Origin of the sequence: Ensifer sp. LC11, from assembly GCF_001695835.1 — a bacterium.
GTDB lineage: Bacteria > Pseudomonadota > Alphaproteobacteria > Rhizobiales > Rhizobiaceae > Ensifer.
Window position 1 is genome coordinate 53,553 of record NZ_MBSO01000019.1, and the last position, 42,954, is coordinate 96,506.

Genomic DNA, 42,954 nt, shown 5'->3' on the forward strand with positions numbered 1-42,954 from the left:
GCACTGAAAAGTGCAAAGCCGCCGCCGACAGCGCGGCAACGAAAAACCCACCGGCTGGTGACCGGTGGGTTCGGCATTTCCAGAGATTCTATCCGGTCCGAATCAGACGAACTGGCTGAGGCCCGGAACCGAGGCGACGACTTCGTCGACCACTTCGTCGCCAGCCTTTTCCTTGGCAAACGCGATGGTCTCCTTGGCGAGCGAGGTGATTTCGCCCATGCCGAGGCCCTGGCTCATCAGCTGCTGGCCGAGCGCCATGACGCCGCCGCCGCCAATGGCTGCCATCAGGCCGCCGAGCAGGCCGCCACCGCCCGAGCCTTCGCCATTGTACTGGGCGATCAGCTCGGACGCGCCCGGGATCGCTTCGATCATCTGGGCGACCGGGCCGTCGGCGGCTTCGCGCTGCAGAAAGCCGAGGATCATGCCGACAGCCTTTTCGGCCGTCGCAGGCTCGATGCCGACGTTCTCCGCGACGCGCGTGACCAGTTCATTCATGGACAAACTCCCTCATTGAATTTTTGACGTTGACGTCAAGGTAAATGATCGTTGCCCAAATAACAAGCCGTGCGCCATGACTATCAACCCCATCGATCCGGCAGCTTTAAGATCACGGGCGGGCACAGCCTTGTTGCCGGGCGCAACCGCACCACCTATAACAGAAAATCAGGCACATTTCGATGACGGGCGCCTGTGCAAAGCTGCGAACCGCCCGCTTTCATTGATGAAACGGAGATGAAGCCCACATGCTGGAAGAAGGCAAGCTCTTTATCGGCGCCAGCCGCAAGCCTGATGATTCGATCAACAAGGGCGAGTATCTGGAGCTGAAATTCGGCAACCGCCATGGCCTGATCACCGGCGCCACCGGCACCGGCAAGACGATCACTCTGCAGATCCTCGCCGAAGGCTTTGCCAACGCCGGCGTCCCGGTCTTCTGCGCCGACGTCAAGGGCGATCTCTCCGGCATCGGCGCGATCGGCGAACCAAAGGATTTCATCGTGAAGCGCGCCGAGCAGATCGGCCTGCCGACGAACCCCTACGAGTGCCAGGAATTCCCGGTCATCTTCTGGGATCTCTATGGCGAGAAAGGCCATCGTGTCCGTACCACCATATCGGAGATGGGGCCGCTGCTGCTCTCGCGGCTGATGAATGCGACCGACGCGCAGGAAGGCGTTCTCAACATCGCCTTCAAGATCGCCGACCAGGGCGGCCTGCCGCTGCTCGACCTGAAAGACCTGCAGGCGCTGCTCAACTACATGGGCGAAAATGCCAGCGAGCTTTCGAACCAGTTCGGCTTCATCTCCAAGGCCTCGGTCGGCTCGATCCAGCGTGAACTCCTGATTCTCGAGCAGCAGGGCGCCGAGCATTTCTTCGGCGAACCGGCGCTCAAGATCACCGACATCATGCGCACCACCAATGACGGGCGCGGGGCGATCTCGGTGCTGGCTGCCGACAAATTGATGATGAACCCGCGGCTTTACGCGACCTTCCTTTTGTGGCTGCTCTCGGAACTCTTCGAGGAACTGCCTGAGGTCGGCGACCCGGAGAAGCCTAAGCTGGTCTTCTTCTTCGACGAAGCACATCTGCTCTTCAATGACGCGCCGAAGGCGCTGATCGAGCGCGTGGAACAGGTCGTGCGCCTGATCCGCTCCAAGGGCGTCGGCGTCTATTTCGTCACCCAGAACCCGCTCGACGTGCCGGATACGGTGCTTGGCCAGCTCGGCAACCGCGTGCAGCACGCGCTGCGCGCCTATACCCCGCGCGACCAGAAGGCGGTGAAGACGGCTGCCGACACTTTCCGTCCGAACCCGGAGTTCAACTGCGCCACGGTCATCACCAATCTCGGCACCGGCGAGGCGCTGGTCTCGACGCTCGAAGGCAAGGGTGCGCCCTCGATGGTCGAGCGCACGCTCGTGCGTCCGCCGCAATCGCGTGTCGGCCCCCTGACGGAGGCGGAGCGCCAGAAAGTCATGGATGTCAGCCCGGTCCGCGGCCTTTATGACGAGGATTTCGACCGCGAGTCGGCCTATGAAATGCTGACGGCGCGCGCCAAGAAGGCGGCTGAAGCGCAAGCGCAGGCCGAGCAGCAGACAACAGAGGCGAGCACCGGCGGCAGCCGCTGGACGCTTCCCGGTTTCGGCGACGACGAGCCGGCCGCACCAGCAGGCAAGCAGGCGCGGCCGCGCAGTTCCGGCTATCAGCGCGAAACGGTGGTCGAGGCGGCGATGAAATCGGTCGCCCGCACCGTTGCCACGCAGGTCGGCCGCGCATTGGTGCGTGGCATCCTTGGCAGCCTCAGCCGGCGTTAAGAGCCGGTCGGCAGCGCCAACACAAAGGATCAATTTGCGCGCCCTGATCCCGATCGGGGCGCATCGCTTTTCTTAAAAGGAACACGCACATGGACGTGAAGGATTCGAACGGCGCCATTCTGGTGGACGGCGACAATGTCACACTGATCAAGGACCTGAAGGTCAAGGGGACTTCGACGACGCTGAAGCGTGGGACGATGGTGAAGGGTATCCGCCTCACCGACAATCCCGACGAGGTCGAGTGCCGGGTGGAGAAGATCAAAGGCCTGGTGCTGCGCACTGAATTTCTGAAGAAAGCCTAGAGCCGAGGGCGCCCTACATTCGGCGCCACCTATCGAACGCGACTTGTGGCGGCTGGCATCGAGTTGGCAGCTGCCGCTCAATGCCGCGTCTTGGTCAATACGCACAAGCCGCTGGGACGAGCGATCGGCACCAGGCCGGCGCGGTGCGCCGAAGCGTATTCGTCAGTCAGTTCCAGCAGGGCAAGTGCGATCTCGTCCCATCGCCACCCCGAGCGCTCGGCAATATCCGTCAGCAGTTCGAACTCATCTCGAATGGCGCTTTGGCATTCGAGTTCGCGTCCCGCGGACGACTGCATTTTCTTTGGTCGAGCGATCATCACGCAGCTCCTTTTGCGCTATCAACGCCGTGACGACACACAGGGTTCCAGTTGCTTGCATGCTCCCCTCGCCCTGCGGCCTTGCCATGGCGGGACCCCATCGGCCGAATGGAACCAATCATTTCTCGATTTGTTGGGTAAGGCAGGAGGTAGCGTTATGAAGAAACTCATTCTAGCGACACTGTTGTCGAGCCTCACCTTCGTTGCCGCAGGCTTCGCCCAAACCACGGTCGTGGTCCCAGGCGAGGTCAAAACCTATGTCCTGCAGCAAACCAATCCGTCGGTGGTGTATGACGGGGCGGTGGTCGTGGGCGAGCCGTTGCCCGAAACCGTCGAAATCTATCCGATCCCTCAGCAGCCGACCTATGGCTATGTCGTCCTCAACCAGCAGCGCGTGCTGGTCGACCCGCAAAGCCGACAGGTGATCGAAGTCCTGCGGTAAATCTGCAAAGAGCCCGGCGGATCCTCCACCGGGCCCTTTGATTTCATTTGTCGCCGCGGTCTCAGGCGACCGTGAGCTTGACGTCGATGTTGCCCTTGGTCGCGTGGCTATAGGGGCAAACAATGTGGGCTTTCTGCACGAGGTCTTCGAGCACGGCCTTGTCGACGCCCGGAGATGAGATCTCAAGTGCCGCATCGATGCCGAAGCCGGCGCCATCCTCGCGCGGACCGATGCCGACCGTTCCCGTCACCCTCGTGTCTTCCGGAAGCTTTACCTTCTCCTTGCCGGCAACGAACTTGAGCGCGCCGAGGAAGCAGGCCGAGTAGCCGGCCGCAAACAGCTGCTCCGGGTTGGTGCCACGGGCGCCGTCGCCGCCGAGTTCCTTCGGCACGGTGAGGGTCACATCGAGAACGCCGTCGGCGCTCTTGGCCTGGCCAGCGCGGCCGCCGGTTGCGGATGCAGTGGTGCGATAAAGAATGGGCATTGGCGTTCTCCTTTGCGTTTCCCGTTGGATGCGAATTTAGATAGCGCAAAATTCAATTGCACGCAAATTAATTTTGCAAATTGCATTTTCAGCAGGTTTTTGCGAGAATGCAGCCATGGCGAACAAAGCGGCACATATTCACGACATCCCCGAGGAGGCACTGGCGCTCGGCAAGCAACTCTGCTTTGCCGTCTATTCAGCGGCGCATGCCTTCAACCGCGCCTACAAGCCGTTGCTCGACCGTTTCGGCCTCACCTACCCACAATATCTCGTGCTGCTGGCGCTCTGGCAACAGGACGAAATGACGGTCAAACGCATCGGCGAGGAGATCGGGCTCGATTCCGGCACGCTGTCGCCGCTTCTCAAGCGCTTGGAGGCGGCGGGTTATGTCGGCCGACAGCGGGATCCGGGCGACGAGCGCCAGGTGATCGTACGCCTCACGGACAAGGGCCGGGACCTGAAGGGCGAGGCTTTCGGCATTCTCATGGATATCGGCAAGGCATCGGGATGCAGCCTGGAAGACGCCGGAGAAATCCGCGAAACGCTGCATCAATTGACGCGACAGCTCAACACCAGCCACGGCACGGACTGACTTGCCGCCGACATCCGCATCGGCAGGCAACCGTCTAGGGCAATTCCAGGAAACGTCGACAACGGCTTTCCGTCCGGAGTTGCGTCATTCAAAGCGTGAGATCCGCAAATTGCAGCGACTGCAGGATCGTCAGATGACGAGGATCGGCGCCTTGCCGCGCACGCGACCATAAAGATCCATCACATCCTGGTTGAGCATGCGCACGCAACCGGACGACACGGCCTTGCCGATCGACTTCCATTCCGGTGTCCCGTGGACCCGGTAGAGCGTGTCCTGTCCATTCTGGAAGATGTAGAGCGCGCGCGAACCCAAGGGATTGTTGAGGCCTGGCGCCATGCCGCCATTGCTGGCCGAATAGGGCTTCAACTGCGGCTGGCGGGCGATCATGCTGTCGGGCGGGGTCCAGCGCGGCCACTTCTGCTTCCATTGGATGACGCCGCGGCCCGACCAGGCGAAACCTTCGCGGCCAAGGCCGACACCGTAGCGCAGCGCCCTGCCGCCCGGCTGGATCAGGTAGAGATAGCGATCGCCGGTATCGACGACGATCGTTCCAGGCTGCTCGCCAAAGGGATCGCTGACTTCCTGCCGGTAGAAGCGTGCGTCGATCTGACGGAAGGGTACCTCCGGCACCTGATAGCCGCCATCATTGATGGAGGCATAAATGTCCGAAACATAGAGGCCCTGCGGCGGCAGACCGGTCGGAAGCGGACCCTCGCCGCCCGGACCTTCATAAACACCCTCGGCGCGCGGATCGGTAAAGCGCCCTTCGAGCGCTGGATTGCGGAAGACCGGCGCCGTCTCATAACGGAAGACATCCGTGTTCATCGACGAGGTGCAGCTTGCAAGTCCGGCAGAGGCGAGCGCCACTCCGGACGAGCGAAGAAACTGACGGCGGGAGAAGAGAACTGAAGAGGACATCGAACTCTGGGGGCTTGAGTGCGGCATGAGGAGTGCTGCATGAATTTGCTTAACGAAATGCTACGCACAGCCCCCACGGATTAGGGCGATGCTTGCATTTACGGCTGGAACGAAGCTTGCGTCGCGGTGCAAAGCAGAGTTCAAACGCTATGAGCGTTGAATCGCGGCTGGCGCATCAGCGTCTCGAAGTCTGCCGCCGAGAGCGGCCGGCTGAAGAAATACCCTTGAATCTCGTCGCAGCCGCTTTGGCGGAGAAATTCGACCTGCGCCTGGGTTTCAACGCCTTCGGCAATGACGCGCAGCCCCAGGTTCTGGGCGAGCGAAATGATCGCTGCAGTGATCGCCTTGTCGTCAAGATCTGCAGGGATATCGGCGACGAAGGATCTGTCGATCTTCAGGCGGCGCACCGGAAACCGCTTCAAGGCGCTGAGGCTCGAGTACCCGGTGCCGAAATCATCGATGGCCAAGTGGACCCCGATCGTCTGCAACTCGTGCATGGTGGCGATCGCACCCGGCACGTCCTGCATGATCAGGCTCTCGGTCAGTTCGAGTTCGAGGCAGCAGGGATCAAGCTCGGTTTCGGCGAGGATCGCTGCAACGTGGCCCGCCCAATTTCGCTCCCGGAACTGGCGCGCCGAAACGTTGACGCTGACGATCAGCGGCGGCAGGCCGGCATCCTGCCAGGCCTTCGCCTGACGGCAGGCGGCGCGCAGCACCCAGTCGCCGATCGGCACGATGAGCCCGGTTTCTTCGGCAAGGGGAATGAAGTCGCCGGGCGAGACTGTGCCGCGCTCCGGATGGCGCCAGCGAAGTAAAGCTTCGGCCGCAAAGACGCGGCCGTTGGCGAGGTTCATCTGCGGCTGGAACTGCAGGAAGAATTCCTCACGCGCCAGCGCCCGGCGCAATTCCTCCTGCTGCCTGAGCTTCTCATGCGCCTTGGCCGCCATTTCCTCGGTGAAGACCTGCAGATTGTTGCGGCCGAGCTCCTTGGCGCGATACATCGCCATATCGGCATTGGCGAGCAGCTCGCCGACCGTCTTGCCCTGATTGGGGAAACAGGCGACACCCATGCTGCAGGTCACCTGCAGGCTCCGGCCTTCGATCTGCATCGGCGCGGCGATTGCGCGCCTGATGTCCTCGAGCCTCGCCAGCACGATGTCGCGTTCGCAGGGGAGCCCGTTCAGAAGCAGGATGAACTCGTCGCCGCCAACGCGCACCACCATATCGGACTTGCGCACCGAGGTACGCATGCGCGAGGCCGTGACCTTCAGCAGTTCGTCGCCGGCGGCATGGCCCAGCGTATCGTTGACCAGCTTGAAATTGTCGAGATCGAGGAAGGCAAGAACCGCCCATTGCCCCGTGCCGCGCAGGGCTTCGAGTGCCTCGGCGACCTGCTCCTCGAACAGCGCCCGGTTGGGCAGACCGGTCAGCGCGTCGTGGTGCGCCATGAAACTGATGCGGTCTTCCGCCTGCTTGCGCTCGATCGCGATACCGGCGAGATGCGCCGCCATCGCGATCAGTTCCTTCTGTCCGTCATCGGGCACGCCCACCGAGCCGGAATAGAGCGCGAAGGTGCCGAGCACCTTGCGCTCGCGCGAGTGGATCGGGGTCGACCAGCAGGAGCGGAAGCCATAGGGGCGCACCAGCTCGCGATAGTCGTCCCAGAGCGGATCGACGAGGATATCCGATACGATCACCTGCTCGCCGCGCCAGGCGGCCGTACCGCAGGAGCCCATGCGAGGTCCGATCTCGACGCCATGGATCGTCGTGCAATAGGACTCATCCAGGCTCGGCGCCGCGCCATGGAAGAGATAACGGCCATCGGCCGAAAGCAACAGCACGGAGCCTTTGATCCCGGGCATCAGTGCCTCGATCAGCAGGATCATGTCGCGAAAGAACTCGTCGAGCGGCCGGCCCTTGGCAATCATCTCCAGCAGGCGGGCCTGCCCCTCGAGCAGGCGTTCGGCCGCCTTGCGATCGGAGATATCGCGCGATACGCCGACGACGCCGACAATCTTGCCGCGCTTGTTGCGCAGTGGCACCTTGGAGGTCATCAGCCAGCGGTCGCGCCCCTTGCTGACGATCGCCCGCTCCTCGATGCCGAAGATCGGCTCGCCGGTTTCGATCACACGACGCTCGATGTCGGCAATCGCCTTTGCCATGTGCGGCGGGTGAAGATCGAAGTCGGTCTTGCCGACGATATCCTTCAGCGCTTCGAGACCGTTGTCGGCAACCGTCACCTGGTTGGCGATCAGGAACCGTCCTTCGACATCCTTGGCGTAGATGTAGTCGGGGACGTGGTTGATCATCGTTTCCAACCAGTAGTGGCGGTCAGCGATGTCTGGCTCATTCGGAAAGATGCGCGCGACTTCCTCGGCCAGACGGTTGCTGGCATCGATCAGGCGACGCGTGTCCTCGTTGCCGCCGGCATTCATGGCAGCGTATCGTGGATTGCGGGACGTGTTCTTCGCCAAGCAAGGCCTCCCGACGCTTTTCGTCGCGTCGCTGCGATCTTTCCCCACTTCACGTTAGACGAGCAAGAGTTAGCCCTTCCTAAATAACTTGTAGAAAAATCGTGCAGAGGTTGCAATCGCCAAGTTGCACGAGCCCAAAGAAGGGGTGGGCGACGCCACCCCTGTGCCTGTTCAGGACAGGCGCTGGCGCGCCGGGGGAATGAGCATCAAGAGCTGATCGACGATCACCATCACGACGATCGCAAGCCCCGTCAGCGGGAAGGCTAGTCCGAAGAGTACGGCCATGATCCACAATCCTGCATAGACGCTGCGTCGCGGCGGCATCGGCGGCACGCCGATGCGCCCGGCCGGGCGACGCTTCCACCACATGACGACGGCGGAAAGCGAGACGAGCACGATGGCGATGCAGGCGGAAAGCATCAGCAGCTGGTTAAACCGTCCCCACTCCTGCCCCTTGTGCACGTTGATGCTCCACTCAATCGCCTTTCCAAGCGCCGGATAGTCGCCAAAGGCAATGTCGACGAGCGGTTTTCCGGAATACTGGTCAATGTGGATCGTGCGTTCCCGTGCGAGATCGGCCGGAAAGATCGCAGCCGTATAGACGCCGGTCTCGTCTGAGGGGATCGCCAGCTCGTAGCCGGGCAGCATGCCGGCGGCATCGGCAATCGCCACGGCGCGGTCAATCCCGACCGCCCCGACCGAAGCATCGACGTCCGACGTCGGAACCGGTGCGCTCTCCATCAGCCAGTTGGCCTTGGCCAGCACGTCGGTCGAAACCTTGCTCGAGGTCGGAACCTCATCCCAAAGCTGCGCCGGATAGCCGAGCCCCATCGCCGTCAGCTTGCCGTTGACGGCCGCACCCCAGTAGCCAGACCAGAGAAGGCCGGAGAAGGCGAGGAAAACGATCAGCACCCCTGCTCCGATGCCGGTCACGGCATGGAGATCGCGCCAGAAAACGCGACGTTTCGGGGTACCGCGCACCGTCAGCACGCCGCCCGTCTGCTGGCGCGGCCACCAGAGATAGATGCCGGTGAAGACAAGCAGAATGGCAAAGCCCGCGACGATTTCGATGATCTTTTCGACCGACTTGCCGAAGTAATCGAGACTGTGCAGGTCCTCGACCACCTGGTTGAACTCCTCTGAAGGCGCGACCCGATCGAGGATGGCGCCCGAATAGGGATCGACGAAGACCAGCATGCGGGCTTTGCCGATGCCGACGGTGACACGCGCCGAGCGATCGGTGTCGGCGGGCGTGCGGTAAGACACGGCTGCGCTGCCGGGCACCGACTCGACGGCGGTGGCGACGATCGCCGAAGGGGCCAGCCGTTCGGCACCAACCGGCACGACGTTGCGGTAGGCAAAGACGGTGTCATCGATCTCGTCATTGAAGAGATAAAGCCCGCCGGTGACAGCGAGGCTGATCATGAAGGGAATGACGAGCAGGCCGGCGAAGAAGTGCCAGCGCCAGATGGCACGATAGAGCGAAACGCCGCGCTCGGCGGCGACCGGCTGCATTGCGGCGCCGGTAAAGGATGCGGTTGTCATGATGTTCTCCGGGGAAGTTCCGCTTTGCGCGACTTCGCCTCTTGAGGGGCGGGACGGCTCCGGACGCTAGCGCAGCGCATCGAAACGCTTTCGACGCGGCTGCGGCCGACTGGTCGCCATCAGGCGGATATCAGGCGGAGAAAGCTGATGGAGGCGCCCTTGGTCCCGCACCGGTCAACAGAACGGCGTGAACGAGCACAAGCTCGTTGGATTGGAGGGACGGCGGCAAAGCCGGCAAATGCGGCGGGGTCGATATCCGATAGGACGTCGGCAGCGCGCCCGGCGCAACGAGGCAGCAGGACTGGCACCCATGGCCTTTCGTGCCGCCCTTGCCATCGGGATCGTCGTGACCGGTGAGGCAGAGATCGGCAAGAGTGCCATCGGGAAGGACGTAGGCGGCCATAGCCGGTGCGACCGGCATGGCGGCGGCAGGCTGCTGGACGAAGGCCGACACGACGAGGACCAGCGCGCACAACATGCGCGCCGCCAAATCCGTCAGCCGATCTCCCAGAAACCGTCGCGCCAATTGTGCCCCCGAAAACCGAGAGCGACAGCTAAAGTCCGCCGACGAGAAAGGCAAGCGGGCAATGAGCCGCATGCCCGCATCAAAACATTTCATGTCTGATATCAGCGCGATCTGCTTCCGCATCCCCACGTCCTTGCCTAAGACAGGCCACGGCAACGACGGGAGGAATTCGGCATGCTGACGATCTATGGGGTCTACCGCTCACGCGCATCGCGCAACTACTGGATGGCGGGGGAGCTCGGCATCCCCTTCAAATCGGTGCCGGTCGTCCAGGCCCGCCGCGTTGCCGACCCACTTGCCACCGACGCCCCCATCAACACCAAGTCGCCGGCCTTCCTCGCCGTCAATCCAATGGGCCTGATCCCGGCGATCGAAGACGATGGCGTGGTGCTGACGGAGTCGCTTGCCAACAATCTCTACCTCGCCCGCAAATATGGCGGCCCGCTGGCGCCAGCCGACGTGCGCGAGGAAGGCCTGATGGGCAACTGGACGATGTGGGCAGCGACCGAGGTCGAGCCCCATGCGGTGCAGATCATCCTGACCTTTGACTATGGCGCGGAGGGAACCGAAGCAGGCAAAGCGACGATCGCAAAATGCGCCAAGGCGCTCGACAAGGTCTTCGCGCACATGGATGGCCACCTCGATGGGCGCGACTATCTCGTCGGCGACCGCTTCACCGTGGCCGATCTCAACCTTGCGGAAGTCTTCCGCTACGCCATGAGCCAGAAGCAGCTTTTCGAGAAGTATCCACGCGTCGCCGCCTGGCTTTCCCGCTGCCAGGCCAGGCCCGCGTTCAAGGCGATGATGGACGTGCGCCTGGGCGAACCGGAATAGGCGGCCGCCGAAGGACCGACGCGCCCGATTGTCATCAGCTCATGGTCGCCGCGTCAAAGTGGACACGCGGCGCCTTGGCGTCCAGCAGACGCATGCCCTCTTCCACCTCGTCGCGGACCCAGCGCTTGAAGGCGATCGCAGCCTTGCTTTCGCGCCGCGACGGAGAGCTGACGAAGTAGTGGCCGTAACCGGTCTTGGCGCGCACACCGAAGGGCACGACCAGGCTACCTTGCGTGATCGCGAAACCGGCAAGCGTCTGCCAGGCGAGCATCACCCCCTGGCCGGAGATCGCGGCGTCGAGCACCAGTGACGCCTCGTTGAAGGTGTGGCGCACGCGCATCTCTGCGCCCGACAGACCGACCTCGCGAAACCACACCTCCCAGCTGAACATCGAGTGACCGTCAATGACAGCAGGCAGTTTTAGAATATCTGCAGGCACACGCAGGCCCTCAGCCATGGCCGGTGAGCAGACCGGAAAGACTTCCTGCTGCAAAAGCGGCTCGGATCTGACGCCGGGCCACTCCCCCGTACCGACACGAATGCCGACATCTACGTCCGATGTGTCGAGATTGACGAGCTTTGTCGTCGCATCGATGCGCAGGCGAATGTCGGGGTGACGCTCGGCGAAACGGTTCAGCCGATAGACCAGCCAGCGGGCAGCGAAGACCGGCGCGACCGAGATTGTCAGCACCGACTCGTCGCGCCGGCGCGCCGACGCCACGGCTTCCGCGAGTTCGCCGAAACCGCTCGTGAGGCGAGCAAGGAAACGCTGGCCGAAATCGGTCGCGACCAGACCGCGCGGCGTGCGCTCGAAAAGGGTGCGGCCGAGCTGGGCCTCCGACTTGGCGATCTGCTGGCTGACGGCGCCGGCTGTCACGCCCAGTTCATCGCCCGCCGCCGCCAGCGAGCCGAGCCGCCCGACAGCTTCGACAGCGCGCAGCCCATTCAGGTGGACAGTGTTCAGGTCTCTCATATAGTTTTTCTAAACTCATTCGGTGCCATTCTCAATTGCAAAGAACGCGAGACAGGCAGATCATCCAGACATCGAAAGGATGGTCCGCCATGCTGAAGTTTCTCTCGATACTGACCTCATACAGGGCTTCGGACGACCGGATGCACGATGCACCCCTAGCGTGGGCGCGCGATCCGCTGCAGCACCCGGATCTGGAGCGCATGGATGAGCGCGAACTCGGCGACCTGCCGTTCCCCGGCTGGCCCTGGCCGCGCGCATCCGAATGCGCCGGAGATTGCCTTCAGGCCGGCGGCCGGTGACGGGATGCGGCAGTGTGATATGCTGACGGAATGAGCGAGGATCTTGACCGCAACTTCGCGCGCGTCGTCAAGCTGGCGGAGGCCGCCGGCCTGCCGGAGGTTTCGATCGGCACGTCCTACGGCACGCCTGCCCTGCTGGTAAAGGACAAGAGCTTCGTGCGCATGAAGGATAGCGAAACGCTCGTGGTCATGTGCGCACTCGAAGAAAAGGAAATGTTGCTGGAGCTCGATGCCCAACTCTACTTCGAGACCGATCACTACAAGGGCTGGCCGGCCATGCTCGTCCGGCTTTCAGCCATCGACGACGCGAGCCTCACCGGGCGACTGGTCGCCGCCTGGCGCGAGAAGGCGCCGAAGAAGCTCGCAGCAAGCTTCGCCGCCTGAGGGCTGAAATTCCTCTTGTTTGAGCGGACGCGTGCCGCAAGCACTGCCCACACGGATGTGACCTTTCAGGCCCGTCCGCCGACCTTGTAAACCAGGCAGGCTTTGCCATTGACCCTTCTTACGTCTTCCAGCTCCACGTGATGGCGTCGCGCGATCGTCTCGAACAGGGCCTTGCCCCTACCCACGACAAGCGGATGGATGGTGAGGCGCAACTCATCGATCAGCCCCCGATCCATCAGGCTCGAAACCGTTTGCGCACCGCCGACCACATAGATCGTTCGCCCAGGCGCCTTGCGCAGCCGTTCGATCTCGGCAGCGTCGCGAATGATGGTGGAATTGGCCCACTGCACGCTGGCGAGGCTCTTGGACAGAACATAATGCGGCGTACGAAGCGCAAAATCCGCATATTCGATTTCTTCCTGTGTCGGGATGTTTCCGGTGAGCTCCAGCGGCGAATGCGGATCACGCTTGATCGCACTCCAGTACTGCTCGTAGCCTGCGTACATGCCGCTCCCCAGAACGCAGGCATCGATCTCGGGCAAAAGGTCAAACGTGTCCGACCAGGAATCGACCCAATCGGCGTAGCCATCCGGTCCGTCGATCTTCCCGTCGATGGACATCTGCATGCCGGCAACCATCTTGCGCATCGTCATCTCCTTGTTGACGTTCCTCAACAAGGACGTGCGACAGGTGGATCAGCCGACAGCGGGCGCAAAAATCTCTGCTGCGGCAACGGCGCGATTGACGACGCCATCTCTTCCAATTCCCATCCGACGCCTATACCGGTGGGTGCTGCAAGCCGGACAGGTGCTCTTCCATGATCGTTCGCAACCGCCCCACCCTTCTGAAACTGTTCTTCATCCTGCGCGGGTCGGTCATTCAGCGGATCTTTCCGCAGGTGCTGTTCGTCTTTGGCCTTTCCGCACTCGTCGTCTGGGCTCACCGCGTCGATCCCGGTTTGGTTCCAAGCGTCAGCAGCGGCCCCTTCGCGCTGCTCGGCATCGCGCTCTCCGTGTTCCTCGGGTTCCGCAACAATGCCTGCTACGACCGCTGGTGGGAGGCGCGCAAAGACTGGGGGCAACTGATCTTCACGTCGCGCGATCTCGCCCGCCAGACGCTGATCTTCGCCGATACGGCCCACGAATCAGGGAAGCAGGCGCGGCAGCGGCTTCTCAATGTCGCGATCGCCTTTGCTCACGCTCTGGTCTACCACTTGCGGCCGGGCAGTGATGTATCCAGAGCGCTGACGCGGCTGCCAGACGATCTCTCTCCAGGCTACAAGGCGAGCCGCAATGGACCGGACTACCTGCTTCGCGAAATGGGTCGCGAGGCGGCCAAGCTTAGAACCTCCGGCGCGATCAGCGATGTTGAATGGGTACTGCTCGACGGTACGGTCGGCAAGATGTCGGTGGTGCTTGCCGCCTGCGAGCGCATCCGCAACACGCCGGTGCCTTTCGGCTACACGCTGCTCTTGCACCGCACCGCCTATCTCTTCTGCTTCCTGCTGCCTTTCGGCTTTGCCGATGCGCTGGGTTGGGCGACGCCCTTTGTCACCGCGCTGGTCGCCTACACCTTCTTCGGCCTCGATGCGCTCGGCGACGAGTTGGAGGAGCCGTTCGGCGTGCTGCCGAACGACCTGCCGATCATGGCACTTGCCGAGATTATCGAGATCAACCTTCGTGAGGCGCTCGGCGAAACCGACCTCCCGCCGCTACCACGGCCCAAGGACTACATTCTGATGTAGGCGCGGTGCGTCTCAGGCCTTGAGTGCCGCCAGCACCCGTGCCACTGCCGGTCGTGAGGTCATACGATTGCGGTGATCGAGCACTTTCGGGAAGCGCGAGGGATCGACACCGTCGGGCTCGAGCCAGCCGGCTATGGTGTAGAGATAGGGATCGGCGATCGAATAGGCCTCACCCATGACGAAGGGCCCCTCGAACATCGTATTCTCGATCAGTTCGAAGCAGGCCGCCATGTTGGAGGCGACTTTTGCCTTCATCGCCTCATGCGCGGCCGGTTCATCGGCCCAGCGCGCGCCGCGGCGGCCATGGGCGTGGGCGACATGGACCGTCGAGCAGAGATAGCTCAGGAACGATTGGACGCGGGCGAAGGCATACGCGTCGCCATTCGGCACCAGCTTCGCCTCAGGAAAGCTTTGCGCGACGTAAGTGAGGATCGCCGGCGTTTCGGTGATGACGCCGCGATCGGTCACGAGTGCCGGAACCCGGCCCTTCGGGTTGATCGCCAGATAGTCCGGCTTGGTCTGCTCGGCGGTGGAGAAATCGACGCGACGCGCCTCATAAGGGACGCCGGTCTCCTCCAGCGCAATGTGCGCGGCCAGCGAACAGGTTCCCGGTGCGTAGAACAATTTCAACACTTTAACTCTCCTCTGCAGTCAATTCTGTCTCCGCCCGCGATAACATGCCTTGGCCGGACCAGTCGCACGCGAGCCGCGCCGGATCGAAAAACGGGCCTCGAAAAGCTTATCCGCTCCCGCTTTGCCCGAGCACCCGTCACGCGTCAGCAGAAGAAATGAAGTCGGCGCCGTTGACAAGACAGTCAAGGTTTCAATACAACGTGAGCGTAACGTTATAACATTATTTGGAGTTGCTTATGAACACGTTCGTTTCTCCCCTGCTCGCCGCCGGCCTGCTGATTGCCGCTGCGACCCCTGCCTCTTCGCACGGCGCCTGGATCGCCGAGCGCTGGGGCACGCTCGCCGTCGTCTACGGCCACGGCCCGGCGGATGAGGCTTATGATCCGGCCAAGGTAAAATCAGTCTCCGCACTTGGTGAGGACGGCAAGGCCATACCGGTGACAGTCGAGCCGGCGAAGGATCATGCCGTGCTGAAACTCGACAGCGAACCGGCCCTCGTCGCGCTCGAATTCGACAACGGCTACTGGAGCGAAGGCGCTGACGGCAAATGGGTGAACCAGCCGAAAAACGAAGTGCCGGGCGCCAAGCAGGCCAGCCACTCGATCAAATACAGCATCGCGCTCGTGCATGCGCACGGCGATCTGCCCGCCTTCCCGGCCCAGCCGCTGCAGATCGTTCCGCTCGACAACCCGATCGGCCTGAAGCCGGGCGAGAAATTTCGCGTCCGCCTCCTGCTTGATGGAAAGCCGCTCGAAGGCAAGGAAATCACCCTTGACTACGCCGGACTGCCGGACCTCGTTTCGGAAAAAACGGACGCGAATGGCGAAGCCGAAGTGACGTTGCGCAACGCCGGGGTCAACATTCTCGCCGTCAGCCACGCGATCCCGCTCGACGGCAACGAAGCCGCCGACAAGAAGGGGCTGACGGCAACGCTGACCTTCGTCGCCGAACCGCACGTGCACGAGTAAAACTGCGCCCCGCGCGGCCCCAGCATCCGCGCCGGGCGCATCATCGCTCTTTCATTCATGGCCCGGCAGATCACCCTGCCGGGCATTGCCACTCAGGCAACCTTCGCCTCGCCGCAACCGGGGACATCTTCCAGCCGATAGTAGACAGGGATGCCGCGCTCGCGGGCAATGCGCACGTCATTGTCGGCGCCCTTGCTGTCGCCGGGCAGGCGCAGCACCGCATCGCAAAGCGCCAGCAAGCGGCCGGCCACGGGGTGGAAAATCTCTTCGTAGAGATCGTCGCCGATCCGCTCACCGCCAGCCGCGTGCCAGACCGGCAGCGCCACCCATTCTCCGATGACAGGCACGTGGCCAGCCCTGAACAGCGCATAGGATGGCTCCTCCAATCGTTTCAGATTGGCGGCCATCTTCACCGGATCGTCCCCGGTTCCGGAGCGATAGGGACCTGCGATCAAAATCAGCATGTTGCTCTCCACAAGACTACGTGAAAAATCCAGATTATTCTGGAATCTTCTCGATAATTCGTGCAATATCGTGAAGAGTCAAGGAGGCTTTCATGCTGACAACGCAAAGACGGGTTTTGATTTCGACACGACTGGCGCGCGATGGCGAAATTGTCGCCAAGCGACTGGCGGACGAACTGGACTTGTCGGAGGATACGATCCGGCGCGACCTTCGCGAGATGGCCGCGGAAGGATTGTTGAAGCGCGTGCATGGCGGCGCACTGCCATTGGTTCCACCGCTTCCGAATTTTGCCGCGCGACAGGAGATTGGCAGTGACGTCAAGCGCCGCCTGGGGCAAAAGGCTGCGACCCTCATTGGCGCCGGACAGACGATTTTCCTCGATGGCGGCACGAGCAATGCCGAGATTGCACGGGCGTTGCCACGGGCGATGCGGGTCACCGTCGTCACCCACAGCCCGACCATTGCCGCCGAACTCGAACGGCATGACGCCGAGGTGATCCTGATCGGCGGCCGGCTCTACAAGCATTCGATGGTAGCGACCGGGGCGGCGGCGCTGGCGGCCATCGCCGGCATTCGCGTCGACCTGTTCTTCCTCGGCGTCACCGCCATTCACCCGGTTCACGGTGTTTCGACCGGCGACTTCGAGGAAGCGGCTGTCAAGCGTGCGATCCTAAACCAGGCCGCCGAAACCTACGTGCTCGCGACTGTGGAGAAGTTCGGCACCGTCTCGCCGCACCGCGCGGCTGAAATCGCCGAGCTGGCCGGCTTTATCGTACCGAAGGAGATCGAGGGCGCGACGCTTGCGCCCTATGAGGACGCAGGCATCACGATTGTCCGTGCCTGACGCGTCGGAACCATCGGTCACTTCCCGGCCGAGGCGCCAGCCGTCCGGCAAGACAGCTCAGGCCGCGAAGGCTTCGGTCACCCTGACGTCGCCGACATGGATGCCGTTCCAGTTGTGCATGGAGTGGTTGGCCTGCGCCATCAGCGCTGCGTGCAGTTCCGGCTCATCCCTGAAGAAGCGGGCAAGCGTTGCCGCCACCATGGCTTCGGCCGCACGCGTCGTGCCGTCCTCGCATTTCAACGCGATCGCGATGCCCTTTTCCGGAATGGCGGCGCAGAAGACGCCTTCGGCGCCGGTCTTGGCAAAGATGCGGCCGGGGGCCGTTTTCATCAGCCGTGTGCAGGCGCGCTTGGTGCCGGCCACATAGAAGGGCTCAGCCATGCAGGACTCGATCAATCGCTTCGACGCACGCGCGCGTTCCGGTGCCAGACCAACGCCGGTCGCCATCTTCGCAAAGCCGTGTGCCAGGCCCTTGAGCGGCACCGCATAGGTCGGGATGGAGCAACCGTCGACGCCGCAATTGTCCTTTGCCAGGATCGCGCCGGTCAGGCTCTCCATCGCACCGCGAATCTCACGCTGCAGCGGGTGCTCATATCCGACATAGCCCTTCACCTCGGTGCCCGAATGGCAGCAGGCGCAGATGAAGCCGGCATGTTTGCCCGAGCAATTGTTGTGAAGCGCTGTCGGCGCATCGAGGCTGCGGGCCTGCGCGATCAGCGTCTTCTGGTCCGACGACCAGTGGGCGCCGCACTCAAGCGCCGAGACGTCGCGACCCGCGGCCGCGAGCATCCTGGCGGCAAGCTCCACATGTTCAGGCTCCCCAGAATGGGAGGAACAGGCGAGCGCCAACTCCTTGCTGCCGAAGCCGTAGGCGTCCGCAGCGCCGCTCTCCATCAGCGGCAGCCCCTGCATCGCCTTGCAGGCGGAACGCGGGAAGACGGCGGCGTCGGTATCCCCCAGCGAGTAGACAGTCCGACCGTCACCATCGACGGCGATCACAAGGCCGCGATGGCGGCTTTCAACGAGGTTTCCGCGTGTGACTTCGACGAGAACGGGATTCGACATGCCTTGCCCTCAAATTTCCGAAATTGGTCCGTGCATTTAGCAGGAATCTACCGACAGGAAACGGAGTTTTCATGAAATTCGCCCGCAGGCTCATCGCCGCCTTTCTCGTCATCTACCTGCTGCCAGCGCTGGCGTCCGCCGGCTGGTGGTACATGCAGGCCCGACCGCAGAGCTGGCGCGATGCGGACTGGTCGTCGGCCGGCATCCTGCCAAAGGCAGCGGAAAGTGCCGATGCGGCTATCTACGTCTTCTCGGCAACAACAGGCGGGATGAAAGGCGCGGTTGCCAGCCACGCCTGGATCGTGACCAAGGAACAGGGAGCCCTCTCCTACAACCGCTACGACAAGGTCGGTTGGGGCAAGCCTATCCGCCAGAACGCCTATCAGGCGGATGCGCGCTGGTACTCGAATGAACCCCGGCTGGTCGTCTCGGTGACCGGGGCCGAAGCCAGCCGAATGATCCCGAAAATCGAAGCGGCGATCGCAAGCTATCCCTACGCCTCGCCCGGCGGCTACCGGATCTGGCCGGGCCCGAACTCCAACACCTTCGTCGCGCACGTGCTGCGCTCCGTGCCGGAGCTCGGCGCCGTGCTGCCGCCGGACGCCGTCGGCCGGGACTACCTGCCGGAAGGCAAGTTGTTCCAGATCGATGCGGACGGACGGGACATGCACGCGACCCTTTATGGGCTCGCAGGTGTTTCAGCGGGCGTTCGCAGCGGGCTCGAGCTGCATTTCTTCGGCCTGGTCGCCGGCTTCGATTTCGCACGACCCGCCATCAAGATCCCGGCCCTTGGGCGCTTCGGGGTGTAGGCGCGCAGAACCAGGACAACTGCAGCATCTCAGGTTGAAGCAACGCTTGCCGCGTTGCATGGTCCGGCGTCAAACCAGGAGGACGCCAGATGCATGAGATTCCGATCAGAAGTTTTGCTGTTTCCGTCGTCGTTCTGCGTTCTGCCGGGAGCGGCTGGGAGGTTCTCCTCCTTCGCCGCACTGGAACACTTGCGGGAACGTGGTGCCAGGTCGCCGGCGCGATCGAAGCGAATGAGACGGCCTGGCAGGCGGGCCTGCGCGAGGTCGAGGAGGAAACAGGCCTCAGGCTCGATCGCTTCTATTCCGCCGACATCTGCGAACAATTCTACGAGGCCGACCGCGATGCCATCAGTTTGCTGCCTGTCTTTGTCGGCTACGCGACCGCGAACGCTACGGTCCGGCTGAACGCCGAGCACAGCGACTTTCGCTGGATGAGTTTTGACGAAGCGATCCGCATGGTGCCCTTTGCCGGGCAACGGAAAGTGTTGAAGCATATCCGGGATGAGTTCATCGACAACGAACCGAACCCGTGGCTGCTGATCCAGGAAACGTCCCCGGTCGGAGCAGGCAGCTGAATACCGGACATGGAAAAGGGCCGCCCGAGGCGACCCTTCCATGAGTTCTGGCCATGTGGCTGGCCCGGGCTTTGGACCCGAAGGAAGGCGGGGATCAGGCCGAGGGCTGCCCCGACGAGTTCACCTCTCCCATGCCTGTCACCAAGACCGAAATCTCATTCGACATTGGACCACCTTCCTTTCTGTTCGTTTCAGATGGACACAAGGTAGGCGATCCGCCGGCAATTGCAAGACCGACTAAGGTTTAGTGGCGCAGATCACATGGACATGATGATCTTGCCGATATGATCCCCGGTCTCCATCTCGCGATGCCCATCTGCCGCCTTCGCGAAGGGCAGCACAGAGTGGATCACCGGTGCGACCTTGCCCGCTTCGAGCAGCGGCCAGACCTTCTGCATCAGGCCATCGCGGATCACCTGCTTTTCCGCTGCCGTGCGCGGGCGAAGCGCCGAACCCATGACATGCAGGCGCTTCGTCAGGATCGGGGCGATATTGGCCGCTTCGACCTTCGCGCCCCCAAGGAAGGCGATGATCGACAGACGGCCGTCCTTTGCGAGCGAGGCGATGTTGCGATCGAAGTAGCGGCCCCCGACCATGTCGAGAATGACGTCGACGCCGCGACCGTCCGTCTCTTCGAGAATGACTGATTTGAAATCCTCGTCGCGATAGTTGATCGCCCGCCGGGCGCCGAGTGCCTCGCATGCCCGGCATTTCTCGGCACTGCCGGCCGTGACGAAAACCTCGGCGCCGAAGGCCTTGGCAAGCTGGATCGCCGTCGTGCCGATGCCGCTCGAGCCACCATGAACGAGGATGGTTTCGCCGGCCTTGAGGCCCGCCATGTCGAAGACATTGGCCCAGACGGTGAAGAAGGTTTCCGGCAGCGCCGCCGCCCGCACCGCGTCATAGCCTTTCGGCCAGGCAAGCGCCTGGGTTGCCGGCACCGCCGCATATTCCGCATAGCCGCCGCCATTGGCGAGCGCACAGACCTTGTCGCCGATCGCAAATCCTTCAGCCCCCTCGCCCAGCGCCACGACCTCGCCGGCCACTTCGAGGCCGAGGATGGGACTTGCACCCGGCGGCGGCGGATAGTCGCCCTTGCGCTGCAGGACATCCGGGCGGTTGATGCCTGATGCTTCGACCCGAACGAGGACGTCACCCGGCTTGATCGCCGGCAGCGGTCCCGTCTTCAGGATCATGTTTTCCGGCCCGCCCGGAGATGGAAGGTCGACGAAGGTCATTTCTGACGGAAGGGACATGGCATCACCTCATGCTGCTGATGCGCCACATCTAGCGCTGGCGGTGCGCCGCGAAAAGGGTGTCCGCCGAACTGGCCGATCAGATTTCGGCCGACAGGAAGGCGAGTATCTGGTCAGCCACCTGGGCCGGGCTCTCCCAGTGCGGATTGTGGCCATGGCCGTCCAAGGTGATCGAGCGCGCCGAACCGATGGAATCCGCAAGCAGCCTGCGATGCCCGGCATCGAAGAGCGGATCCTCGCTGCCGCCAATCGCAAGCACCGGCAAACGCAAGCTCCGCGCGCTGGCGCAGAGATCGGTCGCGGCAAGGCCATCAAGGATGGCCTGCCACGTCTGCGTCGATATCTGCGCGGCCTCTTTGCGCATATGGGCAAGGAAGGTGCCGTCGACCGGCGAGCTGCAGGCGTGCCACACATCGAAGAAGGGATGATCCTGACAAAGCGGATCCTTCAGCGCACGGATCGCCCGCGCCGTCGGATGGGTCGCACCAAGGCCCGGTTGCAAACTGCCGGACAACAGAACGAGGGCCCGGACCAGGTCCGGGCGAAGGGCGGCAAGCATGACGGCGGTCATTGCCCCCATGGAATGGCCGATGACGACGAAATCCTTGAGTGCCAATCGCTCCGCCAGGCAGTCGATATCCCGGGCGAAATCGGCGACTGTTGCCCCGGCCCCTAGCCCGGACGCGCCATGGCCGGCAAGGTCGGGAATGATCAGGCGATGGCCTGTCAGGCAAGGCGCGAGCAGCGAGAAGGAACGGCTGCTGTCGGAATAGCCGTGGAGCAACAGCAGCACCGGCCCCTCGCCGCGATCGATATAGGCGAACTGACGCCCGCCGGGCAGTTCGAGCCGCCGCTTCAGCGACGACCAGTCGTCCTGGTCGATGGTGGCGGTCACAGCCCGAGCGCGGCCTTGACCGCTGCAAGGCCCGGCTGTCCATCGAAGGTCGTCACGCCGGCAAGCCAGACGTCGAGCCGCTGCGGCTCCTGCCTGATCGCCTTCTCGCCCGCCTCCTCCGGCGCCAGTCCGTCATTCATCAGGTAGGCCATGCCGCGGTTCTCGAAGTCGATATCGAAGGCGAGATTGTTGAGCAGCTTGGCGACGTTCGGGCATTGCTGCAGATAGCCCTTGCGCACCTGGGTCGACACGGTCGCCGCGCCAAAGTCCGGCCCATAGAACTTGTCACCGCCTGTCAGGTACTTGATCGACATGGCCGTGTTCATCGGATGCGGCGCCCAGCCCTGAAAGACGATGAAGGACTTGTCGCGTACCCGGCGCGTGACTTCCGCCAGCATGCCCTGCTCGCTTGATTCCACCACTGCCCAGCCATCGAGCCCGAGGTTCTGATCCTTGACGGCATCCAGCATCAGTTGGTTGGAACCAGGCTCGATGCCGTACATTTTCTTCTCGAACTTGTCGGCATAGGCCTTCAGGTCGGCGAAATCCCTGACGCCCGCCTCCCAGACATAATCAGGCACGGCGAAAGTGTACTTCGCCCCCTCGAGGTTGATGCGGACGGTCTCGACCGAACCATCGTCCTTGTAGGGCTTGTAGTAGGAGACCATCGCCGGGTCCCAATAGCCGAGGAAGACGTCGAGATCGCCGCTGCGCAGGCTGGTATAGATGACATCGATGCCGAGCAGCTTGCTCTCCGGTTCATAACCCAGCGCCTTCAGCACGGTCAGTCCGACGCCCGTTGTAAACGCCAGATCGTTCCATCCGGGCTCAGCCAACCGAACCTGCCGACAGGATTCCACGTCGCCGGCCAGCGCCGGAGTTGCCGCAGCGATTAGGGTGACGGTGGAGATCAACAGTTTCAGCCTCGGCATCGCATCCTCCAAATTTGTCCTTTTGGACTAAAAACTGACCCATGGGTCAACAATTGATCTTTGCGGAAAGTTTGTCAATGTGGGAATCGTTTGGAGGCGGCAGATGCGACTGACGAGAATTAGCGAGATCAGGCGGCGCGAGCTGCGCCGGGCGGCCTTCGAGGTGTTGCAGAAAGAGGGCATGGCCGGGGCGACGCTGGAGAAGGTTGCGACCCATGCCGGCGCCTCCAAGGGCATTGTGCTGCATTACTTCGCCAACAAGCAGGAGCTTTTCGAACATGCGATGCGCGAGGCGAACGTTGCGCTCAAGGAAGCGGTGGTCGACCGGCTGAACCGCGCGCGAACGCCGCGCGAGCGGCTGGAGGCGATCATCGAGGCGAACTTCGAGGAACGCTTCTTCCAACCCTCGGTCTGCCATGCCTGGCTTTCGCTTTGCGCCGAAGTTCCGCGTGAACCGCAACTTGCCCGCATCCAGAAGGTGATCCACGCGCGCATGCGCTCAAACCTGCTTTCAGCACTCACGGATCTGTTGCCGGCAGGGGAATGCGAGGCTGTGGCGCTCGGCATCACCTCACTGATCGACGGCCTCTGGCTGAGGCTCGGACTGCAGTCGGAAGGGCTGACCCGCGACATCGCGCTTGCGCAGATGCGCGACTATCTCGCCCACCGCGTGCCAGAGGCCTAGGCGATCCTCGATCTCAGCCGCCGAGCGCGTCCATGACGAGCCCGGCATCGCTCGCCTTGGCGCGGGACTTGATTTCGGCGATCCGGGCACTGACGGCCTGGGCGTCGGAAAAGACGAAGCCTTCCGGCAAACCGAGAACCGCAATCGAGCAGCGCATCAGCGGAAAATCACGAGGCGAACCGTCGCGGCCGTGACCGCTGATACGGCCTTCGGCCTGGTGCTCGGCGGAGTAAAGCTGGCGCACGTCGGAGCGGAAATCATCGAGCAGACGGTTCAGCACCGCCTCCAGTTCCTCGACCGAACAGCCGCTGACGCCGACGAAGAAATCGTCGCCGCCGACATGGCCGAGAAACTTCTCCTCGCCGATGAAGTGACGCCGCAGCAGTGCCGCAAACAATGTGATCGCAAGATCGCCCTTCTGGAACCCGTAGGTATCGTTGAAGGGCTTGAAGTCGTCGAAGTCGCAATAGCAGAAATAACGCGCCTGATCGCCGTCGAGGATCGCATCCTGAACGTAATCGCGGATGGCCCGGTTGCCGGGCAGGCCCGTCAGCGGGTTCTGCTCCTGCGCCATCTTCAACTGCTTCTCGTTTATGATCTTCAGGAGCGATGAGGCCGAAAGTGTGCCGGCGTAGCGCATGTTCTCCGTCAGGATCAGGCAGTCGCTGCCGTCCATGCCAGCAAAGATCTTCAGCATTTCATCCGCCGGCGTATCGAGATCGGCAATCGGCGCCGGGCTGACGAAATGCGAGATCCGCCGCTGGTAGATCCGGTTCTTCAGGAGGTCTCGGCCGAAGGGATGATAGATCAGTTCCTTGACGTGATATTCGTGCAGGATGCCGCGCGGCTCGCCATTGGCGTTCAAGACCGGGAAGAAGCCCTGACGCGGGTTCAACCGGAAGAGATCGAAGACGGAATCGAGATCGTCGCTTTCGCGCACGCTCGGCAATTGCTCGATCTGCTTGCGGATCAGGATGCCGTCGAGCGAAGACGAGGACCGCCGGCTGATGACGCTATGGTCGAGATGCGGATAGGCCGGCAGAAGTTCGCTGAGATGCGTCGTCGGCCGGGCGACGTAGTAGCCCTGCACGAGGTCGCAGCCGAGATCGCGGCAGGTCAGGAATTCGGCCTCGGTCTCGACGCCTTCGGCGATCACGCGTGTGCCGAGCACATGCGCGGTGTTGACGGTGTGGCGGACGAGATGGCGCTTGCGGGCATCGGCTTCGATGCCGGAGATGAAGTGCCTGTCGATCTTCACATAGTCGACCGGCTGGTCGCAAAGCAGCTTCAGGCCGTTGAAGCCGGCACCGAAGTCATCGATGGCGAGCTTGAAACCGGCGAGCCGGAGATCGCGCACGAGGGCTGAAAAATCCGGCATCTTGCCGCTGTCGAAACGTTCCGAAAGCTCGAAGCAGAGCGACGACGGAGCAATACCGGCGCGCTTCAGATGATTGACGAGCCGCTCGACAATATCGCCCTCGCCGCCGACGAGGCGCGAGTCGAAATTGAGGAAAAGGGTGCGGGCCGCATGATCGGGCAGCGTCGCGAAGCCGGCGACGGCGCGGCTGTTGATCATATGCTCGAGCGCCAGCAACTGGCCTGCCTCTTCGGCCTTGTCGAGCAACTCCAGCGGCGAAGCGAAGCCGAGCTTGTGAAAGCCGCGCATCAGCGATTCATAACCAAACACGGTTCCGGTCGCCGCCTCGGCGATCGGCTGGAAGGCGCTTTCGATCACCAGCTTGGCGAGCGTGACGATCTGGTCGTCGCCGAACCGGCGCAGCGACAGGATTTCGGCGGGGGCGGCGGACATGCCGGGCTCCAGAGACAGGGGAACGGACGATCGGACGACGGCAGCATGGCCACCAACCGTCAACGAAGTCTTTCCCCTCTGTGAAGCTTTGATGAAAGCTATGTGACAGTCGCAACCGCATCAGTCAGATGAAAACACTCTAATGAAATCAGTGGTTTCATAAGCAATCCCTTCCGCTGCCCGCCTTTCGTCCTGGTCCGGCGCGGATGGTCAAGCGAGAACGAGCAGAGCCAGATAGCCGGCACCAATCGTCAGGCAGAGGGGGCCGTAAATTTGGCGGTCGAGCGTCACGAAGGGCTCCGCACCATGGCGCTGGTGAAAGATTGCCGAAAAGGCGAACAATCCGCGGGCGATAAAGATTGCCGCGAGCGCCGCAAGGCCACCATCGGCCAATGTCGCCGGCAGCACGCCCGCCATCAAAGGCGTGACCGACAATGGCAGGAGCGCCGCGGCGAAGATGAGCGCGGCGACGATCAGCGTCAGCCAAGCCGGGGGCATCAGCAAACGGCGCTTTGTGCCTACCACCGTGCGCACCAGCGACGCCTCGTCGTGGCAGGGCCAAAGCCCGCCCAGCGCCCAATAGGCATGCAGCCCGGCGATGCCGGCAAGAACCAAGAAAATCAGGATCGCGATCGCGGTCAACATCAGTGGTACCTTCTTTGCCAGTCGATGGGTGCAGCGTCAGGCTGACACGTTTGACAGAGGCTTGGCCCCCGCTCGCGCGCCAATCGCCGCAAACCCGGCCATGAGGATGAATGCAACCCACTGCGGCGTCGACCAGAGCGAACCGAGATAGGCGAGCCCGTAGCCGAAGAACAGAGCCGCATAGGCAAGGTATTGCAGGATCACCGCGCCAGCGAGCGGTACGCGGTAGCGTCGGTCGACGGCGGCAAACAGCAGAGCGAGGCTGTTGATCAGGAGAACGGCGCTGGTCGCATGCCAGAGTAGCGAGACATAGATCTGCAGCAGCGGCGACGGGCTGCTTGCGAGCAAGGGCACATGCACCTCCGGCCCGCCGGCGAAGAGATGAGTGCCTGTTGTTGCCAGGGACAGAATGCCCGCCGCCAGAAGCCACCTGCTCATGATCCGTCTCCAATTTTTACCATACGGCAGCGTATGTACGTCGATCGCTTGCGCCAGTCAATACGGTGGCGTATGGAAAGACATGGTGACGAAAAACACCCTGACGAGCGACGATTGGATCAAGGCCGCCTTCCGCGCGCTGACCGTGGGCGGCGTGCAGGCAATCCGCGCCGAGGCGATTGCTCGCGACCTGAAGGTGAGCAAGGGGTCGTTCTATTGGCATTTCAAGGACGTGCCGGATCTGAAGGCCCAGATGCTCGCCCACTGGGCGCGCGAAGCGACCGACACCATCATCGCCGAGGTCGAAGCCTCGCAGCTACCGGCGGAAGACCGGCTGCGGCTGCTGGTCCACGCCGCGACGGACGAACGCACCCTCCCTTATGGCGGGCTGCTTGCCGACAGTGCGGTGCGCGAATGGGCCCGTTTTGATGCCCTGGCGGCAACGGCCCTCCGATCGGTTGACGAACGCCGGATCGGCTATGTCGCCGACCTGCTCGGACGATGCGGATTTGCACCAAGCCGCAGCCGAAGCGGCGCCAATGCGCTCTACGGTGCCCTGATCGGCCTTGAGGCGCTCGCCGCAAATGGCCTTGCGGATCTTCGCGCCGATCTGGCGGGGCTGCTGGAGGCCCTGCTCCTCAGCCGCGAAAGCGCGTAATTAGCCCTTTGCCAGCACGCCGAAGGCGATCAGCGACAACCCCTGCATGACGAGGTCGACGGCCAGGAACAGGCCGAGGATCCAGAGACTGTTGACCGGCCAACCGGCGGCGATGATGAGACCGGCGGCAAACGTGACGAGGCCGCCGAGCGCCACCCAGCCCCAGCCCTGAAGCGGCCGGAGCTTGAGGCCGACCCAGATGCGAAAGCAGCCGGCGACGATCAGGGCGATGGCCATCACAAAGGTCAGGAAGGATGACGCGAGCAAGGGGTTGATGAAGGCAAAGAGCCCGGCGATCGTATAGCAGGCGCCGCTCAGTCCCCAATAGAGCACGCTGTCCCAACCCTTCACCTGAAAGGCATGGGCGAGATTGAACAGCCCGCCGATCAGCATGATGATCCCGACGTAGTAGACCGAGGCGACGGTTGCCATCAGCAGATTGCCGAAGGCAAGGCCGCCGCACATGATCAGAAGCACGCCGAGTGCCACGAACCATCCCCATTTGCCGGCAACCGCTGTCTTGTCGGCCTGATCGAATGCATGGGTCATTTCAACCTCCAGTCCCTCGGAACGCAGGATCGCTACCGGGAAGATTGAGCCGGATTTCTCCGGAAAAGGAAAGAAAAAACGCCTCAGATTTTTATTGATTGATGAGTCAATCAAAAATAAACTGACCATCGTCAAGGGAGAGACCAATGCCGAAGGTCGGGATGGAGCCGGTGCGCCGCAAGGCGCTAGTGGACGCAGCACTTCGCGTGATCGGCGATCAGGGCACGCTGGCCGTCACGATGTCCGAGATCGCCCGCCATGCCGGCGTCTCCCCTGCTCTCGCGCATCACTATTTCGGCAGCAAGGAACAATTGCTGATCGAGACGATCCGAAGCCTTCTACGGCAACTGCGCGACGACACGGTGGCGGCGCTTCGCGTGGTCGCCGGTCCGCGCGAAAGACTGAGCGTCTTGATCCGCATTTCCTTCCAGGCAAGCCAGTTTGCCCCCGACACGATCGCCGCATGGCTCGCCTTCTATTCGGAAGCGCAACGCTCGGAAGAGGTGCGGCGGTTGCTGGTCGTCTATGCCCGGCGACTGCGTTCCAATCTGCTGGCAAGCCTGAAGGCGCTTTGCGCCGCCGATGACGCGGAACGCATCGCCGAAGGCGCTGCTGCGATGATCGACGGACTTTATATCCGCCAGAGTCTGCGCTCTGCGCCGATCGGCATCGAAGCCTCGATCGCGCTCACGGAAGACTATGTCACCTCGCACATCGATCGGCTCAATCGCCAAGGGTCCAATCACCAGGGAACGGCCGCATGACCGCAAGACCGAACATCCTGATCATCATGGTCGACCAGCTGAACGGAAAGTTCTTTCCGGACGGACCGGCGGCGTTCCTGCATGCACCGAACCTGAAGGCGCTTGCTGCCCGTTCGGCCCGCTTCCGCAACAACTACACCTCGTCGCCGCTCTGTGCGCCTGCCCGCGCCTCGTTCATGGCCGGTCAACTGCCGAGCCGCACCCGCGTCTATGACAATGCCGCCGAGTATCAGTCCTCAATCCCGACCTATGCACATCACCTGCGCCGCGCCGGCTATTACACAGCGTTGTCGGGCAAGATGCACTTCGTCGGACCGGACCAGTTGCACGGGTTCGAGGAACGGTTGACGACCGATATCTATCCGGCCGATTTCGGCTGGACGCCCGACTATCGCAAGCCCGGCGAGCGCATCGACTGGTGGTACCACAATCTGGGCTCCGTCACCGGCGCCGGCGTCGCCGAGATCACCAACCAGATGGAGTATGACGACGAGGTCGCCTTCCTCGCCAACCAGAAGCTCTACCAGCTTTCGCGCGAAAACGACGATGCGGACCGCCGCCCCTGGTGCCTGACCGTTTCGTTCACCCACCCGCACGACCCCTATGTGGCGCGCAAGAAGTTCTGGGATCTCTATGAGGATTGCGAACACCTGCTGCCCGAAATCGGCATGCTGCCGGAAGATCAGCTGGATCCGCATTCCAGGCGCATCATGCATTCCTGCGACTACGTCAATTTCGACCTGACGGAAGACAACATCCGCCGCTCGCGTCGTGCCTATTTCGCCAACATCTCCTACCTCGACGAAAAGGTCGGCGAGCTCGTGGACACGCTGACGCGCACCCGCATGCTCGACGATACCCTGATCCTGTTCTGCTCGGATCACGGCGACATGCTCGGCGAGCGCGGCCTGTGGTTCAAGATGAACTTCTTCGAAGGCTCGGCCCGCGTGCCGCTGATGGTTGCCGGCCCCGGTGTCGCGCCCGGCCTGCACGTGGCACCGACCTCCAATCTCGACGTGACGCCGACGCTTGCCGATCTCGCCGGCATTTCCATGGAAGAGGTGAAGCCCTGGACCGACGGCATCAGCCTCGTGCCCATGATAAACGGCCAAGAGCGCAGCGAGCCGGTGCTGATGGAATATGCGGCGGAAGCCTCCTACGCCCCCCTCGTCGCCATCCGCGAAGGCAAGTGGAAATACATCCACTGCGCGCTCGATCCGGACCAGCTCTACGATCTCGACGCCGATCCGCTGGAGTTGAAAAACCTGGCGGCCAATCCGGAAACCCCTGTGCAAACGGCGACGCTTCAAGCCTTCCGCGACATGTGCGTCGCGCATTGGGACATGGAGGCTTTCGATGCGGCCGTGCGCGAAAGCCAGGCGCGGCGCTGGGTGGTCTACGAGGCGCTTCGAAACGGCGCCTACTACCCCTGGGATCACCAGCCGCTGCTGAAGGCATCCGAGCGCTACATGCGCAACCACATGAACCTCGACAATCTCGAGGAATCCAAACGTTACCCGCGAGGAGAATGACATGAGAGCCCAACCGCAAGCCTCGCACTTCATCGACGGCGAATATGTCGAGGACATCGAAGGCACCGTCATCGAGAGCATCTATCCGGCAACCGGCGAAGTGATCGCGCGGCTGCATGCGGCAACGCCCGATATCGTCGAGAAGGCGATCGCGGCAGCCAAGCGCGCCCAGCCGGAATGGGCGGCGATGAGCCCGACGGCGCGCGGCCGAATCCTCAAGCGCGCCGCCGAGATCATGCGCGAACGCAACCGCGAGCTTTCCGAGCTCGAAACCCTCGACACCGGCAAGCCGATCCAGGAGACGATCGTCGCTGATCCGACCTCGGGCGCCGATAGTTTCGAGTTCTTCGGCGGCGTGATCGCGACGGCGCTTAACGGCGACTACATCCCGCTCGGCGGCGACTTCGCCTATACCAAGCGCGTGCCGCTCGGTGTCTGCGTCGGCATCGGCGCCTGGAACTATCCGCAGCAGATAGCCTGCTGGAAGGGCGCTCCGGCGCTTGCCGCCGGCAACGCCATGGTCTTCAAGCCGTCTGAAAACACGCCACTCGGCGCGCTGAAGATCGCCGAAATCCTGATCGAGGCCGGCTTGCCGAAGGGCCTCTACAACGTCATCCAGGGCGATCGTTCGACCGGCCCGCTGCTCGTCAATCATCCTGACGTTGCCAAGGTGTCGCTCACCGGCTCGGTGCCGACAGGCAAGAAGGTGGCCGGTGCGGCTGCGGCCGAACTCAAGCACGTCACCATGGAACTCGGCGGCAAGTCGCCGCTGATCGTCTTTGACGATGCCGATCTCGAAAGCGCCATCGGCGGGGCCATGCTCGGCAATTTCTATTCGACCGGCCAGGTCTGCTCCAACGGCACCCGCGTCTTCGTGCACAAGGGCATCAAGGAGCAGTTCCTGACGCGGCTCAAAGCCCGCACCGAGGCGATCGTCATCGGCGATCCCATGGACGAGGCGACGCAGCTTGGGCCAATGGTCTCCATGCCGCAGCGTGACAAGGTCTTCTCCTATATCGAGAAGGGCAAGGCCGAAGGTGCGCGGCTCGTGACCGGCGGCGGTATCCCGAATGCCGTCAACGCCGAAGGCACCTATATCCAGCCGACCGTTTTTGCCGACGTCACCGACGAGATGACGATCGCGCGCGAGGAGATCTTTGGGCCGGTCATGTGCGTGCTCGACTTCGATAACGAGGCCGAGGTGATTGCGCGGGCAAATGCCACCGAGTTCGGCCTGTCAGCCGGTGTCTTCACTGCCGACATCACCCGCGCGCACCGTGTCGTCGATCAGCTCGAAGCCGGCACGCTCTGGATCAACACCTACAATCTGTGCCCGGTGGAGATCCCCTTCGGCGGCTCGAAACAATCCGGCTTCGGCCGCGAGAATTCGGTGGCCGCACTCAACCACTACAGCGAGCTGAAGACGGTCTATGTCGGCATGGGGCCGGTGCAGGCGCCGTATTGAGGATTGAGGGTCGGCTGGCCGCGGTTGCCCCTCACCCCTAGCCCTCACCCCGCAGGCGGGGAGAAGGAACGTGGCACACGCCCGGTTCGAGCGCGCTACGGTGCGGCAACGTCCCTTCGCCCCGCTTGCGGCGAGAAGGTGCCGGCAGGCGGATGAGGGGCGCATACCCACCGCGGATGAGGGGCATGCCGAGGGGCAACGACTAAAAGAAAGACCACGCTAATGCAGGCAGATTACATCATCATCGGCTCCGGCTCCGCCGGTTCGGCACTCGCCTACCGCCTGTCCGAGGACGGCAAGAACACGGTGCTCGTGCTGGAATATGGCGGATCGGACGTCGGCCCCTTCATCCAGATGCCGGCGGCCCTCGCCTGGCCGATGAGCATGAAGCGTTACAATTGGGGCTATCTCTCCGAGCCCGAGCCGAACCTCAATAACCGGCGCATCACAGCGCCGCGTGGTAAGGTGATCGGCGGTTCGTCCTCGATCAACGGTCTCGTCTATGTGCGCGGCCATGCGGAAGACTTCAACCGCTGGGAAGAGCTCGGCGCGCGCGGCTGGGCCTACGCGGACGTGCTGCCCTACTTCAAGCGGATGGAGCATTCGCATGGCGGCGAAGCCGGCTGGCGCGGCACCGATGGTCCGCTGCACGTCAAACGCGGCCCCGTGCACAATCCGCTGTTCCATGCCTTCATCGAGGCAGGGAAACAGGCCGGCTTCGAGGTGACCGACGACTATAACGGCTCGAAGCAGGAAGGCTTCGGGCTGATGGAGCAGACCGTCTGGCAGGGCCGGCGCTGGTCCGCGGCGAACGCCTATCTGAAACCGGCGATGAAGCGGCAGAACGTCTCGCTGGTGCGCTGCTTCGCCCGCCGGATCGTCATCGAGAACGGCCGGGCGACCGGCGTCGAGATCGAGCGCGGCGGCAAGATCGAGATCGTCAGGGCGAACCGCGAGGTGGTCGTCTCCGCGTCCTCGTTCAACTCGCCGAAGCTGCTGATGCTGTCCGGCATCGGCCCGGCTGAGCATCTGAAGGACATGGGCATCGAGGTGAAGGTCGACCGGCCGGGCGTCGGCCAGAACCTGCAGGACCATATGGAATTCTATTTCCAGCAGATTTCAACGAAGCCGGTGTCGCTCTATTCCTGGCTGCCCTGGTTCTGGCAGGGTGTCGCCGGCGCGCAGTGGCTTTTCTTCAAGAAGGGCCTCGGCATCTCCAACCAGTTCGAGGCCTGCGCCTTCTTGCGCTCAGCTCCTGGCGTCAAGCAGCCGGATATCCAGTACCACTTCCTGCCGGTGGCGATCAGCTACGACGGCAAGGCTGCCGCCAATACCCACGGCTTCCAGGTCCATGTCGGCTACAACCTCTCCAAGTCGCGCGGCAACGTCACGCTGCGCTCCTCCGACCCGATGGCCGACCCGGTAATCCGCTTCAACTATATGAGCCATCCGGAGGACTGGGAGAAGTTCCGCCACTGCGTGCGCCTCACCCGCGAGATCTTCGGCCAGAAGGCCTTCGATCACTATCGCGGCCCGGAGATCCAGCCGGGCGAAAAAGTACAGAGCGACGATGCGATCGACGACTTCCTGCGCGAACATCTCGAAAGCGCCTATCACCCCTGCGGCACCTGCAGGATGGGCGCCAAGGACGATCCGATGGCGGTGGTCGATCCGGAAACACGGGTGATTGGTGTCGATGGCCTGCGGGTCGCCGACAGTTCGATCTTCCCGCACGTGACCTACGGCAACCTGAACAGCCCTTCGATCATGACCGGCGAAAAGGCAGCCGACCACATTCTCGGCAAGCAGCCGCTGGCGCGTTCCAACCAGGAGCCGTGGATCAACCCGCGTTGGGAGGTCAGCGATCGGTAAAACTACTCCAAAAGGAAACCGATCCATCGGCCGGCAACCACCGCCCCGGTCCAAATCATCAGCGAAAGAAATGCTGAAAGGCGGACCCTCAGGGTGAGCGGTCCGCCTTTGACGGCAGCGCGCCACTGCGGTGTCACGTGCAACAGGACCGCGTTGGCGACCCCGAGGGCGAGCAGCGTCATCTTGGTCAGAAATGCGACATTGCCGGAATATTCAAGCGGATTGACGCTGAAGAGGCAGAAGCCGGTGACGATCGTCAGCGCAACGCCGACCGCTGCGGCGTGCGAGAGGAATGGGCCGACCACGGCGATCGGGACCGCCGGGGCGAGGCCAAGAAGCCGCAGGTCGAGCGGAAGGATCGCGCCGATAATGATCCCGAACGACAGGATATGGGCGGCGTTGACGAAGATGTAAAGCGTCGCGGAACGCCGTATCGCCAGGGCGAAGGGCAGTGTCCCGATCCAGGCCAGCAGCTCTTCCATCAGTTCGTCTGTATGCGTTCCGGGTAGATGTCATAGGTCTTGCCCGCGACCGTGATGCGCACCGCCTTCATGCGCTTTTCGTTCGGGTCGAGCGATCGGTTACCGAGAACGACGATGGCATCGCCGACCTTGGCCGATCCCTCGACGAAGCCTGAGCGCTCCGTATTCCGGGGATTACCGAGTTCGACCCGCCACATCCCATCCGCTGATGTTTCGACTTGAAGGGTCGGATGTGGCGGCGCCATCGAGATTTCGCGAATGGTGCCCTTCAGCTCGATCTGGTCGGCCTCGGCCCAGGACCACCCATGATGGGCGTACGTGCTGGTGACCAGAAGCACCGTGATGATGCCCGCCGTGACGCCACGGCGCGAAATGGCCTTCAACATCTGCCTTCTCCTTCGCCTGTTTCGAAAGAACCGGCAGCTTGCGCCGGAAGATGCGTTTGCGAAAGCACGTGGTCTTCAACACTTCTTGAGCATCGCCGCCCTGATTGCTGCTTGTGGTTGTCGTTACCAAGGGTTGCGCGAATATTATTCAACAGCTTAAAATTTAGCCATTCTTAATCTCCGGTTGTTATGTCTATATGAGACGGAGTGAACGCTGGGCGAACGTGCCATGACGGCAGTTTCGCCGCGTAATATCGCGTGCTCCATCCCATCATCGTCATCACTCCCCTGCCAAGGCGAGCTCGCTTCCCGATGCCTTCGCGGCCTGTCCGCGGCCATCGGCCGAGGATGATTTGCCTTGCGGGCAACCGCGGAGCGTTTTTCATGACAATCAAGGCACGCCTGCTCGTGTGTTTGCCTCTGCTCGCCGTCGCCATGCTGGTCATGATCGCCACGGCCTTCAATGCGATGAGCTCAATCTCCAAGCGCACGGAATCAATCGTCGCCGACCGGCTGCTGCCCGTCGACCATCTAAAAACAGTCTCGGACATGTATGCCGTCGAGATCGTCGACACCACCCACAAGGTCCGAAGCGGCGCGCTTGGCTGGGCCGCAGGCAAGGACACGATCAATACCGCTCTTTCCACCATAGACACGCGATGGCGCACCTATGAGGCAACGCGCCTCACGCCTGAGGAAAAGAAACTCACGGAGACCTTCGACAACGCGCGTTTCGCAAGCGACGCCTCGATCCGGGATCTCATTCAGGTCCTGGAACGGCAGGACCAGACGGAACTCGAACGTTTCGTCGATACCAGGCTTTATGCCTCCGTGGATCCACTCGCGGCTCCGATCAGCGAATTGATCAAGCTGCAGCTATCCGAAGCCAACAAGGAGCTTGAAGCGGCCAGAGCGGCGAAAGACAACCTGACACTCTGGCAAACGGTCATAGCCGCCTTCGCCCTGTCGATCCTCGCCGCTACGGTGTGGTTCGTCGTCTCGGGCCTTTTCCGGCCACTGACGAAACTGCGCGAGGCCATGCGACAACTCGCAGCCGGCAATCTCAAGACCATGATCTTTGGCGAAGGTCGTCGTGACGAGATCGGTCAGATGGCGAGCGCCGTCGCCGTCTTCCGCGACAATGCGCTCGAACGCCAGCGGTTGGAGCAGGAGGCTGAAGCAGGCCGAACGCTTTCGCAGCACGAGCGCGAAGAGCGCGAGGCGCAGCGGGCGAAAGATGCGGCGGAGGTCCAGACAGCGGTAAACGCGCTCGGCTTTGGCCTCGATCGCCTTGCCGAAGGCGACCTCACCTACCGCATCGACACGCCGCTCGCCGAACGGCTCGATGCGCTGCGCACCAACTTCAACAGCTCGGTCACCAATCTCGCAGACGCGCTCCGCTCGGTCGGCGAGAACGCACGCAGCATCAATGCCGGCGCCGGCGAGATCCGCTCTGCCGCCGGTGACCTCTCCAAGCGCACGGAACAGCAGGCAGCTTCGGTCGAGGAAACGGCGGCCGCGCTTGATCAGATCGCAACCACCGTCGCCGACGCGAGCCGGCGGGCAGAAGAAGCCGGTACGCTGGTCACCCGTACCCGTGGTGCCGCGGAGAAATCCGGCGAGATCGTCGGCAATGCGGTCACTGCCATGAGCGGCATCGAAGCTTCGTCGCGCGAAATCTCCAGCATCATCGGCGTAATCGACGACATCGCCTTCCAGACGAACCTGCTGGCGCTCAATGCCGGCGTCGAGGCGGCCCGCGCCGGCGAAGCCGGCAAGGGTTTTGCCGTCGTCGCCCAGGAGGTGCGCGAGCTCGCCCAGCGCTCGGCCCAAGCGGCCAAGGAGATCAAGGTGCTGATCGCGACATCTGGCCAACAGGTGAAATCCGGCGTCACGCTGGTGCGCGAGACCGGCGCTGCGCTCGAAAGCATCATTGTCGAAGTCAAGGAGATCAGCAGCCATGTGACAGCAATTGTCGAGAGTGCGCGCGAACAGGCAGCCGGCATCCAGCAGATCAACACGGCCGTCAACGCGATCGACCAGGGAACGCAGCAGAATGCCGCCATGGTCGAGCAATCGACCGCGGCCAGCCACAGCCTCGCACGCGAGGCGAGCGCGCTCAACGACCTGCTGCTGCGCTTCAGGACCGATGGCGGCGCTTCGGCTTCGCCGCGTGGCGTGGCGAGCGCAGCCTTGGCGACCGCTGCCCCCTCGCCTGCCCGCGCGCTGAACCGCAAGCTCGCCTCGGCCTTTCGCAGTGCTCCGCAGGCGCAAGAGGCTGGCTGGGCAGAGTTCTGACATTTGCGTTCTCACGCGCAGACCGAGGAGGCGTGGCCGACGAGCCGCGCCTCCAGATCTCCAACAGCACTCTGCCGCCCGATATAAAGTATTAAATCTAGTAAATTACTAGTCTATATTCGCTTTTTCACTGCCTTTCGATCTGAGAGGCAGATTTGCTCCAAACAAACAGCATTAGAAACCGCTATTTCTGTCCATAGTCGTGTTCGGCTGCGATATTCCGACCAAGTTGGAACAGGACGCAGCCATGACCACGTCATCCCTCGAAACCACTGCCAAGGCTCTGAACGAGAGGCTCGAAGGCCTGGATCTGGCCGGGCGTCTCGCACTTGTCGCAAGCCTTGACGGGCGGGCCGTCTTCACGACCTCGCTCGGCATCGAGGATCAGGTGATCACCGCCGCCATCGGCAAGAACAAGCTTGCCGTCGACGTCGTCACGCTCCAGACGGGTCGTCTGTTCAATGAAACTGCCGCCCTCATCGACAAGACGGAAGAAACCTACGGCATCCTGATCAAGCGCTACCATCCGGAACAGGCAGATATCGACGCCTATGCGGCGCGCTACGGTCTCAACGGCTTCTACGAGAGCGTCGAGGCCCGGCATGCCTGTTGCGACGTGCGCAAGCTGAAGCCGCTTGCGCGCGCACTCGAAGGGGCAACCTTCTGGATCACCGGCCTGCGCCGGGGCCAGTCGGGAAACCGCGCTTCGACCCCTTTTGCTGAGGCCGATCTCGAACGTGGCCTGATCAAGGTCAACCCGCTGGTGGACTGGGACATCGAGACCATCAACAGCTTCGTCGCTGCCCATGCGGTTCCGGTCAATCCGCTGCATGCCCGCGGCTATCCCTCGATCGGTTGCGAGCCCTGCACCCGCGCGATCAAGCCCGGCGAGCCGGAGCGCGCGGGCCGCTGGTGGTGGGAGAACGACGAGAAGCGCGAATGTGGTCTGCACGTTCCGGAAGCCGCCGCCAGCTCAATCATCCCGAATTCGAGCAGCGCCGCCTGAGGCTGGCGCGCTCCTTTCAAGACAAATCCTCCCGGAGACTGAAATGCCCCATATCCATCCGGAAACGGAACTGCACAATCCGCAGAGCGCCAAACCGCCGCTCGATCCGCATCTGAAGGCGCTGGAAAACGAAGCGATCCACATCTTCCGCGAAGTGGCCGCTGAGTTCGAGCGCCCGGTCATGCTCTATTCGATCGGCAAGGACTCCTCGGTGCTGCTGCATCTCGCGCGCAAGGCCTTCTATCCCGGCCGCGTGCCCTTCCCGCTGCTTCACGTCAACACCGGCTGGAAGTTCGCCGAGATGATCGCGTTTCGCAACGAGATCGTCGAACGCTACGACCTCGACCTGATCGAACACGTCAATCCGCGCGGTGCGGCCGAGAACGTCACGCCCTTCACCCACGGCTCAGCGCTCTACACCGACATCATGAAGACCGAGGCCCTGCGCCAGGCGCTCGACGCCGGCCAGTTCGACGCGGCCTTTGGCGGTGCGCGGCGCGACGAGGAGGCAAGCCGCGCCAAGGAGCGCATCTATTCCTTCCGCACGCCCGACCATCGCTGGGATCCGCGCAACCAGCGCCCGGAGCTCTGGAACGTCTATAACGGCATGATCCGCAAGGGCGAGAGCGTGCGCGCATTCCCGCTGTCGAACTGGACCGAAGTCGACATCTGGCGCTACATCCAGGCCGAGGACATTCCGATCGTTCCGCTTTACTTCGCCGAGAAGCGCCCGATCGTCGAACGCGACGGCATGATGATCCTTGCCGAAGACCCGCGCCTTGAACTTCTGCCGGGCGAGACCAAGCGCGAGGAAGTCATCCGCTTCCGCACGCTCGGCTGCTTCCCGCTGACCGGCGCCATCCGCTCGAACGCCACGACACTCGACGACATCATCTCCGAACTCGAAACCGCGACCGTTTCCGAACGCCAGGGCCGCGCCATCGACCGCGACCAGTCCGGCTCGATGGAAAAGAAGAAACGCGAAGGATATTTCTGATGACCGCACCCGCAACCGCGAATGCCGTTGAGCACGTTGCTGCCGGCGAGGTTCTGGCCTTTCCGGCGCAAGAACCGGCGCGCGCCACGCGTGACAGCCGCCCGCTTCGCCTGATCACCTGCGGCTCGGTCGACGACGGCAAGTCGACACTGATCGGTCGCCTGCTCTGGGACACCAAGGCGGTCAAGGAAGACCAGGCTGCGACACTGCAGCGCGATTCCAAGGGCAAGCAGAACGATCTCGGTCTGCCCGATTTCGCGCTCCTGCTCGACGGCCTTCAGGCCGAGCGCGAACAGGGCATCACCATCGACGTCGCCTATCGCTATTTCTCGACCGACAAGCGCTCCTTCATCGTCGCCGACACGCCCGGCCATGAGCAATATACCCGCAACATGGCAACCGGCGCCTCGACGGCCGATCTCGCCGTGCTCTTGGTCGACGCCCGCGTCGGCCTGCTCGAGCAGACCCGCCGTCACGCGACGATCGCGACGCTCATGGGCATCAAGCAGTTCGTGCTCGCCGTCAACAAGATCGACCTGACGGACTACGACCGCGCCCGCTTCGAGCAGATCAGCCACGAGTTCCGCGAACTGGCGCTGTCGCTCGGCGTACGCCAGGTCACGGCTATCCCGGTCTCGGCTCTGAAGGGCGAGAACGTCGTCTATGACGGCCGCGCTTCCATGCCCTGGTATGACGGCCCGACGCTGATCGAAGTGCTGGAACTGGCAACCACCCGTTCGGCCCAGACCGTCGGCTTCCGACTGCCGGTGCAGCGCGTCTCGCGCCCTGGCGAGAGCTTCCGCGGCTATCAGGGCACCGTTGCCGGCGGCTCGGTGAAGCCCGGCGACAGCGTCGTCATCCTGCCTTCGGGCATGGTTGCCAACGTCACCAAGATCGTCACCTTCGACCTCGTGCGCAATGCGGCCGTTGCCGGCGACGCGATCACGCTGGTGCTCGACCGCCAGGTGGACGTCTCTCGTGGCGACATGATCGTCGCGATCGACAGCCAGCCACTGACCGGCCTTTCCTTTGACGCCCAGCTCGTCGCTCTGCAGGCCGAAGGCATCCAGCCCGGCAAGCGCTACTGGCTGAAGAGCGGCAGCCGCCGCCAGCGCGTCCAGGTGCAGCCAGCAAGCCAGCTCGACCTCCAGACCGGAAAGTGGAACCACGCCGAGCAGCTGCCGATGAACGCGATCGGCAAGGTGCACCTCGCCTTTGACGAGCAAGCGATCTTCGACAGCTACGAGCAGAACCGCACGACCGGCGCCTTCATCCTGATCGACCCGGACACCAACAACACGGTGGCCGGTGGCATGATCACGGCCAAGCGCTCGGCGCTCGGCGGCATCCATACGGAAGACGCCCGCGTCATCCTTTCGCTGCCGGCCGACCTTGCCGACCAGCTGATGGCGACCGAGCTCTTCGCCGGTCGCCGCGAGGAAGCCGAAGTCCGGCGTGTGAGTGCCGGGAGAGCCGTCGAGATCATCGACGACATCGACGGCTGATTGACCGCCACAGGACACAATAAAGGGGCCACGCGGCCCCTTTTATTGTCCCCTTGCCCTCGGTGCTGATCGCTCTGAACCTTTTCAAATACGCTGGTCGCCCTATCTCCCTGCCGCAGGGAGAAACGCCCATGAAGACGGAACATCTGGGCCAAGAGGCAAGCCACCAAGGCTTTCGCGGGCGTACGACAACCATCCAGGCCTTCGCGCGGAAGTATCGGCTCGATGCGGAGGAAGCCCAACGGCTGGAAGACCAGTTCGGCCCTGTCGCGGGCGAAATCGAACTGTTGCAGGCGGCCCGGCGCAACGGCATGCCGGAAGAGTGAAACACCTTGCCGGCAAAGCCTTTTGCGGCAATCAAAGCTGCTGTTCGATCGCCGGAAGGACCATCGTCAGCGGCGCCGGGTCGGCGCGCTGCCACAGCTGGTAGCCGACGACGCTGCCGAGAATGGCGGACCATATCGCGATCTCGCGAAAGGTGAATATCGGTTCCTTCAACATTTGGACCTCTCGATCTCTCTGCGGCAAAACAAGTATTGAAGGAAATATCGCCGTTATTGTTCACACTGATAAGACAGCGATCTGTGAACACGCCGTTTCGAAGTGAACAATAGAGGTGACGGAACAGCGAACGGGCCCGACACGGAAATGGACAGGGCGCCGAGCACGCGGAGCGCCCGCTTCGACTGGTTTTGCCGGAGCCGTCCCAAAATGGGACGGGCGTTGCAATCACTTCACCTTGGCAAGCATTCGAAACAAACCCGCCTTTCAATCCGCCTTGGCATTCGTAAGTTGACGCCGTCGATCATGACGATCGATAGGGCTGTTTCACCGTTTTCGGACATCGTGGGACAGTCCGCCTGACCGTGGGCCCTGACCGTGGGCTTGACAGTGTCAGGGTATGAACGTCGCCCTCGGTCGTACCATCTCCCTTCCGCGCCCTTCCCGAAACCGGTCCGTTGCGCTTGGCCAGCGACGCCTCAGCCGCGCAGGTGGACAGAGGCCGTCTCCTCAGCGTATTTGGACGACTTTCGCGCAACGGCACGCCGAATCAAGGAGACACAAGGTGAGCACGGAGAAGAAACCGGATACCACCGTGACGGTCGAGAAACGAAGCAACGGCAAATGGTGCTTCGTCATCAAGCATCGTGGCGTCACCTATCCGGCACAGGGCAATTTCACTTCGATGCTGCAGGCGCAGGCTGTTGCCCAAACAGCGTTGAAGGCGCTCGAACAGCAACGCTGACAAGCGGCTGAGCGCTACCAATCCGATAGAAGGGAGCGCTCTATCCCGCTGCGTTTGTTTGACCTTACCCCGCGCAAACGGAGCTCGGCGCCGGTGCCGCTGCTACTCGACGGCGGAGCGGATGATGTTGCAGAGCCCTTCCTGTACGACCTGCTTGGTAGCCACCTGCCCGACCTGAATATCGAACATCGCATCGACCCGCGTGCCTGAACCGCGCTTGCGGGCAACGACGCGCAGCGTCTGCAAGCGTCCGGAGCCGGCGGTATCCTGATAGGCCTCGATCGTCCCGAGCGCCTTGTTGATCTCGATTCCCGAAAACCCTTCCGCCGCCACACCCTGCGCCATCTTTTGCAAGGCGGCCTCCGGCTTCAGTTTCGGAAACTCCTGCCAGGTCTTGTAGAACACCGGCGTCACCAGCGGCACGCCCGAAGCCTTGAAGTTCTTCTCGCAGCTTTGAGCCGCTGCAATCGAATGGCCGGCCAAAAGAAGAGCCGCCGCGATGGTTAGATGCTTGATCAACATTCCCGTTCCTCGTCGTCGTTGAATCGAAGCAGGAAACTAGAAGCTTCACCCGCGCGCAGACAGGGCGAACCGGGCGTGAATGCACGGCTATTCGACCAATGGCTCAAAGAGGGCGACGAACGACTAAAAACGGCAGTGACGTGCGGGACATGACGAGCAACGCGGAAACGGTCAATGCGATATGCATAATCGGTCCGCGCACTGGCGCGAACAGCGGGAAAGATTAGCTAAATAATTGATTTGGCTGGTCGGAGTGGCAAGATTCGAACTTGCGACCCCCACGTCCCGAACAACATGAATTATCCTCAAAAGCCCGGTTTTCTGGGCTTTTTCGCTTGCGAACGTGACGTAAAAACGCGTTCGTAGCCGTTCATTGCCGTAGATACGAACCGCCGACCCCGTCGATAGCCGACGGGCGCGCGTCCTTGCGCCCTAACGAAAGGAAACACAATGCGAATTATGTACTGCCACCCGACTAAGGAAACAAAGCAGCGCGATTGCATCGCCTTTGTCGACGTCGAGCTCAACGAGCACGTTCGTCTCTACGGATTGCGCCTGGTGCGTCAGCCTGACGGCAACCACTTCCTCTATGCCCCCCCAAGCCGGCCAGCGGCGCGCAGCCACGTTCTCGGCCGAAATGGCAAAGCAACTCGCAGAGCTTGCCGTTGGTGCCTATGCGGCGGCGGCCAATGAGCGGTAAGCAGCGGGGCTACGCCTTTGATGTCGACGCGTGGGTCCAATTCCACTTATTGCGTCTAGCGTCCTTCCACCCAGACACGACGAAAGCCGACCTCTCCGTGCTGGCCGAAATCATCCAGCGCTACTGGGGCAAGTATGGCAACGGCTGGGTGACGCACGAGCACCTTGGCGCGGTCGCCGGCATCAGCAAGGCCACCGTCATCCGATCCAAGCGCAACCTCGAGAGGCTAGGTTTCGTCACCGTAGTGCAGGCAGGGCGGCGCGGTAGCGCCACTGTTTACAAGCCGAACTTTGACCTAGTCCCTCGAAAGGGTGTCACGGATGACACCCCTACCTATCCACAAGACCGGCCCACAAGGGCCGAGTCACAGATAGATAGACATGAATTCGCCGCGCCTGGGGCGCCGCCTTTGGCTGGCCTGTCGGCCGCCACGGCGGGACCGGCGAAAGGTGGGTTTGAAGAGTTGTGGCGTGGATACGACTATCGCCAAAAGAAAAAAGAAGCCAAGGCCGCCTACGATAAGTTAGCACCGGATGCGGATCTGCACGCACGCATCGTGGCGGCAGCAATTGCCTGGCAGCAGTCTTGGGCAGCGCAAGGCAAGCAAGATGCGCCGCGATTCACCCTCGCAAAGTGGCTCGAGCGGGAAGAGTATGAATGCGATCCAGCCGCATACAAGCCGAAAGAACGCACGGCTAGGACGAATCGACATTCACGGCAGCCAGATCATTGCGGCGAGGAGATAGACGAAGCCTTCGAAGTGGATTGTTCTGCGGTCGTATCGGGTGGCGAAGCGTCGGAAGTGCTTCATT

Annotated in this window: 48 protein-coding genes and 1 pseudogene (1 of these 49 cut by a window edge); 25 read left to right on the forward strand and 24 right to left on the reverse strand. The window is 62.5% G+C overall.

All coding sequences use genetic code 11. The features are described from left to right. Positions 1-7, forward strand: the 3' end of a protein-coding gene (locus BBX50_RS14905) for an MFS transporter (protein ID WP_065776110.1). 1,196 nt of this gene lie to the left of the window's left edge; the window shows 7 of its 1,203 coding nt (coding positions 1,197-1,203); its start codon lies off the left edge, out of view; its stop codon occupies positions 5-7. Between the two features lie 95 nt (positions 8-102). Here BBX50_RS14905 and BBX50_RS14910 read toward each other — a convergent pair whose 3' ends face one another. Continuing rightward, positions 103-495 carry a DUF2780 domain-containing protein gene (locus BBX50_RS14910; protein ID WP_065776111.1) on the reverse strand — a complete coding sequence of 131 codons (393 nt, stop codon included), beginning with the start codon at positions 493-495 and terminating at the stop codon, positions 103-105. Positions 496-743: 248 nt separating this feature from the next. Between BBX50_RS14910 and BBX50_RS14915 the strand changes: the two genes are divergently transcribed. Further along, the gene (locus BBX50_RS14915) at positions 744-2,306 is read left to right on the forward strand and encodes a helicase HerA-like C-terminal domain-containing protein (RefSeq protein ID WP_065776112.1); all 1,563 of its coding nucleotides are present in this window, start codon (positions 744-746) and stop codon (positions 2,304-2,306) included. Positions 2,307-2,395: 89 nt separating this feature from the next. Next, positions 2,396-2,608, forward strand: a complete 213-nt coding sequence (locus BBX50_RS14920; RefSeq protein WP_065776113.1) for an alkylphosphonate utilization protein — start codon at positions 2,396-2,398, stop codon at positions 2,606-2,608. 77 nt (positions 2,609-2,685) lie between these two features. On the opposite strand, the gene BBX50_RS14925 is transcribed toward BBX50_RS14920, so the two are convergent. Next, positions 2,686-2,925, reverse strand: a complete 240-nt coding sequence (locus tag BBX50_RS14925) for a hypothetical protein (protein WP_065776114.1) — start codon at positions 2,923-2,925, stop codon at positions 2,686-2,688. 157 nt (positions 2,926-3,082) lie between these two features. Here BBX50_RS14925 and BBX50_RS14930 point away from each other — a divergent pair, with 157 nt between their 5' ends. Then, positions 3,083-3,367 (forward strand): DUF1236 domain-containing protein, encoded by a 285-nt coding sequence (locus BBX50_RS14930; protein ID WP_065776115.1) that lies wholly within the window; start codon positions 3,083-3,085, stop codon positions 3,365-3,367. Positions 3,368-3,428: 61 nt separating this feature from the next. On the opposite strand, the gene BBX50_RS14935 is transcribed toward BBX50_RS14930, so the two are convergent. Next, positions 3,429-3,851, reverse strand: a complete 423-nt coding sequence (locus tag BBX50_RS14935) for an organic hydroperoxide resistance protein (protein ID WP_065776116.1) — start codon at positions 3,849-3,851, stop codon at positions 3,429-3,431. A 115-nt stretch (positions 3,852-3,966) separates the two neighbouring features. On the opposite strand from BBX50_RS14935, the gene BBX50_RS14940 reads away from it, so the two are divergent. After that, positions 3,967-4,443 carry a MarR family transcriptional regulator gene (locus BBX50_RS14940; RefSeq protein ID WP_065776117.1) on the forward strand — a complete coding sequence of 159 codons (477 nt, stop codon included), beginning with the start codon at positions 3,967-3,969 and terminating at the stop codon, positions 4,441-4,443. Positions 4,444-4,572: 129 nt separating this feature from the next. Here the strand turns inward: BBX50_RS14940 and BBX50_RS14945 are convergent, their stop codons facing one another. From BBX50_RS14945 to BBX50_RS14960, 4 genes are all read right to left on the reverse strand, one after another. After that, a complete protein-coding gene (locus BBX50_RS14945; protein WP_065776118.1) occupies positions 4,573-5,361 on the reverse strand; it encodes a L,D-transpeptidase family protein in 789 nt (262 codons plus the stop codon). A 140-nt stretch (positions 5,362-5,501) separates the two neighbouring features. Further along, complete coding sequence (locus BBX50_RS14950; protein ID WP_065776119.1) at positions 5,502-7,835, reverse strand: EAL domain-containing protein; 2,334 nt, start codon at positions 7,833-7,835, stop codon at positions 5,502-5,504. A gap of 171 nt (positions 7,836-8,006) precedes the next feature. Beyond that, positions 8,007-9,380: a PepSY domain-containing protein gene (locus BBX50_RS14955; protein ID WP_083213688.1), complete on the reverse strand. Its 1,374-nt coding sequence runs from the start codon at positions 9,378-9,380 to the stop codon at positions 8,007-8,009. Positions 9,381-9,510: 130 nt separating this feature from the next. Continuing rightward, positions 9,511-9,858, reverse strand: coding sequence for a hypothetical protein (locus tag BBX50_RS14960; protein ID WP_065792073.1), 348 nt, complete (start codon positions 9,856-9,858; stop codon positions 9,511-9,513). A 222-nt stretch (positions 9,859-10,080) separates the two neighbouring features. Between BBX50_RS14960 and BBX50_RS14965 the strand changes: the two genes are divergently transcribed. After that, positions 10,081-10,740, forward strand: a complete 660-nt coding sequence (locus tag BBX50_RS14965) for a glutathione S-transferase family protein (protein WP_065776121.1) — start codon at positions 10,081-10,083, stop codon at positions 10,738-10,740. A 34-nt stretch (positions 10,741-10,774) separates the two neighbouring features. Here the strand turns inward: BBX50_RS14965 and BBX50_RS14970 are convergent, their stop codons facing one another. Continuing rightward, complete coding sequence (locus tag BBX50_RS14970; protein ID WP_065776122.1) at positions 10,775-11,713, reverse strand: LysR substrate-binding domain-containing protein; 939 nt, start codon at positions 11,711-11,713, stop codon at positions 10,775-10,777. An 89-nt stretch (positions 11,714-11,802) separates the two neighbouring features. Here BBX50_RS14970 and BBX50_RS14975 point away from each other — a divergent pair, with 89 nt between their 5' ends. Continuing rightward, positions 11,803-12,012 carry a hypothetical protein gene (locus BBX50_RS14975; RefSeq protein ID WP_065776123.1) on the forward strand — a complete coding sequence of 70 codons (210 nt, stop codon included), beginning with the start codon at positions 11,803-11,805 and terminating at the stop codon, positions 12,010-12,012. A 30-nt stretch (positions 12,013-12,042) separates the two neighbouring features. Beyond that, complete coding sequence (locus tag BBX50_RS14980) at positions 12,043-12,396, forward strand: MmcQ/YjbR family DNA-binding protein (RefSeq protein WP_065776124.1); 354 nt, start codon at positions 12,043-12,045, stop codon at positions 12,394-12,396. Between the two features lie 65 nt (positions 12,397-12,461). Here the strand turns inward: BBX50_RS14980 and BBX50_RS14985 are convergent, their stop codons facing one another. After that, entirely contained in the window at positions 12,462-13,043 is a 582-nt protein-coding gene (locus BBX50_RS14985; protein ID WP_065776125.1) for a dihydrofolate reductase family protein, read from the reverse strand. Positions 13,044-13,213: 170 nt separating this feature from the next. Between BBX50_RS14985 and BBX50_RS14990 the strand changes: the two genes are divergently transcribed. Continuing rightward, on the forward strand, positions 13,214-14,140 hold the full coding sequence (locus BBX50_RS14990; protein WP_065776126.1) for a bestrophin family ion channel: 927 nt from the start codon (positions 13,214-13,216) through the stop codon (positions 14,138-14,140). Between the two features lie 12 nt (positions 14,141-14,152). Here the strand turns inward: BBX50_RS14990 and BBX50_RS14995 are convergent, their stop codons facing one another. After that, on the reverse strand, positions 14,153-14,773 hold the full coding sequence (locus BBX50_RS14995; protein WP_065776127.1) for a glutathione S-transferase family protein: 621 nt from the start codon (positions 14,771-14,773) through the stop codon (positions 14,153-14,155). A 236-nt stretch (positions 14,774-15,009) separates the two neighbouring features. On the opposite strand from BBX50_RS14995, the gene BBX50_RS15000 reads away from it, so the two are divergent. Continuing rightward, the gene (locus tag BBX50_RS15000; RefSeq protein WP_065776128.1) at positions 15,010-15,741 is read left to right on the forward strand and encodes a DUF4198 domain-containing protein; all 732 of its coding nucleotides are present in this window, start codon (positions 15,010-15,012) and stop codon (positions 15,739-15,741) included. 92 nt (positions 15,742-15,833) lie between these two features. On the opposite strand, the gene BBX50_RS15005 is transcribed toward BBX50_RS15000, so the two are convergent. Continuing rightward, positions 15,834-16,205 (reverse strand): DUF4406 domain-containing protein, encoded by a 372-nt coding sequence (locus BBX50_RS15005; RefSeq protein WP_065776129.1) that lies wholly within the window; start codon positions 16,203-16,205, stop codon positions 15,834-15,836. Between the two features lie 92 nt (positions 16,206-16,297). Between BBX50_RS15005 and BBX50_RS15010 the strand changes: the two genes are divergently transcribed. Then, positions 16,298-17,050: a DeoR/GlpR family DNA-binding transcription regulator gene (locus BBX50_RS15010; protein ID WP_065776130.1), complete on the forward strand. Its 753-nt coding sequence runs from the start codon at positions 16,298-16,300 to the stop codon at positions 17,048-17,050. A gap of 57 nt (positions 17,051-17,107) precedes the next feature. On the opposite strand, the gene BBX50_RS15015 is transcribed toward BBX50_RS15010, so the two are convergent. Next, positions 17,108-18,115, reverse strand: coding sequence for an asparaginase (locus tag BBX50_RS15015; protein ID WP_065776131.1), 1,008 nt, complete (start codon positions 18,113-18,115; stop codon positions 17,108-17,110). Between the two features lie 71 nt (positions 18,116-18,186). On the opposite strand from BBX50_RS15015, the gene BBX50_RS15020 reads away from it, so the two are divergent. Together BBX50_RS15020 and BBX50_RS15025 are read left to right on the forward strand one after the other, a co-directional pair. Next, entirely contained in the window at positions 18,187-18,924 is a 738-nt protein-coding gene (locus BBX50_RS15020) for a DUF3750 domain-containing protein (RefSeq protein WP_065776132.1), read from the forward strand. Positions 18,925-19,013: 89 nt separating this feature from the next. After that, the gene (locus BBX50_RS15025; RefSeq protein WP_065776133.1) at positions 19,014-19,499 is read left to right on the forward strand and encodes an NUDIX domain-containing protein; all 486 of its coding nucleotides are present in this window, start codon (positions 19,014-19,016) and stop codon (positions 19,497-19,499) included. Between the two features lie 257 nt (positions 19,500-19,756). On the opposite strand, the gene BBX50_RS15035 is transcribed toward BBX50_RS15025, so the two are convergent. The 3 genes from BBX50_RS15035 to choX all read right to left on the reverse strand — a co-directional run bounded on the left by BBX50_RS15035 (position 19,757) and on the right by choX (position 22,582). Beyond that, positions 19,757-20,755 (reverse strand): NAD(P)H-quinone oxidoreductase, encoded by a 999-nt coding sequence (locus BBX50_RS15035; RefSeq protein WP_065776135.1) that lies wholly within the window; start codon positions 20,753-20,755, stop codon positions 19,757-19,759. A gap of 79 nt (positions 20,756-20,834) precedes the next feature. After that, a complete protein-coding gene (locus BBX50_RS15040) occupies positions 20,835-21,650 on the reverse strand; it encodes an alpha/beta hydrolase (RefSeq protein WP_065776136.1) in 816 nt (271 codons plus the stop codon). Further along, positions 21,647-22,582: a choline ABC transporter substrate-binding protein gene (gene choX, locus BBX50_RS15045; protein WP_065776137.1), complete on the reverse strand. Its 936-nt coding sequence runs from the start codon at positions 22,580-22,582 to the stop codon at positions 21,647-21,649. The genes BBX50_RS15040 and choX overlap by 4 nt, the downstream gene beginning before the upstream one ends. Positions 22,583-22,685: 103 nt before the next feature. On the opposite strand from choX, the gene betI (BBX50_RS15050) reads away from it, so the two are divergent. Beyond that, entirely contained in the window at positions 22,686-23,267 is a 582-nt protein-coding gene (betI, locus tag BBX50_RS15050; RefSeq protein ID WP_065776138.1) for a transcriptional regulator BetI, read from the forward strand. A gap of 13 nt (positions 23,268-23,280) precedes the next feature. Here the strand turns inward: betI (BBX50_RS15050) and BBX50_RS15055 are convergent, their stop codons facing one another. The 3 genes from BBX50_RS15055 to BBX50_RS15065 form a co-directional block, all read right to left on the reverse strand. Further along, positions 23,281-25,077: a GGDEF domain-containing protein gene (locus BBX50_RS15055; protein WP_065776139.1), complete on the reverse strand. Its 1,797-nt coding sequence runs from the start codon at positions 25,075-25,077 to the stop codon at positions 23,281-23,283. A 210-nt stretch (positions 25,078-25,287) separates the two neighbouring features. Continuing rightward, positions 25,288-25,722 (reverse strand): DUF3995 domain-containing protein, encoded by a 435-nt coding sequence (locus tag BBX50_RS15060; protein ID WP_065776140.1) that lies wholly within the window; start codon positions 25,720-25,722, stop codon positions 25,288-25,290. 36 nt (positions 25,723-25,758) lie between these two features. Next, positions 25,759-26,160 (reverse strand): hypothetical protein, encoded by a 402-nt coding sequence (locus BBX50_RS15065; RefSeq protein WP_065776141.1) that lies wholly within the window; start codon positions 26,158-26,160, stop codon positions 25,759-25,761. On the opposite strand from BBX50_RS15065, the gene BBX50_RS15070 reads away from it, so the two are divergent. Beyond that, positions 26,132-26,818 carry a TetR/AcrR family transcriptional regulator gene (locus tag BBX50_RS15070; RefSeq protein ID WP_083213690.1) on the forward strand — a complete coding sequence of 229 codons (687 nt, stop codon included), beginning with the start codon at positions 26,132-26,134 and terminating at the stop codon, positions 26,816-26,818. The two genes, BBX50_RS15065 and BBX50_RS15070, sit on opposite strands and share 29 nt — an antisense overlap. Here BBX50_RS15070 and BBX50_RS15075 read toward each other — a convergent pair whose 3' ends face one another. Further along, on the reverse strand, positions 26,819-27,367 hold the full coding sequence (locus BBX50_RS15075; RefSeq protein ID WP_065776143.1) for an HdeD family acid-resistance protein: 549 nt from the start codon (positions 27,365-27,367) through the stop codon (positions 26,819-26,821). A gap of 146 nt (positions 27,368-27,513) precedes the next feature. Between BBX50_RS15075 and betI (BBX50_RS15080) the strand changes: the two genes are divergently transcribed. From betI (BBX50_RS15080) to betA, 4 genes are all read left to right on the forward strand, one after another. Beyond that, positions 27,514-28,131 carry a transcriptional regulator BetI gene (gene betI / locus BBX50_RS15080; protein WP_065776144.1) on the forward strand — a complete coding sequence of 206 codons (618 nt, stop codon included), beginning with the start codon at positions 27,514-27,516 and terminating at the stop codon, positions 28,129-28,131. Then, complete coding sequence (gene betC / locus BBX50_RS15085; protein ID WP_065776145.1) at positions 28,128-29,663, forward strand: choline-sulfatase; 1,536 nt, start codon at positions 28,128-28,130, stop codon at positions 29,661-29,663. The genes betI (BBX50_RS15080) and betC overlap by 4 nt, the downstream gene beginning before the upstream one ends. Position 29,664: 1 nt before the next feature. Next, on the forward strand, positions 29,665-31,128 hold the full coding sequence (gene betB, locus BBX50_RS15090) for a betaine-aldehyde dehydrogenase (RefSeq protein WP_065776146.1): 1,464 nt from the start codon (positions 29,665-29,667) through the stop codon (positions 31,126-31,128). 222 nt (positions 31,129-31,350) lie between these two features. After that, positions 31,351-33,000, forward strand: a complete 1,650-nt coding sequence (betA, locus tag BBX50_RS15095; protein WP_065776147.1) for a choline dehydrogenase — start codon at positions 31,351-31,353, stop codon at positions 32,998-33,000. Positions 33,001-33,002: 2 nt separating this feature from the next. On the opposite strand, the gene BBX50_RS15100 is transcribed toward betA, so the two are convergent. Next, positions 33,003-33,482, reverse strand: a complete 480-nt coding sequence (locus BBX50_RS15100; protein WP_065776148.1) for a DUF6644 family protein — start codon at positions 33,480-33,482, stop codon at positions 33,003-33,005. Beyond that, entirely contained in the window at positions 33,482-33,868 is a 387-nt protein-coding gene (locus BBX50_RS15105) for a DUF6152 family protein (protein ID WP_065776149.1), read from the reverse strand. Before BBX50_RS15105 ends, BBX50_RS15100 begins: the two co-directional genes overlap by 1 nt. Positions 33,869-34,252: 384 nt before the next feature. On the opposite strand from BBX50_RS15105, the gene BBX50_RS15110 reads away from it, so the two are divergent. From BBX50_RS15110 to BBX50_RS15130, 5 genes are all read left to right on the forward strand, one after another. Next, positions 34,253-36,166, forward strand: a complete 1,914-nt coding sequence (locus BBX50_RS15110) for a methyl-accepting chemotaxis protein (RefSeq protein ID WP_065776150.1) — start codon at positions 34,253-34,255, stop codon at positions 36,164-36,166. A 247-nt stretch (positions 36,167-36,413) separates the two neighbouring features. Further along, the gene (locus tag BBX50_RS15115) at positions 36,414-37,172 is read left to right on the forward strand and encodes a phosphoadenylyl-sulfate reductase (protein ID WP_065776151.1); all 759 of its coding nucleotides are present in this window, start codon (positions 36,414-36,416) and stop codon (positions 37,170-37,172) included. Positions 37,173-37,215: 43 nt separating this feature from the next. After that, on the forward strand, positions 37,216-38,169 hold the full coding sequence (gene cysD, locus BBX50_RS15120; RefSeq protein ID WP_043616754.1) for a sulfate adenylyltransferase subunit CysD: 954 nt from the start codon (positions 37,216-37,218) through the stop codon (positions 38,167-38,169). Next, positions 38,169-39,674, forward strand: a complete 1,506-nt coding sequence (gene cysN, locus BBX50_RS15125; protein ID WP_065776152.1) for a sulfate adenylyltransferase subunit CysN — start codon at positions 38,169-38,171, stop codon at positions 39,672-39,674. The genes cysD and cysN overlap by 1 nt, the downstream gene beginning before the upstream one ends. A 131-nt stretch (positions 39,675-39,805) precedes the next feature. After that, complete coding sequence (locus tag BBX50_RS15130) at positions 39,806-40,000, forward strand: hypothetical protein (RefSeq protein ID WP_065776153.1); 195 nt, start codon at positions 39,806-39,808, stop codon at positions 39,998-40,000. 31 nt (positions 40,001-40,031) lie between these two features. On the opposite strand, the gene BBX50_RS30490 is transcribed toward BBX50_RS15130, so the two are convergent. After that, complete coding sequence (locus BBX50_RS30490; RefSeq protein ID WP_201723485.1) at positions 40,032-40,175, reverse strand: hypothetical protein; 144 nt, start codon at positions 40,173-40,175, stop codon at positions 40,032-40,034. 565 nt (positions 40,176-40,740) lie between these two features. Between BBX50_RS30490 and BBX50_RS15135 the strand changes: the two genes are divergently transcribed. Further along, complete coding sequence (locus BBX50_RS15135; RefSeq protein ID WP_065776154.1) at positions 40,741-40,920, forward strand: hypothetical protein; 180 nt, start codon at positions 40,741-40,743, stop codon at positions 40,918-40,920. Positions 40,921-41,022: 102 nt separating this feature from the next. On the opposite strand, the gene BBX50_RS15140 is transcribed toward BBX50_RS15135, so the two are convergent. Then, on the reverse strand, positions 41,023-41,436 hold the full coding sequence (locus BBX50_RS15140; RefSeq protein ID WP_065776161.1) for a hypothetical protein: 414 nt from the start codon (positions 41,434-41,436) through the stop codon (positions 41,023-41,025). A gap of 1,418 nt (positions 41,437-42,854) precedes the next feature. Continuing rightward, a pseudogene (locus tag BBX50_RS30760) lies at positions 42,855-42,954 on the reverse strand (IS5/IS1182 family transposase); the annotation flags it as partial.

Bases quoted from the DNA above. Each gene is read 5' to 3' on its own strand.
- BBX50_RS14910 (WP_065776111.1), bottom strand. From the start codon at position 495: ATGAATGAACTGGTCACGCGCGTCGCGGAGAACGTCGGCATCGAGCCT.
- BBX50_RS14915 (WP_065776112.1), top strand. From the start codon at position 744: ATGCTGGAAGAAGGCAAGCTCTTTATCGGCGCCAGCCGCAAGCCTGAT.
- BBX50_RS14920 (WP_065776113.1), top strand. From the start codon at position 2,396: ATGGACGTGAAGGATTCGAACGGCGCCATTCTGGTGGACGGCGACAAT.
- BBX50_RS14925 (WP_065776114.1), bottom strand. From the start codon at position 2,925: ATGATCGCTCGACCAAAGAAAATGCAGTCGTCCGCGGGACGCGAACTC.
- BBX50_RS14930 (WP_065776115.1), top strand. From the start codon at position 3,083: ATGAAGAAACTCATTCTAGCGACACTGTTGTCGAGCCTCACCTTCGTT.
- BBX50_RS14935 (WP_065776116.1), bottom strand. From the start codon at position 3,851: ATGCCCATTCTTTATCGCACCACTGCATCCGCAACCGGCGGCCGCGCT.
- BBX50_RS14940 (WP_065776117.1), top strand. From the start codon at position 3,967: ATGGCGAACAAAGCGGCACATATTCACGACATCCCCGAGGAGGCACTG.
- BBX50_RS14945 (WP_065776118.1), bottom strand. From the start codon at position 5,361: ATGTCCTCTTCAGTTCTCTTCTCCCGCCGTCAGTTTCTTCGCTCGTCC.
- BBX50_RS14955 (WP_083213688.1), bottom strand. From the start codon at position 9,380: ATGACAACCGCATCCTTTACCGGCGCCGCAATGCAGCCGGTCGCCGCC.
- BBX50_RS14960 (WP_065792073.1), bottom strand. From the start codon at position 9,858: ATGTTGTGCGCGCTGGTCCTCGTCGTGTCGGCCTTCGTCCAGCAGCCT.
- BBX50_RS14965 (WP_065776121.1), top strand. From the start codon at position 10,081: ATGCTGACGATCTATGGGGTCTACCGCTCACGCGCATCGCGCAACTAC.
- BBX50_RS14970 (WP_065776122.1), bottom strand. From the start codon at position 11,713: ATGAGAGACCTGAACACTGTCCACCTGAATGGGCTGCGCGCTGTCGAA.
- BBX50_RS14975 (WP_065776123.1), top strand. From the start codon at position 11,803: ATGCTGAAGTTTCTCTCGATACTGACCTCATACAGGGCTTCGGACGAC.
- BBX50_RS14980 (WP_065776124.1), top strand. From the start codon at position 12,043: ATGAGCGAGGATCTTGACCGCAACTTCGCGCGCGTCGTCAAGCTGGCG.
- BBX50_RS14985 (WP_065776125.1), bottom strand. From the start codon at position 13,043: ATGCGCAAGATGGTTGCCGGCATGCAGATGTCCATCGACGGGAAGATC.
- BBX50_RS14990 (WP_065776126.1), top strand. From the start codon at position 13,214: ATGATCGTTCGCAACCGCCCCACCCTTCTGAAACTGTTCTTCATCCTG.
- BBX50_RS15000 (WP_065776128.1), top strand. From the start codon at position 15,010: ATGAACACGTTCGTTTCTCCCCTGCTCGCCGCCGGCCTGCTGATTGCC.
- BBX50_RS15005 (WP_065776129.1), bottom strand. From the start codon at position 16,205: ATGCTGATTTTGATCGCAGGTCCCTATCGCTCCGGAACCGGGGACGAT.
- BBX50_RS15010 (WP_065776130.1), top strand. From the start codon at position 16,298: ATGCTGACAACGCAAAGACGGGTTTTGATTTCGACACGACTGGCGCGC.
- BBX50_RS15015 (WP_065776131.1), bottom strand. From the start codon at position 18,115: ATGTCGAATCCCGTTCTCGTCGAAGTCACACGCGGAAACCTCGTTGAA.
- BBX50_RS15020 (WP_065776132.1), top strand. From the start codon at position 18,187: ATGAAATTCGCCCGCAGGCTCATCGCCGCCTTTCTCGTCATCTACCTG.
- BBX50_RS15025 (WP_065776133.1), top strand. From the start codon at position 19,014: ATGCATGAGATTCCGATCAGAAGTTTTGCTGTTTCCGTCGTCGTTCTG.
- BBX50_RS15035 (WP_065776135.1), bottom strand. From the start codon at position 20,755: ATGTCCCTTCCGTCAGAAATGACCTTCGTCGACCTTCCATCTCCGGGC.
- choX (WP_065776137.1), bottom strand. From the start codon at position 22,582: ATGCCGAGGCTGAAACTGTTGATCTCCACCGTCACCCTAATCGCTGCG.
- betI (WP_065776138.1), top strand. From the start codon at position 22,686: ATGCGACTGACGAGAATTAGCGAGATCAGGCGGCGCGAGCTGCGCCGG.
- BBX50_RS15055 (WP_065776139.1), bottom strand. From the start codon at position 25,077: ATGTCCGCCGCCCCCGCCGAAATCCTGTCGCTGCGCCGGTTCGGCGAC.
- BBX50_RS15060 (WP_065776140.1), bottom strand. From the start codon at position 25,722: ATGTTGACCGCGATCGCGATCCTGATTTTCTTGGTTCTTGCCGGCATC.
- BBX50_RS15070 (WP_083213690.1), top strand. From the start codon at position 26,132: ATGCCCGCCGCCAGAAGCCACCTGCTCATGATCCGTCTCCAATTTTTA.
- BBX50_RS15065 (WP_065776141.1), bottom strand. From the start codon at position 26,160: ATGAGCAGGTGGCTTCTGGCGGCGGGCATTCTGTCCCTGGCAACAACA.
- BBX50_RS15075 (WP_065776143.1), bottom strand. From the start codon at position 27,367: ATGACCCATGCATTCGATCAGGCCGACAAGACAGCGGTTGCCGGCAAA.
- betI (WP_065776144.1), top strand. From the start codon at position 27,514: ATGCCGAAGGTCGGGATGGAGCCGGTGCGCCGCAAGGCGCTAGTGGAC.
- betC (WP_065776145.1), top strand. From the start codon at position 28,128: ATGACCGCAAGACCGAACATCCTGATCATCATGGTCGACCAGCTGAAC.
- betB (WP_065776146.1), top strand. From the start codon at position 29,665: ATGAGAGCCCAACCGCAAGCCTCGCACTTCATCGACGGCGAATATGTC.
- betA (WP_065776147.1), top strand. From the start codon at position 31,351: ATGCAGGCAGATTACATCATCATCGGCTCCGGCTCCGCCGGTTCGGCA.
- BBX50_RS15100 (WP_065776148.1), bottom strand. From the start codon at position 33,482: ATGGAAGAGCTGCTGGCCTGGATCGGGACACTGCCCTTCGCCCTGGCG.
- BBX50_RS15105 (WP_065776149.1), bottom strand. From the start codon at position 33,868: ATGTTGAAGGCCATTTCGCGCCGTGGCGTCACGGCGGGCATCATCACG.
- BBX50_RS15110 (WP_065776150.1), top strand. From the start codon at position 34,253: ATGACAATCAAGGCACGCCTGCTCGTGTGTTTGCCTCTGCTCGCCGTC.
- BBX50_RS15115 (WP_065776151.1), top strand. From the start codon at position 36,414: ATGACCACGTCATCCCTCGAAACCACTGCCAAGGCTCTGAACGAGAGG.
- cysD (WP_043616754.1), top strand. From the start codon at position 37,216: ATGCCCCATATCCATCCGGAAACGGAACTGCACAATCCGCAGAGCGCC.
- cysN (WP_065776152.1), top strand. From the start codon at position 38,169: ATGACCGCACCCGCAACCGCGAATGCCGTTGAGCACGTTGCTGCCGGC.
- BBX50_RS15130 (WP_065776153.1), top strand. From the start codon at position 39,806: ATGAAGACGGAACATCTGGGCCAAGAGGCAAGCCACCAAGGCTTTCGC.
- BBX50_RS30490 (WP_201723485.1), bottom strand. From the start codon at position 40,175: ATGTTGAAGGAACCGATATTCACCTTTCGCGAGATCGCGATATGGTCC.